This is a genomic window from Streptococcus sp. 27098_8_75, from assembly GCF_041432475.1.
Classification (GTDB): Bacteria; Bacillota; Bacilli; order Lactobacillales; family Streptococcaceae; genus Streptococcus; species Streptococcus gordonii.
The window spans coordinates 517,988-575,658 of sequence record NZ_JAPVZR010000001.1 but is presented as its reverse complement, the minus strand read 5'-3'; the positions used below and the strand labels follow the sequence as shown (position 1 = coordinate 575,658).

Annotated in this window: 52 protein-coding genes (2 of these 52 running past the window's edge); 40 read left to right on the top strand and 12 right to left on the bottom strand. The window is 42.0% G+C overall.

Annotation, left to right across the window (positions count from 1 at the left end; genetic code table 11):
- On the top strand, nucleotides 1–438 hold the 3' portion of the coding sequence (locus O3640_RS02675; protein ID WP_371586603.1) for a cation diffusion facilitator family transporter. It extends 417 nt beyond the left edge of the window; only the last 438 of its 855 coding nucleotides appear in the window; the start codon falls outside the window, past its left edge; it ends in the stop codon at nucleotides 436–438.
- 27 nt (nucleotides 439–465) lie between these two features.
- Here the strand turns inward: O3640_RS02675 and O3640_RS02670 are convergent, their stop codons facing one another.
- Entirely contained in the window at nucleotides 466–996 is a 531-nt protein-coding gene (locus O3640_RS02670; protein ID WP_045772633.1) for a TetR/AcrR family transcriptional regulator, read from the bottom strand.
- 133 nt (nucleotides 997–1,129) lie between these two features.
- Here O3640_RS02670 and O3640_RS02665 point away from each other — a divergent pair, with 133 nt between their 5' ends.
- From O3640_RS02665 to O3640_RS02650, 4 genes are all read left to right on the top strand, one after another.
- Entirely contained in the window at nucleotides 1,130–3,553 is a 2,424-nt protein-coding gene (locus O3640_RS02665; RefSeq protein WP_045772634.1) for a YhgE/Pip domain-containing protein, read from the top strand.
- Nucleotides 3,554–3,733: 180 nt separating this feature from the next.
- Nucleotides 3,734–4,471, top strand: coding sequence for a polyphosphate polymerase domain-containing protein (locus tag O3640_RS02660; RefSeq protein WP_045772635.1), 738 nt, complete (start codon nucleotides 3,734–3,736; stop codon nucleotides 4,469–4,471).
- Nucleotides 4,452–5,132: a DUF4956 domain-containing protein gene (locus O3640_RS02655; RefSeq protein ID WP_045772636.1), complete on the top strand. Its 681-nt coding sequence runs from the start codon at nucleotides 4,452–4,454 to the stop codon at nucleotides 5,130–5,132. Before O3640_RS02660 ends, O3640_RS02655 begins: the two co-directional genes overlap by 20 nt.
- A gap of 22 nt (nucleotides 5,133–5,154) precedes the next feature.
- A complete protein-coding gene (locus O3640_RS02650) occupies nucleotides 5,155–6,417 on the top strand; it encodes a carbohydrate-binding domain-containing protein (RefSeq protein ID WP_045772637.1) in 1,263 nt (420 codons plus the stop codon).
- A 57-nt stretch (nucleotides 6,418–6,474) separates the two neighbouring features.
- On the opposite strand, the gene O3640_RS02645 is transcribed toward O3640_RS02650, so the two are convergent.
- Nucleotides 6,475–7,428 carry a S66 peptidase family protein gene (locus tag O3640_RS02645; protein WP_045772638.1) on the bottom strand — a complete coding sequence of 318 codons (954 nt, stop codon included), beginning with the start codon at nucleotides 7,426–7,428 and terminating at the stop codon, nucleotides 6,475–6,477.
- Between the two features lie 63 nt (nucleotides 7,429–7,491).
- Nucleotides 7,492–8,124, bottom strand: a complete 633-nt coding sequence (locus tag O3640_RS02640) for an HAD family hydrolase (RefSeq protein WP_045772639.1) — start codon at nucleotides 8,122–8,124, stop codon at nucleotides 7,492–7,494.
- Nucleotides 8,125–8,416: 292 nt separating this feature from the next.
- On the opposite strand from O3640_RS02640, the gene O3640_RS02635 reads away from it, so the two are divergent.
- Nucleotides 8,417–8,926: a hypothetical protein gene (locus O3640_RS02635; protein ID WP_045772640.1), complete on the top strand. Its 510-nt coding sequence runs from the start codon at nucleotides 8,417–8,419 to the stop codon at nucleotides 8,924–8,926.
- A 76-nt stretch (nucleotides 8,927–9,002) separates the two neighbouring features.
- Nucleotides 9,003–9,461 (top strand): class Ib ribonucleoside-diphosphate reductase assembly flavoprotein NrdI, encoded by a 459-nt coding sequence (gene nrdI / locus O3640_RS02630; RefSeq protein WP_045772641.1) that lies wholly within the window; start codon nucleotides 9,003–9,005, stop codon nucleotides 9,459–9,461.
- A 116-nt stretch (nucleotides 9,462–9,577) separates the two neighbouring features.
- On the opposite strand, the gene pulA is transcribed toward nrdI, so the two are convergent.
- The 6 genes from pulA to O3640_RS02600 form a co-directional block, all read right to left on the bottom strand.
- Nucleotides 9,578–11,671 carry a type I pullulanase gene (gene pulA, locus O3640_RS02625; RefSeq protein WP_048776457.1) on the bottom strand — a complete coding sequence of 698 codons (2,094 nt, stop codon included), beginning with the start codon at nucleotides 11,669–11,671 and terminating at the stop codon, nucleotides 9,578–9,580.
- 237 nt (nucleotides 11,672–11,908) lie between these two features.
- A complete protein-coding gene (locus tag O3640_RS02620; RefSeq protein WP_011999649.1) occupies nucleotides 11,909–12,895 on the bottom strand; it encodes a LacI family DNA-binding transcriptional regulator in 987 nt (328 codons plus the stop codon).
- Nucleotides 12,896–12,904: 9 nt separating this feature from the next.
- Nucleotides 12,905–13,708, bottom strand: coding sequence for a DUF1189 family protein (locus O3640_RS02615; protein WP_045772643.1), 804 nt, complete (start codon nucleotides 13,706–13,708; stop codon nucleotides 12,905–12,907).
- A gap of 54 nt (nucleotides 13,709–13,762) precedes the next feature.
- A complete protein-coding gene (locus O3640_RS02610; protein ID WP_011999651.1) occupies nucleotides 13,763–14,605 on the bottom strand; it encodes a sugar ABC transporter permease in 843 nt (280 codons plus the stop codon).
- 1 nt (nucleotide 14,606) lies between these two features.
- On the bottom strand, nucleotides 14,607–15,902 hold the full coding sequence (locus O3640_RS02605; protein ID WP_011999652.1) for a sugar ABC transporter permease: 1,296 nt from the start codon (nucleotides 15,900–15,902) through the stop codon (nucleotides 14,607–14,609).
- 175 nt (nucleotides 15,903–16,077) lie between these two features.
- Nucleotides 16,078–17,343 (bottom strand): extracellular solute-binding protein, encoded by a 1,266-nt coding sequence (locus tag O3640_RS02600; protein ID WP_008808134.1) that lies wholly within the window; start codon nucleotides 17,341–17,343, stop codon nucleotides 16,078–16,080.
- 324 nt (nucleotides 17,344–17,667) lie between these two features.
- Here O3640_RS02600 and malQ point away from each other — a divergent pair, with 324 nt between their 5' ends.
- From malQ to O3640_RS02550, 10 genes are all read left to right on the top strand, one after another.
- Complete coding sequence (malQ, locus tag O3640_RS02595; protein ID WP_045772644.1) at nucleotides 17,668–19,218, top strand: 4-alpha-glucanotransferase; 1,551 nt, start codon at nucleotides 17,668–17,670, stop codon at nucleotides 19,216–19,218.
- Nucleotides 19,211–21,472, top strand: coding sequence for a glycogen/starch/alpha-glucan family phosphorylase (gene glgP, locus O3640_RS02590; protein WP_045772645.1), 2,262 nt, complete (start codon nucleotides 19,211–19,213; stop codon nucleotides 21,470–21,472). Before malQ ends, glgP begins: the two co-directional genes overlap by 8 nt.
- Before the next feature lie 303 nt (nucleotides 21,473–21,775).
- A complete protein-coding gene (locus tag O3640_RS02585; protein ID WP_227227190.1) occupies nucleotides 21,776–24,646 on the top strand; it encodes a Spy0128 family protein in 2,871 nt (956 codons plus the stop codon).
- A 112-nt stretch (nucleotides 24,647–24,758) separates the two neighbouring features.
- A complete protein-coding gene (ruvB, locus tag O3640_RS02580) occupies nucleotides 24,759–25,757 on the top strand; it encodes a Holliday junction branch migration DNA helicase RuvB (RefSeq protein WP_195321779.1) in 999 nt (332 codons plus the stop codon).
- 4 nt (nucleotides 25,758–25,761) lie between these two features.
- The gene (locus O3640_RS02575; protein WP_195321777.1) at nucleotides 25,762–26,340 is read left to right on the top strand and encodes a nucleotidyltransferase family protein; all 579 of its coding nucleotides are present in this window, start codon (nucleotides 25,762–25,764) and stop codon (nucleotides 26,338–26,340) included.
- A gap of 248 nt (nucleotides 26,341–26,588) precedes the next feature.
- Nucleotides 26,589–27,011, top strand: a complete 423-nt coding sequence (locus tag O3640_RS02570; protein WP_011999658.1) for a low molecular weight protein-tyrosine-phosphatase — start codon at nucleotides 26,589–26,591, stop codon at nucleotides 27,009–27,011.
- Nucleotides 27,012–27,013: 2 nt separating this feature from the next.
- A complete protein-coding gene (locus tag O3640_RS02565) occupies nucleotides 27,014–27,427 on the top strand; it encodes a hypothetical protein (protein ID WP_118105411.1) in 414 nt (137 codons plus the stop codon).
- The gene (locus O3640_RS02560) at nucleotides 27,417–29,231 is read left to right on the top strand and encodes an acyltransferase family protein (protein WP_195321775.1); all 1,815 of its coding nucleotides are present in this window, start codon (nucleotides 27,417–27,419) and stop codon (nucleotides 29,229–29,231) included. The genes O3640_RS02565 and O3640_RS02560 overlap by 11 nt, the downstream gene beginning before the upstream one ends.
- Nucleotides 29,232–29,546: 315 nt before the next feature.
- Nucleotides 29,547–32,198 carry a bifunctional acetaldehyde-CoA/alcohol dehydrogenase gene (gene adhE, locus O3640_RS02555; RefSeq protein WP_195321773.1) on the top strand — a complete coding sequence of 884 codons (2,652 nt, stop codon included), beginning with the start codon at nucleotides 29,547–29,549 and terminating at the stop codon, nucleotides 32,196–32,198.
- 228 nt (nucleotides 32,199–32,426) lie between these two features.
- Nucleotides 32,427–33,113 carry a DUF6796 family protein gene (locus tag O3640_RS02550; protein WP_061604016.1) on the top strand — a complete coding sequence of 229 codons (687 nt, stop codon included), beginning with the start codon at nucleotides 32,427–32,429 and terminating at the stop codon, nucleotides 33,111–33,113.
- 213 nt (nucleotides 33,114–33,326) lie between these two features.
- On the opposite strand, the gene sthB is transcribed toward O3640_RS02550, so the two are convergent.
- Both sthB and sthA read right to left on the bottom strand, forming a co-directional pair.
- Nucleotides 33,327–33,488, bottom strand: coding sequence for a class IIb bacteriocin STH2 (sthB, locus tag O3640_RS02545; protein WP_011999663.1), 162 nt, complete (start codon nucleotides 33,486–33,488; stop codon nucleotides 33,327–33,329).
- Between the two features lie 141 nt (nucleotides 33,489–33,629).
- Nucleotides 33,630–33,803 carry a class IIb bacteriocin STH1 gene (gene sthA / locus O3640_RS02540; RefSeq protein WP_011999664.1) on the bottom strand — a complete coding sequence of 58 codons (174 nt, stop codon included), beginning with the start codon at nucleotides 33,801–33,803 and terminating at the stop codon, nucleotides 33,630–33,632.
- A 571-nt stretch (nucleotides 33,804–34,374) separates the two neighbouring features.
- On the opposite strand from sthA, the gene O3640_RS02535 reads away from it, so the two are divergent.
- The 9 genes from O3640_RS02535 (at nucleotide 34,375) to O3640_RS02495 (ending at nucleotide 42,138) form a co-directional block, all read left to right on the top strand.
- A complete protein-coding gene (locus O3640_RS02535) occupies nucleotides 34,375–35,076 on the top strand; it encodes an N-acetylmannosamine-6-phosphate 2-epimerase (protein WP_195321771.1) in 702 nt (233 codons plus the stop codon).
- Nucleotides 35,077–35,114: 38 nt separating this feature from the next.
- Entirely contained in the window at nucleotides 35,115–35,567 is a 453-nt protein-coding gene (locus tag O3640_RS02530) for a YhcH/YjgK/YiaL family protein (protein WP_195321769.1), read from the top strand.
- Nucleotides 35,568–35,585: 18 nt separating this feature from the next.
- Nucleotides 35,586–36,938: an ABC transporter substrate-binding protein gene (locus O3640_RS02525; RefSeq protein ID WP_195321768.1), complete on the top strand. Its 1,353-nt coding sequence runs from the start codon at nucleotides 35,586–35,588 to the stop codon at nucleotides 36,936–36,938.
- Nucleotides 36,939–37,002: 64 nt separating this feature from the next.
- On the top strand, nucleotides 37,003–37,887 hold the full coding sequence (locus tag O3640_RS02520) for a carbohydrate ABC transporter permease (RefSeq protein WP_011999669.1): 885 nt from the start codon (nucleotides 37,003–37,005) through the stop codon (nucleotides 37,885–37,887).
- Entirely contained in the window at nucleotides 37,887–38,720 is an 834-nt protein-coding gene (locus O3640_RS02515) for a carbohydrate ABC transporter permease (RefSeq protein ID WP_011999670.1), read from the top strand. Before O3640_RS02520 ends, O3640_RS02515 begins: the two co-directional genes overlap by 1 nt.
- A gap of 41 nt (nucleotides 38,721–38,761) precedes the next feature.
- Nucleotides 38,762–39,865 carry a Gfo/Idh/MocA family protein gene (locus O3640_RS02510; protein WP_045772652.1) on the top strand — a complete coding sequence of 368 codons (1,104 nt, stop codon included), beginning with the start codon at nucleotides 38,762–38,764 and terminating at the stop codon, nucleotides 39,863–39,865.
- A 62-nt stretch (nucleotides 39,866–39,927) separates the two neighbouring features.
- On the top strand, nucleotides 39,928–40,845 hold the full coding sequence (locus O3640_RS02505; protein ID WP_195321766.1) for an N-acetylneuraminate lyase: 918 nt from the start codon (nucleotides 39,928–39,930) through the stop codon (nucleotides 40,843–40,845).
- A gap of 33 nt (nucleotides 40,846–40,878) precedes the next feature.
- Nucleotides 40,879–41,763, top strand: a complete 885-nt coding sequence (locus O3640_RS02500; RefSeq protein ID WP_048776427.1) for an ROK family protein — start codon at nucleotides 40,879–40,881, stop codon at nucleotides 41,761–41,763.
- Between the two features lie 45 nt (nucleotides 41,764–41,808).
- Nucleotides 41,809–42,138, top strand: a complete 330-nt coding sequence (locus O3640_RS02495) for a DNA helicase (RefSeq protein ID WP_195321765.1) — start codon at nucleotides 41,809–41,811, stop codon at nucleotides 42,136–42,138.
- A 60-nt stretch (nucleotides 42,139–42,198) separates the two neighbouring features.
- Here O3640_RS02495 and O3640_RS02490 read toward each other — a convergent pair whose 3' ends face one another.
- Entirely contained in the window at nucleotides 42,199–43,053 is an 855-nt protein-coding gene (locus O3640_RS02490; protein ID WP_195321762.1) for a MurR/RpiR family transcriptional regulator, read from the bottom strand.
- Nucleotides 43,054–43,294: 241 nt separating this feature from the next.
- Here O3640_RS02490 and O3640_RS02485 point away from each other — a divergent pair, with 241 nt between their 5' ends.
- The 14 genes from O3640_RS02485 to O3640_RS02420 all read left to right on the top strand — a co-directional run.
- The gene (locus tag O3640_RS02485) at nucleotides 43,295–43,618 is read left to right on the top strand and encodes a hypothetical protein (protein WP_061604001.1); all 324 of its coding nucleotides are present in this window, start codon (nucleotides 43,295–43,297) and stop codon (nucleotides 43,616–43,618) included.
- Entirely contained in the window at nucleotides 43,608–45,563 is a 1,956-nt protein-coding gene (locus O3640_RS02480; RefSeq protein WP_371586586.1) for a V-type ATP synthase subunit I, read from the top strand. The genes O3640_RS02485 and O3640_RS02480 overlap by 11 nt, the downstream gene beginning before the upstream one ends.
- Nucleotides 45,564–45,695: 132 nt before the next feature.
- Nucleotides 45,696–46,175, top strand: a complete 480-nt coding sequence (locus O3640_RS02475; RefSeq protein ID WP_002898768.1) for a V-type ATP synthase subunit K — start codon at nucleotides 45,696–45,698, stop codon at nucleotides 46,173–46,175.
- A 10-nt stretch (nucleotides 46,176–46,185) separates the two neighbouring features.
- Complete coding sequence (locus tag O3640_RS02470; protein WP_060553230.1) at nucleotides 46,186–46,776, top strand: hypothetical protein; 591 nt, start codon at nucleotides 46,186–46,188, stop codon at nucleotides 46,774–46,776.
- A 10-nt stretch (nucleotides 46,777–46,786) separates the two neighbouring features.
- The gene (locus tag O3640_RS02465) at nucleotides 46,787–47,800 is read left to right on the top strand and encodes a V-type ATPase subunit (RefSeq protein ID WP_060553229.1); all 1,014 of its coding nucleotides are present in this window, start codon (nucleotides 46,787–46,789) and stop codon (nucleotides 47,798–47,800) included.
- Nucleotides 47,787–48,107, top strand: a complete 321-nt coding sequence (locus O3640_RS02460) for a V-type ATP synthase subunit F (RefSeq protein WP_002898763.1) — start codon at nucleotides 47,787–47,789, stop codon at nucleotides 48,105–48,107. The genes O3640_RS02465 and O3640_RS02460 overlap by 14 nt, the downstream gene beginning before the upstream one ends.
- Nucleotides 48,108–48,114: 7 nt before the next feature.
- Nucleotides 48,115–48,810 carry a GNAT family N-acetyltransferase gene (locus O3640_RS02455; RefSeq protein WP_061604000.1) on the top strand — a complete coding sequence of 232 codons (696 nt, stop codon included), beginning with the start codon at nucleotides 48,115–48,117 and terminating at the stop codon, nucleotides 48,808–48,810.
- A 111-nt stretch (nucleotides 48,811–48,921) separates the two neighbouring features.
- Complete coding sequence (locus tag O3640_RS02450) at nucleotides 48,922–50,712, top strand: V-type ATP synthase subunit A (protein ID WP_125396775.1); 1,791 nt, start codon at nucleotides 48,922–48,924, stop codon at nucleotides 50,710–50,712.
- Entirely contained in the window at nucleotides 50,699–52,093 is a 1,395-nt protein-coding gene (locus O3640_RS02445; protein ID WP_002902006.1) for a V-type ATP synthase subunit B, read from the top strand. The genes O3640_RS02450 and O3640_RS02445 overlap by 14 nt, the downstream gene beginning before the upstream one ends.
- Nucleotides 52,090–52,713 carry a V-type ATP synthase subunit D gene (locus O3640_RS02440; RefSeq protein WP_004192619.1) on the top strand — a complete coding sequence of 208 codons (624 nt, stop codon included), beginning with the start codon at nucleotides 52,090–52,092 and terminating at the stop codon, nucleotides 52,711–52,713. The genes O3640_RS02445 and O3640_RS02440 overlap by 4 nt, the downstream gene beginning before the upstream one ends.
- A gap of 492 nt (nucleotides 52,714–53,205) precedes the next feature.
- Nucleotides 53,206–54,342, top strand: coding sequence for a LysM domain-containing protein (locus O3640_RS02435; RefSeq protein ID WP_125396776.1), 1,137 nt, complete (start codon nucleotides 53,206–53,208; stop codon nucleotides 54,340–54,342).
- A gap of 116 nt (nucleotides 54,343–54,458) precedes the next feature.
- Nucleotides 54,459–55,943: a threonine synthase gene (gene thrC, locus O3640_RS02430; protein WP_371586581.1), complete on the top strand. Its 1,485-nt coding sequence runs from the start codon at nucleotides 54,459–54,461 to the stop codon at nucleotides 55,941–55,943.
- A gap of 106 nt (nucleotides 55,944–56,049) precedes the next feature.
- Complete coding sequence (locus tag O3640_RS02425; RefSeq protein WP_371586580.1) at nucleotides 56,050–57,327, top strand: MATE family efflux transporter; 1,278 nt, start codon at nucleotides 56,050–56,052, stop codon at nucleotides 57,325–57,327.
- Nucleotides 57,324–57,671: the 5' portion of an HAD-IA family hydrolase gene (locus O3640_RS02420; protein ID WP_125396779.1), read on the top strand. 267 nt of this gene lie beyond the right edge of the window; only the first 348 of its 615 coding nucleotides appear in the window; it begins with the start codon at nucleotides 57,324–57,326; the stop codon falls past the right edge of the window. The genes O3640_RS02425 and O3640_RS02420 overlap by 4 nt, the downstream gene beginning before the upstream one ends.

The following is a 57,671-nucleotide window of genomic DNA, read 5'->3' as shown; positions in this document are numbered from 1 at the left end:
AGTCTGCATTTTCTAGAGGATATTCTGGGTTGGCTAGCGGTTATTTTAGTGTCTATCGTCTTACGATTTACGGATTGGTATTTCCTAGATCCCTTTCTATCTCTGTTGATTGCTGTCTTTATCCTCAGTCAAGCTCTGCCTAAGTTTTGGGATAATATCAAGATCTTTCTGGACCATGTTCCAAGCGATATCGATCTGGGTCAGCTCTATCAAGAACTGAGGAGCCTAGACAATGTTCAAGCTATTGCCCAGCTCAATGTTTGGACGACGGACGGTATTGATAAATACGCCATGATTCATATTTGCTTAAAAGAGTCGAAGAAAAGCCAAGAGACCAGACAGGCTATTCACCAGCTGGTCAAATCTTTTGGTATAGTTCGTGCTACTATCGAGTGCGATGAAAGCATGGACGAACACCAGAAGCATGGAGATCTTTAGTCTGTCTTTGGCCGAATAAGAAATTCCTTATCCTAGCATTTTAAGAAGGAAGTCCGTCATTTGCTGCGGGCTTTCTTTTTTTCCTCTAGCAATCCACATTTGCACGACGCCAAACAAGGCGTTGGTCAGATATACGGAATTGTATTCTTTTTCAATCTGACTGAATTCCTTATTGTTGAAGCGTTCTTGCAACTCTTGGTGAAGCATCATTTGAAACTTGTGTCTTAAAAAGGTTTGGATTTCCTTTGTTCCATTTTCCGACAGGAGGGCTGAGAAAAGAGGTTCGCTTTCCAGGAAGTCGAGGACCTTTAAGATGGCTTGCTGTCGGTCATTGTAGTATTCCTCAAAAATCGTTTCAAGTTTTTGAAAGAGCCCTTGCTGATAACGTTCGATCAAGTCGTACTTATCCTTATAATGAGTATAAAAACTGCTCCGGCTGATACCTGCAGTTTTGGCAAGCTCAACAGTTGAAATATATTCAAAGCTTTTTTCTTTCAGTAGTTGGACCATAGCTTGTTCAATGGTCATCTTGGTTTTCTTTCTTTTATTACTTTCCATTTTTTTCATCCTTTCGAACAAATTTGTACAGTATGTCTAATTTTCGAATTCTTTAGCTTGTAATAATTTTGGATTGGTGTATAATCTAGTATATCAAAATTTAGACAGTATGTATAATTTTTTGGAGGTAAATATGTTAAAAGAGTGGAAAGCTATTTTAAAAAAACCAAGCTTTATCATTGTAATGTTAGGTGTTTCTCTGATTCCAGCCTTGTACAATGTAATTTTCTTAAGCTCTATGTGGGATCCTTACGGACAGGTAGAGAACTTGCCGGTGGCAGTTGTTAATCAGGATAAGGCTGTGACAAGTTCAGGGAAGACCCTAGCGATTGGTGAGGATCTTGTTTCCAGCCTCAAGGAGAATAAAAATCTGGACTTCCACTTTGTCAGTAAAGAGGATGCCAAAAATGGTTTGAAGAAGGGTGACTACTATATGGTAGTCACTCTGCCGAGTGATTTGTCAGAGCGGGCGGCCAGCGTCCTAAGTGGCGAACCTAAGCAAATGAAAATCGATTATCAGATCTCTAGTGGTCGGAGTTTCATTGCTGGTAAGATGAGTGACTCCGCCATGACTTCTTTAAAGCAGACGGTAGCGCAAAACGTAACCAATACTTATACAAGTGCTTTATTTAAAAATATGGGAGAGCTAAAGACGGGAATGGATAAGGCCTCAGATGGCGCTCAGCAACTAGCTTTGGGTAGCCAGCAGTTGGGTGCGGGTAGCCAGACCATTACGGATAACTTAAAAACTCTGAATCAAGCCACTATCAGTTTAGCAGATGGAGCAGGTCAATTAAACTCAGGTTTAGAAACCTATACAGGAGCTGTTGCACAAGTATCAACAGGAGTTAATCGCTTGTCAGAAGGGTTAACAACTTATGCAAATGGGGTAGCTACTATTGCATCGGGTGCCAATCAGCTTTCGGAGCGTTCAGCTGATCTAGTAGGAGGTGTCCAACAACTCACTCAATCAAGTGCTGGTGTCCAAGCTTTGGCTAGCGGAGCGTCTAAGCTCAATACTGGTTTGACTACTCTAAAGGAATCGGTAGATATGAGTCTTACTAGCAATCAGGAAAACGTCAGCAATCTGACAGCTGCTCTGAACCAGTTAAATGCAAGCATTCAGGCGTCTCTCTCAGGAACTTCAGCTTCAACAGAAAATATTGAGGCATCCTTGACGAATATAGCAGCGTCTGCTCAAAATATCATCAATGACAATCAAGCTGTTAAAACAGCTGCCCTAGCCAATGTCCAAGGAACAAGTGCATATCAGAGTCTTTCTGAAGAGGCCAAGGCGGAGATTGATGCGGCGGTTAGTGGTAGTCAAGCGGGTAGTGATCAATCTGCTCAGGCTATTTTATCAGAAGTGATGACCATGAAGACCAGCCTGGAAGCAGGAAAGACTGCTAGCCAAACACAGTTGGCTCAACTGGGGGCTGTCTCTAATCAGGTATTGCCACAAGCAGCCAACATGATCAATGGTCTCTATAGTGGCTTGTCAACGGTTAGCGCTGGGCTTGAAACAGCTAGTGGAGGAGCCAGTCAAATTGCTTCTGGTGTAAATAGCTTAAATGAAAAATTATCAAGTGGCGCCGGTCAATTGGCTCAAGGAGTGACGGATTATACAAATGCCGTCAATAAACTTTCGGAAGGAGCTAGTGGTTTAGCTGCTAACAATTCTAACTTACTAACAAATTCAGCAACTCTATCAGCTGGAGCAAGTCAATTGGCCTCTAAATCCCCTGAACTGACAGCTAATTTCGGGAAATTAGTAGACGGAGCAAGTCAATTGGCTAATGGATCAGGAAAACTGGTCGATGGTAGCAGTCTGTTGACGGATAAACTATCATCCTTAACCAGTGGGAGCGAGAGCTTGGCTAGTGGTCTGACAGAAGCAGGTGATAAGCTATCAACAGTCACAACTAAGGAGGATAATGCCAAGATTCTAGCAGATCCACTCAGCCTTCACAAGACAGACCGAGATAAGGTTGAGAAAAACGGAATAGGGATGGCTCCTTATATGATTTCTGTAGCCCTCTTTGTAGCTGCTATTTCAACCAATATCATCTTTAGCACACTTCCTTCAGGAAAAGAACCAAAGACCAAATGGGAATGGTTCAAAGCACGTCTAGAAGTAAATGGTGTAATTTCAGTTGTAGCTGGGGTGTTGGTTTACGCTGCTGTCCATTTGATAGGATTATCTGCCAACCATGAATTGGCAACTCTTGGTTTGATTATCTTAACCAGCATGACCTTCATGGCTCTTGTGACTGCCTTGGTAACATGGGATAGCAAACTCGGAGCCTTTGCTTCGTTGATTCTCTTGCTCTTGCAGCTGGCTTCTAGTGCAGGGACCTATCCGCTTGAGCTGACCAATAAGATTTTCCAAGCCATCAATCCTTGGCTACCGATGAGTTACTCGGTATCTGGTCTTCGTCAAACCATTTCTATGGGGGGACAGATTGGGGGACAAGTCGGCTTCTTGATGTTTGTCTTAGTGCTATTTATGGCTGCTGGAGTCTTGGTCTATCGAACAGATAACAAAGAAAGAGTCTAGTCTTTTGACTGAATCCTAAGAGGAAAAGAGAGATCTGTCTTTCTTTTCCTTTTTATCTAAGCAACATCTCCTGAAAAGGGAGATGTTTTGTTTTCTTTAAGTTTTTTTTAGATTTCTTTTAAGCTTTGCTACTTAAAATAACCAAGTAAATAATCAAGCAGCTAGAAAGGGAGATGTCCTATGGCTAAAAAAACATTTAAAGATAAATTCCAGCGATTTGAAACAAAATACGTTATTTCAAAGGAGGTTTTAGCAAATTTGCTGACGGAGTTTGAGGAACATATGGTAGAAGACGACCATGCTTACTCAACTATCAGCAATCTTTACTACGATACTCCTACCTTCCAAATGATTCGTGAATCTCTAGAAAAACCTTATTTTAAAGAAAAATTGCGGGTACGGACTTACGATGAAACACCAACAGAAGACAGCCAGGTTTTCTTGGAAATCAAAAAGAAAGTGCGAAAAATCGTCTATAAGCGCCGGATTTCAACAGACTTGCTGGCGGCGGAGTCTTATCTAGCGGGTGATCGAGGTCAGACAGATGATTCTCAGATTCGTGAAGAGATTGACTGGCTCATGGCTCGCTATAAAAAGGTTCAGCCCATGATGTATATCTACTATAATCGCTATTCCATGAAAGGCATAGAAGATCCAAATGTTCGGATTACCATTGACTATGATTTGATTTATCGATCAGAGGATTTAAGTTTATTAGATGGCAAGCATGGGGACAAGCTCTTACCAGAAGGCTATGTCATTATGGAAATCAAGGTTCCAGGAGCTTATCCACTCTGGCTGAGTGAGATTTTGGACCATCATCAGGTCTTTCCAAAATCCTTCTCTAAATATGGCGTAGCCTATAAAAAAACCACAGACTACAAAGGAGTTGTAAACCATGCTAAATCAATTATTTAATGACGTTTTTACCAGTACGGCCGTAAAACCATTGATCATGCTAGAAGCAATTGGAGTTGCCTTAGTCTTAGGTTTGGTCGTGGCCAAGGTCTACCAGTATAAAACGGTCTACAGCAAGTCCTTTGTCATGAGTTTGGCCCTATTGCCGGCCTTGATTGCCGTTGTCATCTTTTTGGTAAATGGTAGTCTGGGTGCTGGGGTTGCCGTCATGGGGGCCTTCAGCTTGATTCGCTTCCGTTCGGCTCCAGGTGGTGCCAAGGAGTTGGTCTCAATTTTCCTGGCTATGACTATCGGGATTGCGATTGGTATGGGTTACCTAGTCTTTGCAGGAGCCTTCACCTTGATTATGTCTGTAGCGATTGTCCTTCTTGAAACCATCAACTTTGGACAAATGAAACATTCTATCCGCCAGTTGACCATTGTTATTCCTGAAAGTTTAGATTATGAGTCTATCTTTGATGATATTTTTGATAAAGCGACCAATCATCTGGAATTAGCCTCAGTGAAAACATCAGACATGGGTAGCCTGTTTAAACTCAAGTATATCATCCAGCTCAATGGCAAAATGACAGAAAAAGAGTTGATGGATGCTCTGCGGACCCGCAATGGGAATCTAGAGATTGCTATCAGTCGATACATCACAAAAGAAAATGAATTATAAAAGAAATAGAAAGAGGCCTACCATGAAAACAGGTAAAAAAACAATTTTTCGAAAAGTAAAGCTAATGGTCCCACTGGTTCTATTGACAGCTAGCTTGGGAGCTTGTAGCTTGATTAGTAAGTCTAGCGCTGCTAGCACCAGCACAACTACTAGTTCAACCACTAGTAAAACATCTTCAAGCAAAGCCTCAACATCTTCAACGAGTTATTTTACTGATCGGGACCAAGATGCCTCGTATGACGAATCTAGCGCTACAAAGGTGAGTCTGAGTGGCTCGACAGCTAAGGTGACTGGAGACGGTGCAGAGGTATCTGGGTCTACCGTAACAATTACAGCTGCGGGTACCTATGTCCTGTCTGGTAGCAGTGAAAATGTCCAAATCGTGGTGAAAGCAGGAGACCAAGACAAGGTCCAAATCGTCTTGAATGGTGTGACCATGAAAGGGACTGACGCAGCGATTGTGGTAGAAAGTGCGGATAAGACCTTCATCACCCTTGCTGAAGGAAGCAAAAACAGTATCGCTGACTCTGCTAACCACACAAATACAGACTACGATGCAGCCATTTACAGTAAGGATGACTTGACTTTCAATGGTTCTGGTAGTTTGACGATTGAAGGCAACTATGGCAATGCAGTCGAATCTAACGATGATCTACGTATTACAGGTGGAACCTATACGGTCAAAGGCTATAAAAATGCTCTTTCTGCCAATGACGCGTTGAATATCAAGGATGCGACCTTGAATCTGACGGCAACTGAAGATGCTCTTCACGCTGACAATGATGAAGATACGACACTTGGAAATCTTTATATCCAGTCCGGTACGATTACCATTAATGCTGGTGACGACGGAATGCACGCTTCTAATGCAGCAGTGATTGACGGCGGTACGATTACAGTTGAGTCAAGTGTTGAAGCACTCGAAGGAACCAATGTGACTATTAATGGAGGGAAATTAGATCTTTCTGCCTCTGATGATGGTATCAATGCTTCTAGTAAGGTAACTGGAGCAGAGATCTTTATCAAGATTACGGGAGGTGACATCAAGGTAGAAGTGGGACAAGGTGACACTGATGCTCTTGACTCTAATGGTGATATCATTATGACAGGAGGCAATCTAGACATTACTTCTACAGTCTCTGCCTTCGACTTTGACGGAACAGCTACCTATACTGGTGGAACCATCACAGTCAATGGTGAAACTCGATCTGAAATCACAGCTGATGGCCCTGGCGGAGGTGGCGCCCCAGGAGGTAATCAGGGTGGCGGATCTGGTGGACATTAAGCTCGTTTCAAATAGAAATAAAGAACTCCTCATTCCAGCTGGAATGAGGAGTTCTTGCTATTCATCAATTCTGATAGACATCGTCTCCGTATCTACTGTCGCCTGAGCACCGATGGTAATGGTAAAGAGTGGCTGAGTATGGGCAAAGTCCAAGTCATAGAGGACAGGAATCGTCTTTAGAATTGGATGTTTGTCCAAGATGTATAGGAGCAGCTCCTCTGTCATCTGGCATTCTTTTGGAAAGCGGCCAATGAGAAGAGCCTGCGGATTAGGATAGGCCTGAAGGAGGGCGGCTAGATTGCGGTCAAATTCCACATAATCATCTTCCTCCGCCTCTTCAACAAAGAGGACATAGTTTTCATCTGTCGGGGCATAGGGGGTACCACGTAGAAGCGAGAAGGTAGAGAGATTGCCACCGATAACAGTGGCTTGGGCTTGCCCGTGGTGATAAACTTTCCACTCCGTTTCATGGAAAGTCAGTGGGGCATCAGGCAGATACCAAGCATTGTCGCCCCATTTTTCACTAGGGGTCAACTCATAAGAAGTTTGGCTGACAGCCTTGAGCCAGCTCTCTGTCTGATAGTCCTGCAGGGCATCCATCTTAAAGCTAGAGTATGACGGTCCCATGTAGGTTTTCATGCCGGTCTTGCTATAGATAGCGTTGAGCAAGGCTGTCGTGTCTGAGTAGCCGCAGAAAATCTTAGGATTTCTAGCAATCAATTCAAAGTCTAGATAGGGCAGGAGCTCATTGCAGTTGAAACCGCCGATAGTAGCCAGAATAGCATCAACGGAGTCATCCGAAAAGGCAGCATGAATGTCTGCCACCCGGCTTTCGATGGAGGCAGAATCTAACATATCATTTTCCAAATAATGCTCCGAAAAAGACACGGTAAATCCTAGCTTTTCCAAGCGCTTCTTGGCGGCTAGATTGGCCTCAAAGCCACCGATGTGTTCGATTGACGCTGAGGGGCTGACGACCCGAATGTGCATACCAGGTGTGAGTTTTTTCATAAGAAGACCTCCTGTTTAAAATGACTATATTATACAATAGAACGTTTCAAAAGACAAGGCCAGCTAGGACAAGAGGATGGGAAGCACATCAGTCAGTTTTTCGACGGTCCAGTCCGCTCTTTCTTCAAGATTTTTGACTTGAGCTAAACTACCGAAGCCTTGTTTGATCCAGATGGTTTTCATCCCTATTCTTTTGGCAGGAACGATATCGTTATCCAAGCGGTCACCAATCATAATAGCTTGATGAGGCAAGCAGTTAGTCTTTTGTAAGGCCAGCCTGAAAATAGCGGGGTCGGGCTTGGCCAGCCCAAGGTCAGCAGAAGAGAAGATAGCGTCAAAGTAGTCTAAAATTCCAAAATCCTTCAAGCGCTGTTCTAGGCCAGGTAATTGATTAGCGATAATTCCCAATTTATACTCTTGTCCCAGCTGCTCCAATATTTCCTTGGTTTGCGGATAGAGAGTCTCTAAGTCCGTTCTCCAAGCTGGGCGTTCAAGTCCATAGAAGCTTAAGGCTTCTAAGTCGCCTTTTTTATTTTTTCTAAAATGGCTGAGCATCTTATCATAGAATTCCTGATAAGAAATATTCTTTCCAGAAATGGCAGTTTTTATTCTGACTTCATAAGCTTTGTCTTCATTGACTAGAGTTGAGCCTATATCAAAAAAGAGCCATTGAATCTCTTGGTAATCTTGTTTCATAGCCTTATTCTATCACAAAGCCTTTCTTTTCAAGCTAGGAGGCTGTGATTTTTTGAAAAAGAGGCTTTTCAAGAAGAATCAGGGGCATTTTAGAAGCTTTAGCGCATCTTTTTTTAAAAGTTATTTATAATGAATGTATAGAAATCCGAAGGCAAGAAAAACTTTTTAGCATTACACAAACTTTTTTGAGAGTATGTCTGTCTCCTGAAAATGCAATCTCTAAACTTCATTCAGTTTCCCCTTTCGATAGCCTTCGGATTCTATTATTTTAGAAAATAAATAGAGGGTTAATATGAAAAAGAAAGCAATTTATTTGTACGTGTGTTGGTTGATCTCTGTCTTTGGTGGACTGCTTAGTCTCTGGGACCTTCTTGCAGGAAAAAGACTAGAGAATCCTGCAGAAGTCATGCAGCTAAAAGGTAAGGTAGCCCAGCAGTACAATCGGTTTTATGATGCGGTTTTTGATTTGAATCATAGTATGAATCAGGTTCTGATTCTATTTGTGGGTCTTCTTTTATTGGCGACAGTACTTGTATTGCTGATCAAGAAGAAGCTACTTCTAGCCAACATCCTATACTCCGCCTACTCGGTCTTTACCATTCTTGTCATGGCTTATGATTATCTGTCTTCTCAGCCACTCTATCATTATTTTAGTGATCCAGCGATTCGTGAATCAATCATGATGATCCCTAAGGCTGTAACCATAGTCGGACTCTTACTAAATATCCTCTTTTTAGCTATTGTCCTCTTTTATACCTGGCGTCAGCAGAAGGATTTAGAAGTGGAAAAAGAGCCTATTTAAAATTTGACAAATAACATTTATCGTCTTACAATTTTAAGAAAAGGATAGATGTTATTTTTAGTTTTAGGAGGATAGAATGGCAAAGGTTTCCTTAGTTTATATTAGTTTAAGTGGGAATACAGCAAGCTTTATCAAGCGTCTGACGGCCTATTTGCAAGAAGGCCACGCGGATCTTGAAGTAGAACAGGTCAATATTAAGGATTTGGTCAAAGAGGGCCAAGATTTCTTTGCTATGGACAATCAGTTTGTAGCCTTCTTGCCTACTTATTTAGAGGGTGGAAATGGAGTTGACTCTGGTGATGTTGAGATTTTAACCAATGATTTAGCAGCCTTTATTGAATTTGAAGAAAACTATAAAAAATGTTTCGGTATCGTAGGTAGTGGCAACCGTAATTTCAACAATCAGTATTGTTTAACGGCCAAGCAATATTCTCAACGTTTTGGCTTTCCTCTGCTAGATACTTTTGAGCTTCGTGGTCTGCAAAATGATATCAGCCGTGTTGGTGATAAGATCGCAGAACTCTATCGGCTTTAAACTAGTTGACATTAGAAAAATAAAAGCACGTCTCTTATTGAACTGCACCCCAAAAGTTAGATTTTATCTGTCTAACTTTTTGGGGTCAGTACACTTACTAGAGGCGTGCTTTTTATTTATTTCAAGACCAAGACTTGCTTAGCAGGAATGACATAGTTGTCAGCCAAGGGAGCGATAGCCTTGTCGCTGCTGATAGCAGGGTAGGATAGAAAGACTTCCTGACCTAGTTCGTTTTGGTAGGTCTGATCTTTTGAACCAAAGTTAATCAAGATGGTCATTTGTTCATCTTGCTGTGAAATCTGATATCTGACAAGTGAATCATTGAGCCATTCAACTTGGCATGCCTCCAAGATTTCTTCTCGGCTTTCGAGACTGAGTAGAGGGTGTTCTTTTCGGAAGCTGATTAATTCACGAATGAAGTCAACATCTTCTTCGTAGTTGAGTAAGCTTTGCCAGTCCAGACGATTAATAGTATCTGGGATGTTGTAGCTATTATCTAGCAAGTCTTTGTGGCGGAAGAATTCTTGCCCACTATGGAGGAAAGGAACTCCCTGAGCAAGCAAGACCAAGTGTAAGGCCAAGCGAGCACTTGCCAAACGTTCTTTTGGACTGATGTTTGGATCTTCCATTTTAAAGTAGTCAAAGACAGTCGCATTGTCATGACACTCAGTGTAGTTAATGGCCTGTTGAGGACTTTGGAAATGGCTTGCTGTTTCTAAGCCGACATTAGCTGTTAGGATATTAGCCATGCTGGAAGTCCATTCGAATCCAGTCAGTCTTTGTTTGTTTAAGATGGTTCCTTTGATGGTATCACGGAAATTATCGCTGAAAAAGCCATAATCAGTCAATTCTGCCGCATTATACTGGTGGGCTAGGAGCTCTGAGTCTAACCCAGTCGCCATTTTCCAGCCTTCTCCGTAGAGATAGACATTTGGGTAGCTCTCTTTAAGCTCTTCTGCTAGCTCATTCATAGTTTGGATATCTAAGATACCCATGAGGTCAAAACGGAAACCGTCAAAGCCATAGAGATTCACCCATTGCTTGACTGAATGCTTGATGAAGCGACGGACCATGGCTCTTTCACTAGCAACATCGTTACCACAGAAAGTTCCGTCGGTTCGTTGTTTTTGTTCATTCAAGCGATAGAAATAACCAGGAACTATCTTTTCAAAAGCAAAGCTATCCGCATCATAAACGTGATTGTATACGACGTCCATAATCAAACTCATATCCGCCTCATGGTAGGCTGCGATAGTTTCCTGCAATTCTAGAATGCGTGCATAAGGGTCCTCAGGGTCACTGGCAAAGCTACCTTCTGGAACATTATACTGAACAGGATCATAGCCCCAGTTGTAGACTTGTTCAGGGTGTTTCTCATCTACACTACCAAAATCATAAACAGGCATAAGCTGGATATGGGTGATTCCCAGATCTAGCAAGTGCTGCATACCAATTTTACGTTTGCCTAGCTTGGGAGACTCTGTCAGTGCTCGGAATGTGCTTGGTTCTTTAAAACCAGCATCCTTTTGGCTAGAGAAGTCGCGAACACTCATCTCGTAAATGACGGCTTTGGTTGGGCTTAGCTGTGTTTTGGCCCGCTTGACTCCAGTTGTATTGAGTAGTTTCTTTGGATCAATAATAAAGCTAGCACCAGAATTGGCTTCAGAGGAAAGAGCATAAGGATCATGTACTTCCAGCCACTGACCATTGACCTTGTGGAGATAGGTGTAGCTAGCTCTCTCCCAATCACCAGGAATCGTTGTTTTCCAAACGCCTTTTTCCTGACGAAGGAGAGGCCAGACAGTTTCTTTGCCATCTTTTTTCAACTTGATAAGGACTTGCTCGGAGATAGGAGCCCAGAAGGCAAAAGAAGTAGCCTTCGAAGAATAAGTTGCACCAAGATCATCCTGGTCGTAGTCAAAAGTTTGATCAAAAATCGGTTCTTGGACAATATGTCGGAATGCTAGGACTGTTTTATTGCGGTCCTGGTCGTAGACGAGATAATGCTGTTCCAAATCGATATCTTCTTCCAAAGTAAGGCTGTAGAGGCAATGTTCGGTAGAAGATTTACATGTTTGAATAGTCAGAGGAATCACCTGGTCGTCAGATTCCAAAGTAAAGGACAGGTCCTTAGCATCATAAATGATGGGTAACTGAAGATTAATCAGTCGTATGTTATCTAAATAAGCTTGAAAGGTTCTAAAAGACATAAATCTCCTTTATACAAGATAAGATAGCTCTAAAAGCGCGTGCACCATCAGAGGCTACTAGTAAAAATAATTAAATAGTAAGTATAAATAATTGAAAAACATAAAAATGCAAGGCCAAAGAGAAGTACAACCGTAGTTTAACTTGAATGTAACTACGGTTGTCATTTTTTATTTGGGATTGAGGCCCTATTCTTGTGTTTTTAACATTTCGGTTTACGGTCCGATGAGAATATCAATTTACCGTTCGATAATCTTATGGGAAATCAACTGGCGATAGCAGATTTTCCGATTTTCCTTGGTATCATTGATGATCTGTAAGATGGTTTGGAAGGACACTCTACCCAGTTCTAGGGTATTGATATCAACATAGGCAGCCAGGTCTAACTTTGGATCTACCGAATCAAAAGAAAGGACTGGTATAGTTAAGTTTTGTGAAGAGAGAAAATCACAAACACCAGATGCCAGCAAGCTATCTGTAGTGATGATGGCATCAATATTTGGATTTTTTGCTAGCAAGCGCTTGGTAAACTGGTAACCTTTTTCTTCCAAAAATTCTGTGACAAAGGCAGTGCTCTGAGGATCTAATTCCAGCTGATGCTCTTTTAAGGCATTTTCGTAGCCGGTATAACGGTCTTGGGTTACAAAGAGCTTTTTAGTTCCTCCGATAAAAGCAATATGGCGGCAACCTTTTTTTATGAAATATTCAGTTGCATCGAACCCCGCTTGGATATTATCATTGTCGACCAAAGGAATAAAAGGAGAAAGAGATTTTCCTAGGATAAGGAAGGGGAATTGCTCTTCGTAGGCCATCCGAACTAGAGGATCGTTTTCTTCGGCGTAAAGGAAAATAAGTCCATCCACCCGACGGCCGTGTACCATTTGAGAAATGGCTGTCATCCGTTCTTTCTCATCTTTACCGGTAGCAATCTGAATAGCGTATTGGTGCTGAGAAGCTACTTGTGAGATCCCTCTCAGAACAGATGGAAAAAATGGATTTTGATAGAAAGCATCTGAATCATCTGGCAATACGAGGCCGATAACCTGAGTATAACTGCTAACCAGACTGCGGGCATTTAGATTTGGATGGTAATTCAGTTCTTTCATAGCCTTGCGAACCCGTTTTTTTGTCTCATCACTAATCGTAGACTTGTTCTGGATAACACGGGTTACAGTTGAGGGCGAAACCTCAGCTAGTTTGGCAACATCTTTAATAGTAACAGGCATGATGACCTCCTAATTTTCATCACGGAAATGCGTACGATAAAAGGCGATAACAAGAAATAATACAAAGAGAATATTTTGAATCATAATCATGGTAGTCAAAGGCTGACCTAAGATGCCAAAGAAGACGGCAATGAGAGTCGGAAGCCCAAGACAGTTTAGAGTGAAATGATAACATTCCTTGAACCTTTTAAATGAAAAGAGTTTAGATTTTTTAGTCAGATAAAGGAAGAGACTGGCTCCAAAGGTCACAATGAAGAAGTTAAAGGTCAAGAGCAGGCCAGATACCAAGAGTAAAAAGAGACTGATAATCAAACGGTTTTGCTGGAACCAATCTTTGGAGATGGCCTCGCTCAAGCTTTTCTTATCCTTTAAAGCTTCCTGATTGATAGCCTGGTAATGAATGGCAGCCAATTCTTTCTTGCTTTTACTGATCAGGAGATGATCCTTGTCAAAATAAAGCGTTAACTTGTCTCCTGGTCGGGTATCCTTGTGATGTCCGATAATAACCTGGCCGTCTTTATTTTTTTGTACACCAAAGTGACTATCATAAGTTAGTTGGCCGTCTTTGATCTGAACATGATTGCTAAGCTCTCTCATAGCAGACTCATCTAAAGGCTGGAAAACTTGATCGATAAAGGTATCTAATGGATAGCTCTCTTTAGCAGCAGTCTGCAATGCCACAGGAATCAAGGTCATAGAAATTAAGAAAAGACTAGTAAAAATCAGTTGGAACCAGGACAAAAGTTTACGGTTAGCAAAAGCTTTTTTAAATTGAAAAATACTTGAAAAATAATTAAAAGGGTAGGGGTACATAGTAGCTCTTTCTAATTTTTATAGTCGTCCGACAAAAAACAGGGTGGGACAAGATTATCCCTTGTCACCACCGCTTGTTAAACCAGATACAAAGTTCTTTTGTAGGAAGAAGAATAAGATACAGATTGGAAGAGCTGTTAAGATAGCTCCTGCGGCAAAGAAGGCGATTTTCATATTTTTAACATCGCTGACAAATGTTCTCAGACCGACTGCAACTGTAAAGAATTCTTTATCCCGAAGGAGGAAACTAGATAAGATATAGTCTCCGAATGGTCCCATGAAGGCCCAAAGTGCTTGTACAGCAACCATTGGACGAACCAGAGGAAGGACGATTTGCCAGAAGCGTCGGAAATGACCGGCACCATCTAGTTTAGCTGACTCATCAAGAGAGATTGGAACGGTATCAAAGTAACCTTTCATCAGCCAAGCATTCATTGGAATTCCTCCACCAACATAAAGGAAGATGAGGAACCAGTTTTGGTTCAAAGCATTCAACATCAAAGCCATGACGAAGAAGGCGGTAAGGGCAGCAATGGTTGGTACCATCTGGATAATCAAGAAGAAGACCAAACTTTGCTTGCGGGCGATGAAGTTATAGCGGCTGTATGCGTAACCAGCTAAAACTACTATACTGGTTTGCACAATCATTGTCAAGACAGCAATGATGACCGTATTGAGGTACCAGGTTCCGTAGAGTGTCTCAGAGAAGAGCCTGCTGAAGTTGTCAAAACTCCAATCGATATTAAAATCAAGTTTGAAGGCGACAATGTTACCAGTTTTAAAGGCTGATGTAATCGTAATTAATAGAGGATAAATAATGATTACTGACAGAACTACGAGATACAGGTAAGTCAGAAAATGATTAAAGTGACGTTTTAATTTTACAGAATTATTCATCTTAGACGTCCTCCATGTCAAATGCGTGTAGTTTTTTGAAAGCAATCATTGAAATACCGATAACGATAATTGAGATAATCAAGGTTACGGCTGCGGCCATTGAGTACTGAGGTGCAGTACCAGTAGTTAAACGATAAATCCAAGAAATCAAGATATCTGTTGAACCAGCGCCTCCACCGACACTACCAGGTCCACCCGCATTAAAGAGATAGATGATAGAGAAGTTATTGAAGTTGAAGGTATACTGACTGATAAGAGTTGGCGCAGCAACAGCTAAAATCATTGGTAGCGTAATGTTGCGGAATTTTTGCCAAGCATTTGCTCCATCAATATAAGCAGCTTCATACAAATCATTTGGAATGGATTGCAGAATTCCCAAAGTTAAGACGTAGATGTATGGGAATCCTAGCCAACCTTGCATCATAATCAAGGCAACCTTGGTCCAAGTAGGATCTGTTTTCCAAGGGATGAGGGTATTGTTCAAGAAAGGCAATACCTTGCTAAGCAAAGGAATAACTTGGGTGTTGATAGCACCGATACTATCATTAAACATATTTGAGAAAGTCAAGATTGTAATGAAAGCTGGTACCGCCCAAGGAAGTAGGAAGATAACACCGAAGATGCGTTTTCCTTTGATAAAAGGCTGGTTAGCAATAATAGCTGTGAAAATACCGATAACAATTTGTAAAGTTGAAGCACATAAAGCCCAGATGATGGTCCAAGATAGGACAGAACCAAAGGCTGAGCGGAAAGTGCTGAGACTCCAAATGTTGCTGAAGTTTGTCAAACCAACCCAGTCCAGCAGTTTTGTTGGAGGAAGGTGTTTGAAATCATAGTTTGTAAAAGCAATCAGAAGAGTTACCAATACAGGGAAAATGATAGCAAAAGTCATAGCTACGTAAGAAGGGATGATCAGCAAGTATGGGAAACCATTCTCATAGATGCTGTGAATCATTTCTTTCAGAGTAGTATGGACCGGAATACCGTTATTCCAGCGTTTAGCTGTTGTGTGAGCATCCTTTAAGTTGAAGGCATAAAATAGGAAATAAACCAGCACGATAATTAAGTGGAAGGCACCACGGATCAACATAAAGAGGGAGTTGTCGCGCCCGCGCATTTCACCAAGTGTGATAAGATTTCCTAGCTCACCAGAAGCGATCGCAAAGAAATAGATTAGAAAGGCCAGTGTCACACCTAAGAAGATGAACCCCTTGGCTTTCTGTTTGTTATAAATTTGTCCAAGTCCTGGAATCAGGGACAGCAACAAGGCTTTACTTGGGTTCTGTTGTCTAGTCATATTTGTCTCCTGAATAAGATTCAAAGAGGGGCTAAAAATTTTGAAAGCAGAGAATATAAAACTAAATGTTAGAAAATATTTCTCTTTTTTCAAAATTTTTAAGAAACCCGTAGTTGTTTTAATAGCTTTTTAATAAAGAAGGGGTAGGGAAAATTCCCACCCCTAGAGTTCTTTATTATTTGTTAGCGTATTTTTGAGCGATAGTATCTTTGATTAATTTCACTGCATCGTCAGCAGCAGTTTTAACGTCTTTTTTACCGCTTACAGCATCGAACAACATAGTTTTAGCTGGATCCCAAACTGTACTCATTTCAGAGATGTTTGGCATTGGTTGAGCTGATTGGAACTGTTTAACAACTGCGTCTGTCAGTTCATCTTTCTTGCTTACTGCGTACTCGCGAGCTTCTGTGTTAGCAGGTACTTCGTTAGTAGCATCGTAAAATGCTTTTTGTTGATCAGTTGAAGTCAAGAAGTCAACGAATTTTTGAGCAACTTCTGGGTTTTTAGCACCAGTTGGGATAACCCAAGCTTTACCACCACCGAAAGCAGCGTATTCTTTTCCGTTTGGAAGAGTTGGGATAGTTGAAACACCATAGTTTACTTTAGCTTCTTTCAAAGCAGATGCTTTCCATGGTCCATCGATGATAGCAGCAGTTTTACCTTCTTGGAATTGTGATTGGATCAAGTTTCCAGCGCCTTCAGTATCTTGCATTCCTTTAGGCCATTTTGCATACCAAGTTTTAGCGTATTCGATACCTTTAATTGCACCTTCATTAGCAAGACCGATATCTTTAGGATCTTTACCATTGTCACCGAATACATAACCGCCGTTACCAGCTAGAAGTCCGTAAGCATAGTAGAAGTTTGTCCAGTCAGCAAGGAAGGCAGATGTTTTACCATCTTCACCAGCAAATGCATATTTGCTGTCTTTAGCAAGCTCTTCTAATTCAGCAAAAGTAGTTGGAGCTTTTGAAATCAAGTCCTTGTTGTAGTACATTACAAGAGTTTCGATAACAGCAGGTGCTCCGTATGTTTTACCTTCTGTTGTCACAAGAGATTCAGTAGTTTTATCTGTCTTACTATCTTTGCTTAATTTTACTTCGTTTAATTGTCCATCTGTACCGAGGCTTCCTACGCGGTCGTATGGAGCCATCAAAACGTCTGGAGCTTTACCAGACTGGTTGTCGAGTGAAAGGTTGTCCAATCCACCCATTTGGTCACCAGTTTTAATAGTAACTTTAGAACCAGTTTCTTTTTCAAAAGCTGCTGCAGCTTTCTCCATGTAAGCCTTGTACTGCTCTTCAACATAAACAGTAACGTTTTTATCACCAGATTCAGATGATTTAGTTGAAGAAGCCTTGCTACCACAAGCAGCTAAAATAAAGCTAGCTACAGCAACAGTACCCAATACAGCAGCACTTTTAAGAGCTTTGTTTTTCATGTTTATTCCTCCTAAGAATAAAAAAAGTAATAATTTACATTTAAGTTTACGCAAACGTTTTCTTAAACTGAAAAAATTATATCACAAAAAGTAACCGTTTGCAAGATATTTTTCCAAAAAATCAAAAAAATATTTTTTATCCGACAAATTATTTGTCAATATTATAGAAGAAAAAAAGAAAAGTTAGATGATTCTCTTGAAGAATTGAAAAAATTTTTATAAAATGGTTGCATAGAAAACTAAAAACAGATATAATCGAACTACGCAAACGTTTTCGTTGAACAAAACGTAGATTTTAACTAAGAAAAATATTGAGGTGACAAGATGAAAGAACGTCAAAGTGGTGTTCTCATGCATATTTCTTCTTTGCCAGGGAAATACGGAATTGGATCTTTTGGGAAAAGTGCGTATGATTTTGTAGATTTCTTGGTAAGAACTAAGCAACGCTATTGGCAGATTTTGCCACTAGGCACGACTAGCTATGGAGACTCTCCTTACCAATCTTTTTCTGCTTTCGCAGGAAATACTCACTTTATTGACTTAGATCTTCTTATAAAGGAAGGTTTGCTTCAAGAAAGTGATTTAAATGGTGTGGATTTTGGAAGTGATCCAAAAGCTGTTGACTATGCTAAGATTTTCGAAGCACGTCGGCCACTATTGGAAAAAGCTGTTAAAAATTTCCTTCAAAGCTCTGATTTGAAGGCTTATAAAAAATTTGTGGCAGACAATGCCAACTGGTTAGACCTGTATGTTGACTACATGGCAATCAAAGAGCACTTTGATTTGGCGGCGTGGACAGAGTGGTCTGATGAAGACATTCGCCTGCGTAAGCCAGAGGCCTTGGCTGATTACCGTGAGCGCCTGAGCGAACAGATGGAATACCATCGTGTCACTCAATACTTCTTCTTCCAACAATGGCTAGCTTTAAAAGATTATGCGAATAAGCATCATATTGAGATTGTCGGAGATATGCCAATCTATGTAGCGGCAGACAGTGCTGATGTTTGGGCACAACCACATTTCTTTAAAACAGACGCTGTTGGTAAACCAACTTGTGTGGCAGGATGTCCGCCTGATGAATTCTCAGAAACAGGACAGCTTTGGGGGAACCCAATCTATGACTGGAAAGCTATGGATAAAGATGGCTATTCTTGGTGGGTTGAGCGTCTGCGTGAAAGCTTTAAGATTTATGACATCGTTCGTATTGACCATTTCCGCGGATTTGAATCTTATTGGGAAATCCCAGCGGATTCAGAAACAGCTGCAACTGGTAAGTGGGTAAAAGGACCTGGCTATGCTCTATTTAAAGCTGTGAAAGAAGCTTTGGGAGAACTAAATATCATTGCGGAAGACCTAGGCTTTATGACTGATGAAGTCATTGAGCTTCGTGAGAAGACTGGTTTTCCAGGAATGAAGATTTTGCAGTTTGCCTTCAATCCAGATGACGAAAGCATTGATAGTCCACACTTGGCACCTCATAACTCAGTAATGTATACAGGAACTCATGATAATAATACTGTTCTTGGCTGGTATAAGGATGAGATTGATGATCCAACTCGTGAATACTTAGCTGTTTATACCAACCGTAAAGAATACGAAACTGTTCCTCATGCAATGCTCCGTACGATCTTTGCTTCTGTTAGCTATATGGCAATCGCAACCATGCAAGATCTGCTAGAATTAGATGGTTCAGCAAGAATGAACTTGCCATCCACTATTGGTGGCAACTGGCAATGGCGTATGACAGAAGATGAATTGTCTAAAGAGGTAGAGGCAGAGTTGCTCTCTCTAACAACTATTTATCGCCGAATTAATACAAAACTTAAACCCAAAAACAATGTAAATCAGAATTCCAAAGGAGAAAAAAATGTCTAAATTACAGCAATACGTGCAAAACGCGTATCAAAAAAACATTGCTGATTGTACCAATGAAGAACTCTATACTGCTCTTTTGAACTATACAAAAGAATACAGTGCAACTAAACCTGTCAATGATTCAAAGAAGAAATTGTACTATATTTCTGCTGAGTTCCTGATTGGTAAACTCTTGTCAAACAACTTGATCAACCTTGGCCTTTATGATGATGTCAAAAAAGAATTGGCTGATGCAGGTAAAGATTTGATTGAAGTAGAAGAAGTAGAATTAGAACCATCTCTTGGTAATGGTGGTTTGGGCCGTTTGGCTGCCTGCTTCCTTGATTCAATCGCAACTCTCGGTTTAAATGGAGACGGTGTAGGTTTGAACTACCACTTTGGTCTCTTCCAACAAGTGTTGAAAAACAATGAGCAAACAACAATCCCTAACTTCTGGTTGAGTGATCAAAACTGGTTGGTAAAATCTACTCGTAGCTACCAAGTGCCTTTTGCAAACTTTACTTTAACTTCTACACTCTATGACATTGATGTACCAGGTTATAAGACAGAAAAGAAAAACCGTTTGCGTCTCTTCGATCTAGATTCTGTGGACTCTAGCTTGATTGAAAAAGGAATTGATTTCGACAAGACAGATATTGCTCGTAACTTGACTCTCTTCCTTTATCCAGACGATAGTGACAAACAAGGTGAACTTCTTCGTATCTTCCAACAATACTTTATGGTTTCAAATGGTGCGCAATTAATCATTGATGAAGCAATCGAAAAAGGAAGCAACTTACACGATCTTGCAGACTATGCAGTTGTACAAATCAATGATACTCACCCTTCAATGGTTATCCCTGAGTTGATCCGTCTCTTGACAGAACGTGGGTTGGAATTTGACGAAGCTGTAAACATTGTCAAGTCAATGACTGCTTATACAAACCACACTATTCTTGCAGAGGCTCTTGAAAAATGGCCGCTAGAATTCTTGGAAGAAGTTGTTCCTCATCTTGTTCCAATTATCAAGGAACTTGACAAACGTGTCAAGGAAGTTTACAAAGATCCTGCTGTCCAAATCATTGACGAAAATGACCGTGTTCATATGGCTCATATGGATATCCATTATGGATACAGTGTTAACGGGGTTGCGGCTCTCCACACTGAGATCTTGAAGAACTCAGAGTTGAAAGCTTTCTATGACATCTACCCTGAAAAATTCAACAACAAAACAAACGGTATTACTTTCCGTCGTTGGCTTATGCATGCTAACCCACGCCTTTCTCACTATTTAGATGAAATTCTTGGTAATGGTTGGCACCACGAAGCAGAAGAACTCGAAAATCTTTTGTCTTATGAAGATAAAGCTGCTGTCAAAGAAAAATTGGAAAGCATCAAAGCTCACAACAAACGTAAATTGGCTCGTCACTTGAAAGAGCACCAAGGTGTGGAAATCAATCCAAATTCTATCTTTGACATCCAAATCAAGCGTCTTCACGAGTACAAACGTCAACAAATGAACGCTTTGTACGTGATCCACAAGTACCTTGACATCAAAGCTGGTAACATTCCTGCTCGTCCAATCACAGTCTTCTTTGGTGGTAAAGCAGCTCCTGCTTACACAATTGCTCAAGACATTATCCACTTGATTCTTTGCTTGTCAGAAGTCATTGCAAATGATCCAGCAGTAGCACCATACTTGCAAGTGGTTATGGTTGAAAACTACAACGTGACTGCAGCAAGCTTCCTTATCCCAGCATGTGACATCTCAGAACAAATCTCACTTGCTTCTAAAGAAGCTTCAGGTACTGGTAACATGAAATTCATGTTGAACGGAGCTTTGACTCTTGGTACTATGGACGGGGCTAACGTGGAAATCGCTGAGTTGGTTGGCGACGAAAACATCTACATCTTCGGTGAAGATTCAGAAACTGTTATCGACCTGTACGCAAAAGAAGCTTACAAATCAAGCGAATTCTATGCTCGTCAAGCTATCAAACCATTGGTTGACTTCATCGTTAGTGATGCTGTTCTTGCAGTAGGTAAGAAAGAACGCTTGGAACGTCTTTACAACGAATTGATCAACAAAGACTGGTTCATGACTCTCCTTGACTTAGAAGACTATATCAAAGTCAAAGAGCAAATGCTTGCTGACTATGAAAACCGCGACGCATGGTTGGATAAAGTTATTGTAAACATTGCTAAAGCTGGTTTCTTCTCAGCTGACCGCACGATTCAACAATACAATGATGAAGTGTGGCATTTAGATAAATAAAAAATTCTCTTGGATAGCCCCATCAGTTAGGCCTTGATTCTGACTGATGGGGTTTTTGTTTTTCGAAGGATAAGGATATGAGCTTCCTGGTTAAAGGGAGTAGGCATATAGAAAAAGAGGAAGAAATGTCGCATTTTTCTGCTGTTTTATGACCTTATATTTGACTTTATGTATAAAATCTATTTGTCGTGTTTATTATGTATAGATTGCATAAAAATTAGATGAAATATCCTTGACAGTGTTATAGAAGAATATATAATATAAAGTAAGGGATTGGGCCCAAATATAAAGGAGGAAAATGTTGTGAAAAAGATGAATAAAAAGCTCTTTCATGCATTTATGACGCTGTTGTTAATAGTATCGGTATTCATACCTCTACTAAAAACAAGTTACACAGTTAAAGCGGACGAATTACCGTCAAACAACTATACGATGACAACCTCTCCAACCATTAATAATAATCGGTTGGTTGATGGTGCCAAGTATGGTGAAGGAAAGTTCTATCTGAATCCGACCTACAAGTTTGATAATTCTGCCACTTTGAAGAACGGGGACTTTATGGTTTATAAAGTGCCAAAAGAGTTTAAAGTTGAGCGCGACATCACGACAGATATCTATGCCAAGGATGGAGCTACTAAAATCGCAGAACTGCAGACAAATGCTGCAACTAATTCTGCTACAGTGACCATCACTAATGAAGAATACTTCAAAAATCTGACAGAAGATCGCGAATTGACTGCTTTGTTCACTGTGGTTTGGGCGGATGATGTCGAGTTAAATAAGGAATACAGCATTGATATTCCTGGTGCAGGGGCATATAGATTGACTCGTATCGTACCAGATGATGATCCTACTGGTTATACCAAGTGGGGTGTCCAAGATGCTGATGATCCTAATTATGTTAACTGGCGTATCCGTATCAATCGTTATGTAAAACCTGTTACAGGAGTTAAGATTGAGGATACAATCCCTGAAGGTCAAGTCTTAGCAAGTGAAATTACTGGATATTACTTTACTGAATGGAATAAGGCTGAGGCTCGTCCAAGACTGGATGCTTCACATGTAAATGTTACGGGTACAAATTCTTTCACTATTACTCCAAATGGTAATGGAGACTTGAGTACACAAGGTCTGTATGTTTTGTACCGTACTCGTTTGACTGCTCCAGTTGACAATACTACCAAGAAAGCATTCAACAATGTGAAAGTGACAACATCAGATGGTGTATATGATGTAGATGGCTTTGCTCCTCTAACAACTACTGAAGGAATTGGATCAGGTGCTCGCCCTTCTAAAGTTGAATTTGAAGTTACAAAGCAACTGAATGGTGGAACATTGAAAGGTGATGAATTCATCTTCCAATTGATTGATCCAGATGGCAAAGTAGTTGAAACGGCAAAAAACAACAAAGACGGACAAGTTAAATTTAAAGCAATTAAATTCTCAACAGCTGGTACTTTCAAATACCAAATCAAAGAAGTGGATGAGAAAGAACCAGGCTATGTTTATGATAACAAGACCATTAATGCTGAAGTTACAGTAACAGATGTCTATGGAGAAAAGTTTGCAAGTGTTAAATACGACAACAAAGTATTTGTAAATTCTTACTCTGCTAAACCAACTACAGCAACTATTGAAGCAATTAAAGTTTTGAAAGGCAGAGCCCTTGAAGCTGACAAGTATGAGTTCGAGCTCAAAGAAGGCGATACAGTCGTTGGTACAGCTAAAAATAAAGCAGATGGTTCAGTAGTTTTCCCAGCAATTGAGTATACTGCTGCAGGCCCTCATACATATACAATTACTGAAAAAGCTGGTAATGAACCAGGTGTGACTTACGACACAGCTTCACACACAGTAACCGTAGATGTTGCGGATAATGGACGTGGTCAGCTTGAAGCAACTGTTCCAGCTGAGAAGCCAGTCTTCACCAATACTTATGCTGCAAAACCAGGTAAAAAAGTAATTGAAGCTAAGAAAGTTCTAAATGGTAAAGAACTTGAGGCCGACAAATATGAGTTCGAGCTCAAAGAAAACGACAAAGTAGTTGGTACAGCTAAGAATACTGCAGATGGTTCGATTAGTTTCCCAGAAATTGAATACACTGAGGCAGGGACTTATACTTACACTATGTCAGAAAAAGCTGGTAATGAACCAGGTGTGACTTATGACAAAACTTCACACACAGTAACTGTAGATGTTGCGGACAATGGTCAAGGTCAGCTTGAAGCAACTGTTACAAGTGAAAAGCCAGTCTTCACCAATACTTATGCTGCGAAACCAGGAAAAACAGTAATTGAAGCTAAGAAAGTTCTGAATGGCAAAGCCCTTGAGGCTGATAAATATGAGTTTGAGCTCAAAGAAAACGACAAAGTAGTTGGTACAGCTAAGAATACTGCAGATGGTTCGATTAGTTTCCCAGAAATTGAATACACTAAGGCAGGAACTTATACTTACACTATGTCAGAAAAAGCTGGTAATGAAGCCGGTGTGACTTATGACAAAACTTCACACAAAGTAACTGTAGAGGTTGCGGACAATGGCCAAGGTAAGTTAGTATCTACAATTACTGGCAATAAACCAGCATTTGTGAATAAATACACTGCACCAACTCCACCGCCAACTCCAAATCCGCAACAACCAACTCCAGCCACTGCAACTATTCAAGCAAACAAAGTCTTGACTGGTAAAGAGCTGAAAGATGGTCAGTTTGAATTTGAGTTGACTTATCAAGGTAACGTAGTGGATACTGCTAAGAATAAAGCGGATGGTTCGGTAACCTTTAAATCACAAAGCTTCACTTCACCAGGTAAGTATGAATACACTATTACTGAAAAAGCTGGTAATGAAGCAGGTGTGACTTATGATAAGACAGTTCACAAAGTGACTGTAGAAGTTGCTTATGATACGAATGGTAAACTTGTAGCGACCGTTACTGGTAACGGACCAACCTTTACCAATACGTATGCTGCTAAAACACCTCCAACATCATCTGAAGAAAAACCAAAACCATCAGGTGATAAGCATGAAGATCCTAAGAAGGAAGAACCTAAAAAAGAAGTGAAGAAAGAATTGCCTAAGACAGGAACAGCTGAGTCCTCAGCCTTCTCTGTTCTTGTTGGCTTCCTGCTTCTTGCAGCTTCAGTCTTCTTATATCGTACTAAAAAGGTTAATTAATCTTTGGGTTTAAAAAGAAAGAGAGCGATGGAAAACCTTCATTAAAAAGGTTTCTCGCTCTCTTTTTTATTTAAAATAGTCCTAAACTATGATATTTTGATATAATGGTGACATGAGTAGAATTTTAGATAATGAACAAATGATGGATGAAGAAATGGTGGAGCGCACGCTTCGACCACAATATCTGCAGGAGTATATTGGCCAAGATAAGGTCAAGAATCAGTTGAAGATTTTTATTGAAGCAGCAAAACTAAGGGATGAGGCTTTGGATCATGCTCTTTTATTTGGCCCTCCTGGACTGGGGAAGACGACCATGGCTTTTGTGATTGCCAATGAGCTGGGTGTGAATATCAAGCAGACTTCGGGACCAGTTATTGAAAAAGCAGGAGATTTGGTTGCTATTTTAAATGATTTAGAGCCTGGTGACGTTCTTTTTATCGATGAAATACACCGTCTGCCAATGGCAGTAGAAGAAGTCCTCTACAGTGCTATGGAAGATTTTTACATCGATATCATGATTGGTTCAGGGGATGCTAATCGTAGTGTCCATCTTGATTTACCACCGTTTACCCTCATAGGTGCCACCACGCGTGCAGGAATGTTATCCAATCCTCTGAGAGCTCGCTTTGGTATCACAGGGCACATGGAGTACTATGAAGAAGCTGATTTGACTGAGATTGTTGAGCGAACGGCAGAAATTTTTGAGATGGATATCACTCATGAAGCAGCTAAAGAACTGGCTTTGCGTAGTCGTGGCACCCCTCGAATTGCCAACCGTCTATTGAAGCGAGTTCGAGATTATGCTCAGATTATGGGCAATGGTTTGATTGATGAGACAATCACAGATCAAGCTCTTTCCATGTTAGATGTGGATCATGAAGGTTTGGACTATGTCGATCAAAAAATTCTGAGAACTATGATTGAGCTGTATGGTGGTGGTCCAGTCGGTCTAGGTACTTTGTCAGTAAATATTGCTGAGGAGCGTGAAACGGTCGAAGATATGTATGAGCCTTATTTGATTCAAAAAGGCTTTATCATGAGAACGAGAACGGGTCGCGTTGCAACTCGAAAAGCCTATGAACATTTAGGTTATGAATATATGGAGAAATAGGCTTATGGAAATAGAAGAGAAAAATCTTCTAGACCTTTTCTATGCTGATCAACATCTAATGACTGTTGTAAAGATTATTCGAGAGTTGAATTTACAGGATAGCTGGCTGGCAGCTGGAAGTGTTAGAAATTTCATCTGGAATCATTTATCCGATCGGGAAAAATTTGATTTTGAAACAGATATAGATGTGATATTCTTTGATCCGACAGTCTCTTATGAGGAGACGTTACAAATTGAGAAGCGCTTGAGAGAAGCTTATCCACTCTATAGCTGGGAAGTAAAGAATCAAGTTTATATGCATATTCATAGTCCTAATACTAAGCCTTATACTAGTTCACAGGACGCTATGAGTAGATATCCAGAAACCTGTACAGCTCTTGGTTTACGTTTATTAAAAAATGATGATCTTGAGTTATTCACGGCTTATGGCTTGATTGATCTTGTTAACTTTCAAGTCAAGCCCACACCGCATTTTTTAGCGGATGAGGAAAGGATTAAACTTTATAGAGAACGTTTGGAAAAGAAAAAATGGCAATCTAAGTGGCCTAGGTTGGACATTTATTTGCCAGAAAAAGAAACTTAAAATTGCTTTAAGATAATTTTAAGTTGGCTCGAGTATACTGTAATCATAAGTTAAGGATACTTAGCTTGAACTCCTAAAACTTTTCTTTTTCATAATAATCTCCCTAAAAGACCACCCAATCAGGTGGTCTTTTCCTGCTTATTTGGAAAGGAGAAAAATGCTAAATTGGCAGAAAAGCGTCCAGTTTTTTTGGAGGTCAGCAACCTATTTAATGTCATTTTCTGATATAATTAAGAAGAGGTATTTCTATGAAGAAAATTGTATTTGTTTGCTTGGGCAACATCTGTCGGAGTCCGATGGCTGAATTTGTTATGAAAAGTTTGACTGATAAATTTCATATTGAAAGTCGGGCAACTTCTAATTGGGAACATGGAAATCCAATTCACCAAGGGACTCAAGCAGCTTTGAATGAGCATGCGATTATATTTGATGTTGAAAAAACTTCTCTGCAGATGTCTGAAAAGGACTTTGCCTTCTTTGATTATATCGTTGGTATGGATGCTTCCAATGTGGCAGATTTAAAAGAGATGGCCCCTCGGAAATACCAGGATAAGATATATCAATTTATGGATAAAAGTGTACCAGATCCTTGGTATACTAATGATTTTGATGAAACTTACCGGTTGGTTCAAGCGGGATGTGAGCGCTGGCTGGAACGTTTGGATGGATAAAAATGGATAAATTAAAAGAATTTTATAATCGTTACCAGCATTATTTGACAAGAACAAATTTTGAGATAGTTGCTGTTACACTAATTGCTTTGTCTGCGATTTTAGTTTTTACTTCTAATATTCCAGATAAAGGGGTGCTTACTCTTGATAAGGGGGCTATTAAGTATGATGGCAGTCTGGTTCATGGAAAGATGGATGGTCAAGGAACTTTGACTTTCAAAAATGGCGATAAGTACGAAGGAGATTTCAAAAATGGAATCTTTGATGGCAAGGGGAAATTTACCTCTAAGAGCGGTTGGAAGTACGAAGGTGAGTTTAGTAAAGGCCAAGCGGACGGCCAAGGCACTCTAATAACCGAGCAAAAGGTCGTTTACAAAGGAAAGTTTAAACAAGGAATTTATCAAAATGCGCATTAAATGGTTTTCATTAGTAAGGATAGCAGGTTTGCTTCTCGTTCTACTCTATCATTTCTTCCAGGGAGTGTTTCCTGGAGGCTTTATTGGGGTGGACGTTTTCTACGCATTTTCTGGGTTCTTGATCACCTCACTCCTGATTGATGAATTTGCTAAACGTCAAGAAATTGATGTCTTAGGATTTCTAAGACGACGTTTTTATAGGATTTTTCCGCCTCTGGTCTTTATGATTCTGATCACTCTGCCGTTTACCCTCTTCATTCGCAAAGATTTTGTGGCTGGTATTAGAACGCAGATAGCGGGTGCCCTAGGTTTTGTAACAAATTTCTATGAAATTTTATCGGGCGGTAGCTACGAGAGTCAGTTTGTACCTCATTTATTTGTACATACTTGGAGTTTAGCACTTGAGGTGCATTATTATATTTTGTGGGGATTGGCAGTCTGGTTCTTGGCTAAGAAAAGTCGGAGCCTCGGCCAATTTCGAGGGATGATTTTTCTGATTTCGACAGGGATTTTCTTATTTAGTTTTCTGTCTATGTTTGTAAGTAGCTTTTTCACTAAGAATTTTTCTTCACTTTATTTTTCAAGCTGGACACATATCTTCCCCTTCTTTGCTGGGACAGCTTTAGCTACAGTTTCTGGTGTTCAAAATGTAGGTGCAAATTTCAAGAAACTAGAACAGTCTTGGAGCATGAAGCAGACGATAGCCACTATTGGTGGTGGTTTTGCCGTCTTAATTCTTCTAACCTTCCTGCTTCGTTTTGATAATATCTTCACTTATTTAGTCGGCTTTCTCCTAGCAACGATAGCAGCCTTGGCCATGATTTTGGGAGCTCGTGTTCTCCATGAAAAGACGCTGAAGCTGGCTGAGCCAATCTGGGTCACATTTATTGCTGATACGAGTTACGGTGTTTATCTCTTCCATTGGCCTTTTTACATTATTTTCAGTCAGCTGATGGGAAATGCAGGAGCAGTAGTATTAACTACTCTTCTATCCTTTGCCTTTGCAGCAGTCTCTTTCTATATTTTGGAACCTGTTTTAGCGGGAAGAAAACCAGATTTGTTTGGTATTGAGCTTGATGTGAAATCAATTGCGAGACCGATTTTTTATAGTCTGGCCCCTCTGGGACTCATCTGCTTCTTTATTATCTTTACTTCACCTAAGGTTGGAGCTTTTGAGGAAGACTTAATGATTAATGCCTTGAATCAAGCGGATAGTAAGATGCAATTAACTCGTAGCCAAGCGGACCAAACAACAGCTACTGATTACAATGTGGCTCCTGGAACGACCTTGATAGGTGATTCTGTAGCTTTGCGGGCTAATGACTGGTTACAAGAAGCTATTCCTGGTGTGCAATTGGATGCAGCTGTCAGCCGAAATTTGGAATCAGGTTTAGAGGTTTATCAAACAGATATTAGCAACAAGGTTCTTCTGCAAAATGTAGTCCTTGCTTTAGGTGCTAATACAGTTCCTAATTACGAAGAAGTGCTTAATAAACTGGTTGAAAAACTTCCTAAGGGACATCGTTTAATCTTAGTGACCCCTTATGATGGACGAGTTGCTGGAGATGAAAACAGCGATCTGGTAAAAACTCGGCAGTACCAATTGGAATTGGCAAAGAAATATAATTATGTTCATGTAGCTGATTGGTATCAAGCAGCCATTGATAATCCTGCTATCTGGTATGGAACAGATTACGTTCACTTTGGCACTGAGTCACAAAGCATTGCTGCAGGTGGTCAATTATATGCTCAAACAATCAAGGCTACGCTTGATGAAGCTAATCAAGGCCCTGTCAAACCTTAATTTAATGATGAATATAAAGGCCCGAGCTTCGGGTTCTTTATATATAATATATGAAAGCGCTTACTTAATTTTTACAAGCTTCTGTGAAAATATGTAAACAAATCTATGTGAAATTAAATTATTACAAAATTTGATTTCACAAAAAAATAGAGGTAGTCGCAGCAATAAATGGAGATTGAAATATATTTCACAAACAATAATAAAAAAGTTTGTGAAATGTAAGCGAAAGTGTTTACAAAGGAAAGCAAATGGGTTATAATGAAATTGTGAAAAAATTAACAAAGGATAAATTCCTTGAAAGCTATGGAGGAAAATATGGCTGATAAAAAAACTGTGACACCTGAGGAAAAGAAACTCGCAGCTGAAAAGCATGTAGATGAGTTAGTACAAAAAGCCTTGGTTGCTCTTGATGAAATGCGCAAATTAGACCAAGAACAAGTCGACTACATCGTAGCTAAAGCTTCTGTTGCAGCACTTGATGCCCATGGAGAATTGGCGCTTCATGCTTATGAAGAAACAGGTCGTGGGGTCTTTGAAGATAAGGCAACAAAAAACCTATTCGCCTGTGAACACGTGGTAAACAACATGCGTCACACGAAGACTGTTGGTGTTATCGAAGAAGATGATGTAACAGGTTTAACTTTGATTGCTGAGCCGGTTGGTGTTGTCTGCGGGATTACTCCTACAACAAACCCAACTTCAACTGCAATCTTTAAGTCTTTGATTTCATTGAAGACTCGTAACCCAATTGTCTTTGCTTTCCACCCATCTGCTCAAGAATCATCTGCTCATGCAGCTCAAATCGTTCGTGATGCAGCAATCGCAGCAGGTGCTCCTGAAAACTGTGTTCAATGGATTACCCAACCATCTATGGAAGCAACTAGTGCTCTTATGAACCATGAAGGAGTAGCAACGATCCTTGCAACTGGTGGTAATGCAATGGTGAAGGCAGCTTACTCATGTGGCAAGCCAGCTCTTGGGGTTGGTGCCGGAAACGTACCAGCTTATGTGGAAAAATCCGCTAATATCCGTCAAGCAGCGCACGATATCGTTATGTCTAAGTCTTTTGACAATGGTATGGTCTGTGCCTCTGAGCAAGCCGTTATCATTGATAAGGAAGTTTATGACGAATTTGTAGAAGAGTTCAAGTCTTATCATACTTACTTTGTAAATAAGAAAGAAAAAGCTCTGTTGGAAGAATTCTGCTTCGGTGCTAAGGCAAACAGTAAGAACTGTGCTGGTGCGAAGCTCAATGCAGATATCGTAGGTAAGCCAGCAGCTTGGATTGCAGAACAAGCAGGATTTACAGTTCCAGAAGGAACCAATATCCTTGCTGCAGAATGTAAAGAAGTTGGCGAAAAAGAGCCGTTAACTCGTGAAAAATTATCTCCAGTTATCGCAGTTTTGAAATCTGAAAGTCGTGAAGACGGAATTAACAAGGCTCGCCAAATGGTTGAATTTAACGGTCTTGGTCACTCAGCAGCGATCCATACTGCAGATGAAGAATTGACTAAAGAATTTGGTAAAGCAGTTAAAGCTATTCGTGTTATCTGTAACTCACCTTCTACTTTCGGTGGTATCGGGGACGTTTATAATGCCTTCTTGCCATCATTGACACTTGGATGTGGTTCTTACGGACGCAACTCAGTTGGAGATAACGTCAGCGCCATCAACCTCTTGAACATCAAAAAAGTCGGAAGACGGAGAAATAACATGCAATGGATGAAACTTCCTTCAAAAACATACTTTGAACGTGACTCAATTCAATACCTTCAAAAATGTCGTGACGTAGAGCGTGTCATGATCGTTACAGACCATGCTATGGTAGAGCTTGGTTTCCTAGATCGTATCATCGAGCAACTCGATCTTCGTCGTAATAAGGTTGTTTATCAAATCTTTGCTGACGTAGAACCAGAGCCAGATATCACAACAGTTGAACGTGGTACAGAGATCATGCGTTCCTTCAAACCTGATACAATCATTGCACTTGGTGGTGGTTCACCAATGGACGCAGCTAAAGTAATGTGGCTCTTCTATGAACAACCAGAAGTTGACTTCCGTGACCTTGTTCAAAAATTCATGGATATCCGTAAACGTGCCTTCAAGTTCCCATTGCTTGGTAAGAAGACTAAGTTTATCGCAATCCCAACAACATCTGGTACAGGATCTGAAGTAACACCGTTTGCCGTTATCTCTGATAAGGCTAACAACCGTAAATACCCAATCGCTGACTACTCATTGACTCCTACTGTAGCCATCGTAGACCCAGCTTTGGTATTAACAGTTCCAGGATTTGTTGCTGCGGACACTGGTATGGACGTATTGACTCACGCAACAGAAGCATACGTATCTCAAATGGCCAGCGACTACACTGATGGTCTTGCTCTTCAAGCAATCAAACTTGTCTTTGAAAACCTTGAAAGCTCTGTGAAGAATGCAGATTTCCATTCGCGTGAAAAGATGCATAATGCTTCAACAATCGCTGGTATGGCCTTTGCCAATGCTTTCTTGGGTATTTCTCACTCAATGGCTCATAAGATTGGTGCGCAATTCCACACAATCCACGGTCGTACCAATGCTATCTTGCTGCCATACGTAATCCGTTACAATGGTACACGTCCAGCTAAGACAGCGACATGGCCTAAGTACAACTACTACCGTGCGGATGAAAAATACCAAGATATCGCTCGTATGCTTGGTTTACCAGCTTCTACTCCAGAAGAAGGTGTGGAATCTTACGCAAAAGCTGTCTACGAACTTGGTGAGCGAGTTGGTATCCAAATGAACTTCAAGGCTCAAGGAATTGATGAAAAAGAATGGAAGAAACATTCTCGTGAATTGGCCTTCCTTGCTTATGAAGATCAATGTTCGCCTGCTAACCCACGCCTTCCAATGGTTGACCACATGCAGGAAATCATCGAAGATTCTTACTACGGTTACAAAGAACGTCCAGGACGTCGCAAATAAGTATATGGCTGAAGGAGTGAAAAACTCCTGTAAAGATCATAAAAACAAAAATCCCTCGCTCGCATGAGTGAGGGATTTTTGTAGATGGATCAGTGAAAATGTAGTCTGAATTCTTTTGATATTTTTATGAGGAGTGCTTGTAAGATATTCTTTTATAGGCTACCGTTTGGTTGTTTTTGAGCTTTATTTTATGTTAAGATAAGAGTAAAATGCGAAATGGAGTATTGTGTGGTATTGTTATCAATATGTGCCGGTTTGGTAAGTGGTATCTGCTGGCTCGTTGGAGATGTTTTATTAGTTGGCTTTGAAGTAGATCAGAAACGTTATAGTCAGTTTACTAAAGGGAGCTTGATTGGTAACAAGGAGTTGGCGATGCTGATGTTATCTGCTTCTAAAAAACGACTGCGTTGGGGCGCTTTGCTAGCTAATTTCTCTATTCCGTTGATGTTAGCTGGACTTTATAGTCTTTTTATGCTAGCTCATCTATCTATGTGGAATTGGTTAGCGATTGTATTTTTGGGAATCGGTTTTGTTTTGTCACCAGTGGCTCATGTTGCTTTTTACTATGTGGGGATTATTAGCAAGGTAGCTTATGAGCAGAGTGAGGGTAAATCTTGTTCAGTTTCAAATGCAAAGCTTATTAATGAAGTAGTGTTGTTTTTGGATATAACCTGGCGTGTAGCTGTTGGAGTGACAGCTTTGGGCTGGCTGGTTTATTCTTTTCTCATCTTCACAAATCAGACAATTTTACCATCTTATCTGGGAATTTTAACCCCCTTATTTGGTAGTCTATGGGTGATTTTACTTGTTAAAAAGCTGAAAATAGGGGGCCCTTATCTGAATGGTGCGGCTTTCAATGTTGCTTTTACCATCTTTTTTATCCTTGTTTTATGGTATTATCTTCATCCGTTTTAATGAATTTAAAAAGTCAGATCAGGCTTGATTCTTATTTGTAAATGTAAACGGAAATTGTATTTGAATGTGACCTAGCAGTAGTTTATTATACACTTTTAGATGTAGAGGTATAAATTGCATAAGCTTTGACTAGTATGCTGAAGTAATATAAAAATGATTGGAACAATCCAATCATTTTTTATATTACATTTGTATCATGTGCTCTTTTATTTATTAACCAAATATACGTGCAAGAGCGTATCCACCAAAGAAGCCCCCGCCTAAACCTGCAACAATTCCTGCTCCAATTAGAAAAGGTGCAATTCCTCCAGCTGTATTTTCAAGTTCTTGTTCAGTTAAAGCTTGAAGTGATGTTGTGTTTTCAAATTTAGTCATAATGTTCTCCGTTCTTTTTAGTTAAAATGATTTAGGCCGACGATAATACCTGCAAAAAATCCTAAAATCAAGGCAAGTGTAAATGCAATCGCGTATCTATATTCGTAAACTTCGTTTAAAAATTGGTTTTTCATAGTATGATTATTTTCTATTTACACGATTTAAACCAACAGCAATTCCTCCTGTGAAGCCCGCAGCAGTAGCAGCGCCCCAGATTGCCCAGATGGCTACGGGGATAACCCCCCCTTCAACATTCATTAATTCGTCTTCAGTTAGGGTGAGGTAGTGGTTTTCAATTGTTGTCATATTTTCCATTGTATATTCTCCTTTATTATACAGGTTACCAATTGTTAAGTTGGTAGAAGTGAAGCTAGCTTTAGGACTAGCGGTTGAGCCTTATCTCATCTATGGTCTAGAGAATGAGAAGTGAAAATCTAGAGGACCGTCGATTTCCTGAAGGTGCTTGGCGTCTAAAAAACCATAAGGCAGGCATGGCAACTCCGCCACATGTTTTCTCTAACTCTTGTTTGCTTAGTTCTTTGAATTCTTTCATTATTATCTCCAATCTTTTAGATTTTGAAAAATAGAGGCCAGAAAAGTGGTAATAAAAACATCTTGCTACTCCTTTACAGTTTGTTAAGCGATTTTGCTTACACTTAACTATTCGCAGGAAGATGAGAAAAATGAAAAAGAAAGTAAAAAAATCTTTGTTTTTTATTTTATGGAAATGGACTAAATTCTGAAACTACTTTCAGAGTTTTGTGAAAAATACTAAAAATAGGAAACTAAAATCTAAACGCCAGAAAATGTTGAAAGCGCTTTAATAATTATATATAATGACATTATAAAACAAACGGATCATTATTAGAAAAAGAGGAGATTGCCTATGGCACAGATTTCCAAAGAGAATCTAATCAAACAGATTAGAGATGGGATCATCGTATCCTGTCAGGCCTTACCTCATGAGCCGCTATATACAGAAGCGGGCGGAGTAATTCCACTCTTGGTTAAGGCAGCTGAGCAGGGCGGTGCGGTTGGTATACGAGCCAATAGTGTTCGGGATATTAGAGAGATTAAAGAGGTGACCTCTCTTCCTATTATCGGGATTATCAAGAGAGACTATCCTCCGCAAGAACCTTTTATCACTGCTACCATGAAAGAAGTGGATGAACTGGCAGAATTAGATATTGAAGTGATTGCAATGGATTGTACTAAAAGGGATCGCTTTGATGGTTTAACGATTGAGGAATTTATTAAGGAAGTCAAGAGAAAGTACCCTAAACAGTTGCTGATGGCAGACATTAGTACTTTTGAAGAGGGAGTTGCAGCGGCAGAAGCGGGGGTTGATTTCATCGGAACTACCTTATCTGGCTACACTTCTTACAGTCCAAAAGTAGACGGACCTGACTTTGAACTCATCAAAAATCTCTGTGATGCAGGTTTGGATGTCATTGCCGAAGGGAAGATTCACTATCCTACAGATGCCAAAGAGATTCATGACTTAGGGGTTCGTGGTATTGTGGTTGGAGGGGCAATTACTCGTCCCAAAGAAATAACAGAACGCTTTGTAGCTGCTGTAAAAAAATAGGAATAATTTTACTTAACTAAAAAAGAGGAGGGTGGAGGATGATTATTACCAAAATCAGTCGTTTAGCAACCTATGTAGGTGTGAATCAGCATTTTGAAAAGTTAATTGCCTTTCTAAAATCAACTGATTTAGATGATCTTCAAGAAGGTTCGCTGGAGATTGATGGAGATAGTATATTTGGGAATTGCTTTACTTATTTAGCAGATGGTGAAGCGGGCACATTTTTTGAAACACACCAAAAATATTTAGATATCCACTTGGTTTTAGAAAATGAGGAAGCAATGGCAGTTACTTCACCAGAAAGCGTAAGCGTAACCCAAGAATACGATGAAAATAAAGATATTGCGTTATACAAAGGAAAAGTAGAACAATTAGTACATCTAAGAGCTGGAGAATGTTTAATTACTTTTCCAGAAGATCTCCATCAACCGAAGGTTCGTGTTAATGATGATCCTGTAAAAAAAGTCGTTTTTAAAGTTGCAATTTCGTAATAAAGGAAGGAAATAACAATGAAAAAATTTAAAAAAATGTTATGTCTTGCAGGTCTTGCTCTGACAGGTCTTGCCTTGGTTGCTTGTTCTGGCAAGACGGAAGAGACAGCTAACAAAGAATCATCAACAGAATTATCTGGTGAGATTACTATGTGGCACTCCTTTACACAGGGTCCTCGTCTAGAAAGCATCCAAAAATCAGCAGATGAATTTATGAAAAAACATCCAAAAACAAAAATTAAAATAGAAACGTTTTCTTGGAATGACTTTTATACAAAATGGACAACTGGTTTAGCGAATGGTAATGTTCCAGATCTTAGTACAGCACTTCCAAACCAAGTAATGGAAATGGTAAATTCGGATGCCTTAGTTCCTCTTAACGATTCTATTGATCGTATTGGCAAAGACCGTTTTAATAAAACAGCATTAAATGAAGCAAAAATAAAAGATGATTACTATTCTGTACCTCTTTATTCACATGCTCAAGTAATGTGGGTTAGAACCGATATATTAAAAGAACATAATATTGAAGTGCCAAAAACATGGGATCAACTATATGAAGCATCTAAAAAGTTAAAAGAAGCAGGTGTTTATGGCTTGTCAGTTCCGTTTGGTACAAACGATTTGATGGGTACTCGCTTCTTGAACTTCTATGTTCGTAGTGGTGGAGGCAGTCTTTTAACTAAAGATTTGAAAGCTAACTTGACAAGCAAACTGGCTCAAGATGGAATTAAATATTGGGTGAAGATGTACAAGGAATTTTCTCCGAAAGATTCATTGAACTTTAATGTCTTGCAACAAGCTACCTTATTCTATCAAGGAAAGACAGCTTTTGACTTTAATTCAGGTTTCCACATTGGAGGCATTAATGCCAATAGTCCACAGCTTTTAGATTCAATTGATGCTTATCCGATTCCGAAAATCAAAGAATCAGATAAAGATTATGGTATTGAAACTTCTAATATTCCATTGGTAGTTTGGAAGAATTCAAAACATCCAGAAGTAGCGAAGGCATTCTTAGAATCTTTGTATGAAAAGAAAGACTACATTCATTTCTTGGATTCAACTCCTGTTGGAATGTTGCCTGCCATCAAAGGAATTAGCGATGATCCATCCTATAAAGATAATGACATCCGCAAGAAATTCCAACATGCAGAAGAAGTTATTACAAAAGCAGCAGAAAAAGGTACAGCTATTGGATATGAAAATGGACCAAGTGTACAAGCGGGTATGCTGACAAACCAACATATTATTGAGCAAATGTTCCAGGATATAATTACAAATGGAACAGATCCAATGAAAGCTGCAAAAGAAGCCGAAAAACAACTTAATGATTTGTTTGAGACAGTAGCAGTAGATGTGAAAAATTAAAAAAAGACGGGCTAGTGAGCTGAAGAAGCCCTAGCCCTATCTTATAAAGGAAGGGAGAAAGAGAATGGTCAAAGAACGTAATTTAACGCGCTGGGTCTTTGTCTTGCCAGCTATGATTATAGTAGGATTACTCTTTGTTTATCCGTTTTTCTCGAGTATTTTTTATAGTTTTACCAACAAACATTTAATCATGCCAAACTATCGATTTGTTGGATTAGCGAATTACAAGGCTGTGCTATCAGATCCCAACTTCTTTAATGCGTTCTTTAACTCCATTAAGTGGACGGTTTTCTCGTTGGTTGGACAAGTTTTAGTAGGTTTTGTATTAGCTTTAGCCCTGCATCGAGTACGACGATTTAAGAAACTCTATCGCACTCTTTTGATTGTTCCTTGGGCTTTCCCGACTATCGTTATAGCTTTTTCATGGCAATGGATTTTGAACGGAGTTTATGGTTATTTACCAAACTTGATTGTTAAATTAGGTCTCATGAATCATGTTCCTGCATTTTTAACAGACAGCACATGGGCCTTCATCTGCTTGGTATTTATCAATATCTGGTTTGGTGCTCCAATGATTATGGTCAACGTTTTATCTGCTCTTCAAACAGTTCCAGAAGAGCAATTTGAAGCAGCTACAATTGATGGGGCTTCTAGTTGGCAAGTATTTAAGTTTATTGTGTTCCCTCATATTAAAGTCGTAGTAGGGCTTCTAGTTGTTTTAAGAACAGTATGGATATTTAATAACTTTGATATCATCTATCTGATTACAGGTGGAGGACCTTCAAATGCAACAATGACTCTCCCAATTTTTGCCTATAATCTTGGATGGGGAACTAAATTGTTGGGGCGTGCCTCAGCTGTAACTGTTTTACTCTTTATCTTCTTAATGGCAGTTTGCTTTATTTATTTTGGCATTATAAGCAAGTGGGAAAAGGAGGGTAGAAAATAATGAAAAAGAAATCAGGAATTTATTTAGATATTCTTTCACATATACTCTTGGTGGGTGCAACAATAGTTGCTATTTTCCCCTTGATTTGGATCATTATTTCATCAGTAAAGGGTAAGGGAGAACTGACTCAGTTTCCTACTAGATTTTGGCCTGAGCAATTTACTTTTGACTATTTTGTTCATGTTATTAATGACTTACACTTTATTGATAATATCAAAAATAGTTTACTCATTGCCCTTACGACTACAGTCATTGCAATTATTATCTCGGCAATGGCTGCTTATGGGATTGTTCGATTCTTTCCAAAGCTAGGAGCAATCATGTCTAGATTGCTTGTAATTACCTATATTTTCCCGCCAATTTTGTTGGCGATTCCTTACTCAATAGCAATTGCAAAAGTTGGCTTGACAAATAGTTTATTTGGTTTAATGATGGTTTATCTATCTTTTAGTGTTCCTTATGCGGTTTGGCTTCTGGTAGGTTTCTTCCAGACTGTCCCAATCGGTATTGAAGAAGCAGCTAGAATTGACGGTGCAAATAAATTTGTGACATTCTATAAGATTGTATTACCTATTGTAGCACCAGGGATTGTGGCAACAGCAATTTATACTTTTATCAATGCTTGGAATGAATTTTTATATGCCTTAATCTTAATTAATGATACCAGTAAGATGACAGTAGCAGTAGCACTTCGTTCATTAAACGGTTCAGAAATTCTGGATTGGGGAGATATGATGGCAGCTTCTGTTATCGTCGTCCTTCCTTCAATTATCTTCTTCTCTATTATTCAAAATAAGATAGCAAAAGGATTGTCTGAGGGATCTGTGAAATAGAAAAAATAAAAATGTTATACACCATAACAAAGGAGAAACAAATGGTTAAATATGGCGTCGTAGGAACAGGATATTTTGGAGCTGAATTGGCTCGATATATGCAAAAAAACGATGGTGCAGAGATTACGGTTGTTTATGATCCAGAAAATGCGGAAGCAGTAGCTGAAGAGCTAGGAGCAAAAGTTGCAGCATCGTTAGATGAATTAGTCGCTAGCGATGAAGTTGATTGTGTTATTGTAGCTTCTCCAAATAATCTGCACAAAGAGCCGGTTATCAAAGCAGCTCAACATGGAAAAAATGTTTTTTGTGAAAAACCAATTGCTCTTTCCTATGAGGATTGTCGCGAAATGGTAGACGCTTGTAAAGAAAATAATGTGACCTTTATGGCAGGGCATATCATGAACTTCTTTAATGGTGTTCATCATGCCAAAGAACTAATCAATCAAGGTGTGATTGGGGACGTTCTATATTGTCATACAGCTCGTAATGGATGGGAGGAACAACAACCATCAGTATCTTGGAAAAAAATTCGAGAAAAATCTGGTGGTCACTTATATCACCATATCCATGAATTGGACTGTGTTCAATTTCTCATGGGTGGGATGCCTGAAACTGTTACAATGACTGGCGGTAATGTAGCCCATGAGGGAGAAAACTTTGGTGATGAAGATGACATGATTTTTGTTAATATGGAATTTTCAAACAAGCGTTTTGCTCTGCTAGAATGGGGTTCTGCTTATCGCTGGGGTGAACACTATGTCTTGATTCAAGGGACAAAAGGTGCGATTCGTCTGGACTTGTTCAACTGTAAAGGAACTCTCAAATTAGATGGCCAAGAAAGTTATTTCCTAATCCATGAGTCACAGGAAGAAGATGATGATCGTACTCGTATTTACCATAGTACAGAAATGGATGGAGCGATTGCTTATGGGAAACCTGGTAAACGTACCCCATTATGGTTATCATCTGTTATTGATAAGGAAATGCGTTACCTTCATGAAATTATGCAAGGAGCACCTGTAACAGAAGAATTCAAAAAATTATTGACGGGAGAAGCAGCTCTGGAGGCTATTGCGACAGCAGATGCATGTACTCAGTCTATGTTTGAAGATCGTAAAGTTAAATTATCAGAAATTGTAAAATAAAAGATGTGGGGATGAAACAATGATTTTCGTCCCTCTCATTTCTAAAACATTAGGAGAAAACTATGTCAGATTTAAAAAAATACCAAGGTGTCATTCCGGCTTTCTACGCCTGCTATGACGAGGAAGGTGAAATCAGTCCGGAGCGGACTCGCGCTTTAGTGGAATATTTCATCGCCAAGGGCGTGCAAGGTCTATATGTCAACGGTTCTTCGGGCGAGTGTATCTATCTGAGTGTAGAAGACCGAAAACGGGTTCTAGAAGAAGTGATGAAAGTTGCTAAGGGGCGTCTGACCATCATTGCCCACGTGGCTTGCAACAATACTAAAGACAGCGTGGAGTTGGCTCGTCATGCGGAAAGTTTAGGAGTCGATGCTATTGCAGCTATTCCACCGATTTATTTCCGGTTGCCAGAGTATTCGGTTGCCCAGTATTGGAATGACATCAGTGCGGCGGCGCCTAATACTGATTTCGTGATTTACAATATTCCTCAACTGGCTGGTGTAGCCTTGACTCCTAGCCTTTATAAGGAAATGCTCAAGAATGAGAGCGTGATTGGTGTGAAGAACTCTTCAATGCCAGTGCAGGATATTCAGACCTTTGTAGCTCTTGGGAGAGAAGATCATGTAGTCTTTAATGGACCAGATGAACAATTCTTAGGTGGCCGACTCATGGGTGCTGCAGCTGGTATCGGTGGTACATATGGGGCTATGCCAGAGCTCTTCCTCAAACTCAATCAACTGATTGCTGACAAGGAATTGGAACGTGCTAAAGAATTGCAATATGCTATTAATGCTATTATCGGAAAATTAACGAGTGCGCATGGTAATATGTATGGTGTGATTAAAGAAGTCTTGAAAATCAATGAAGGACTCAATATTGGGTCTGTTCGTTCACCTCTGACACCAGTGACTGAAGAAGACCGGTCGATCGTGGAAGAGGCTGCTCAGTTGATTCGTCATACTAAGGAGCAGTTCTTATAAGTCAAAGAACAGATACTAGAGAGAAGGTGTGCTATGAAACAATATGTCGCCATTGATATTGGCGGTACCAATATCAAGTATGGTTTGATCAACGAGGCCGAGACCTTGGTGGAAGCACATGAAATGCCGACAGAGGCTCATAAAGGTGGTCCAGGAATTATGCAAAAGGTTGAAGCGATTGTTGCAGCCTATTTAGAAAAAGGACCTCTGGCTGGGATTTGTATTTCTTCAGCTGGTATGGTGGATCCAGACAAGGGTGAAATTTTCTATGCCGGGCCGCAGATTCCTAATTACGCTGGTACCCAGTTCAAAAAAGTCCTGGAAGAAAAATTTCTGCTACCTTGTGAGATTGAAAATGATGTCAACTGTGCTGGTTTGGCTGAGGTTATGTCGGGCAGTGGAGAGGGAGCAAAAATCGCCCTTTGTTTGACGATTGGTACAGGTATCGGAGGTTGTCTGGTCGTAGATGGTCAGGTCTTCCATGGTTTTAGTAACTCAGCCTGTGAAGTTGGCTACCTGCATCTACCGGATGGAGCTTTCCAGGATGTGGCATCAACAACTGCTCTGGTCAACTATGTGGCTGAACTACACGGAGAAGAAGCAGAGCATTGGAATGGCCGACGGATTTTCAAAGAAGCAACTGAAGGAAATAAGATTTGTATACAGGGCATTGATCGTATGGTTGGTTATCTGGGTCAGGGAATTGCCAATATCTGCTATGTTGTTAATCCAGAAGTTGTCATCCTAGGAGGTGGCATCATGGGACAAGAAGCTATTCTTAGACCGCGTATTCAGGTGGCTTTGCAGGATGCTTTGGTTCCAAGCATTGCCGATAAAACGAAACTCGCTTTTGCTCATCATCAAAATACTGCGGGTATGTTTGGAGCCTACTATCATTTCAAAAATAAACAAGTTTAACCTGAGATTTTTCTCAGGTTCCTTGTCTTTCAGGAGGAAAATCAAATGACAGAAAAAAGTTTCATTCAGGAAGCCACTCAGCTTCTAAGTTCCTTGATGGAAGTTTTTCAAAAGAAGGCAATTCGATCAAGAGATGAAATTTTCTTTTACGAGTGTTTAGTAGAAGTTTTGAAGAGTTTGGAGAAAACCCAAGCCCTTGATAACCGTCTCCTCATTGCTCTTGAAAGATTCCATAAAAGTGCTAGTTTTTTAATTGGTCTTAGTGGTCTCAAACTCGATCAGTCTACTTATCAAAAATGGCGTGCCTATGATACCTTTCATATGGAAAAAGTTCAGCCCCAATTGGAAATCTACGGTCCAATCCTTCCCTTGTGAAAAAAGACGAAAAAGCGAGAACTGAAAAAGAAAAACGAGTCAAGAAATTCTGATTCGTTTTTATCTTTTATGAGTATTTCGACGGTGATAGCCATTTAGTTTCTGGTTTTCCCAAAAGCTATTGAAGATTTTCTCTTTTTTTTCACGATTAATCTCAAGAAAAAAGGCGTAAATGAGGTCTATCATAAGCAACATGGGAAATTGGGCTGATATACGCAGGATGAATTCAGGTTTGCTTTGCAGAGCTACAGCAAGGATTTCTGTAAAATCTTGTTGGACTTTTTGGGGCTTTCCAGTCACCAAAACTGTTTTTGCCCCCATGTTTTTAGCATCAATTAGACTGTCAATAATAGATTGAGTCTGTCCTGACAGGGAGAATCCGATGACAAGACAGTTTTTGTCTAAAATACTGGTTGTCCAAGCGAAACCATCTTGGTCAGTCAGGGCCTCACAAACGACTCCTAGACGCATAAAGCGTAGCTTCATATCACGAGCTACTAAACCAGAACTGCCAATGCCGAAGAAATAAACCCGATCAGCATCTTCAATCAAAGTAGCTATTCGCTGTAGCTTATCTTCGTCTATGACTTCTTCTGTCTGCATTCGAAGTTGTGTATAATTTCGCAAGACACGACGTGATAAGTCATGCCCGAGAGAAGGCACTTCGGGCTCACTCGCTGTAGTTTGCTGTTGGTATTGAAATTTGAATTCTCTATAACCTTTAAAACCACACTTCTTGGCAAATCGAGTCAAGGCTGCCTGGGAAATATGCAGTTGCTTAGTCACTTGAAGCGAAGATAAATCGTCCTGAATATTTGTAGAGTTCAAGAAGTAGTGGGCAATCTCTCTTTCTAGTCCGGTCATACAATCTAAACTGTTTTCAATGATTTCTATAATATGCAGCTGATTTCCCATCAATATCTCCTTGAAATTTTAGTAAGGTTTTTTATATGTTTATATTATAACATAATCTGTAAAAACATAAGCGAACTTGTTTTTGAAAAGAGAATCTGAGAAAGATATTTCTATATGCCAGAATATAAGTCTGTATAGTAATTGAACATAAGCAACTACTTGTAGCTTATGACGGATAAAGCATAAATGTGTTATAATTTACACATGAAAGAACATGCAACCCAAAGGAGATAGTGGGGATATGACAAATACGACCTTAGAGAAGATGCAGGAAATTGAAACTGCTGCAGAAGAAGTTTTGATGGGCTACAGGATGCAGGCTCAGGAGCTGCGGCAGCAGGTAGATGAAAATCTCAGACGACTGGGTCTAACCTATGACGATGAAACGCAGAAGCTGGCAGAGGAATTAACAGCGAGTTCCCAGCAAAAGTTGGTGCTCCTGCAGCAAGACTTGGAGCAGACAACCCAGCAAAATGAGGACAAGGTTGCGGCTGCGCTGACGGATAAAAAAGCAGACTTGGCGCGAGCCATTGTAGAGAAGGTGGTAGAAGCCTATGGCCATTAGTCAAATGTGGCAACTGTCTCTGCTCCTGCCCAAGGAACTGCTAGACCAGCTTCTCTTTTACCTACAGGGTTTAGAGTCGGTTCAGATTCATGATTTGCGGCAGGAAGAGGATTGGCAGGCAGCCTTTGAGCAGGCTTTAGTCGGTCGGCCGGATCAAGAGCTATCTCGGCAGGATTTGCTCAGTCGTCAGGAAAAACTGGAGAGGCTAATTGCAGAGCTGGGGCCTTTTATGCCCAAAAAGAAACTGCTGGAAGCCTTAAAAGAAGAGCCTTTGGAGCTGTCCTTTGCTGCTTTGGAGCAGGCAGGGAAGTCTCGCGATGAGGGGGCGTTGCTGGAAGGAATCAGTAAGCAACTCAAGGTCTTGCAAGAGGCCAAAGATCAGATAGAAGCTGACCGCTTGGAAGTGGCTGTGCTGGAGAAATGGGAGCCACTGGAACTAACACCGCAAGCAGCAGCGACTTTCAGCCATTTGGGAGCTTTGATTGGGACGATTCCCAATACCGATGACGACGCTCTACGTCTGACTCTGGGAGCACATCCTGACCTGAAGTTTCAGGAAGTCTTTACCGATGATACGGAGCATGGGGTTCTTATTTTTTACAAGGCAGGCTCTCTGGAAGAAGTTCGCAAAGTATTGAAAGAGTATGGCTTTAAGCCTTTTGAGTACGATCACGTGGAACTGCCTGCTGAGCGAATAGCCCAGCTAAAAGCCAATATTCGACAGCAGAAGGCAGTGGCAGATGCTATGACCAAGAGTCTGGCAGCTTCCAAGAATGAGTTGGACCAGCTCAAGGTTCAGCTGGACTATCTCTGCAATCTCTCCTCTCGCCAAGAAAGTAAGAACCAGTTAGCCAGTACGCAAAACCTGGCAGCCTTGGAAGGCTGGATTGAAAGCAATCAAGTGCAAGCTCTTGAGGCTTGCTTGACAGAGCAGTTTGGCCAGAGCATTCTCATTCAGGTCAGAGAGATTCGAGAGGACGAGGAAGATAAGGTTCCGACAAAGCTTAAAAACAATGCATTGGTGGAGCCCTTCGAGCTAGTGACGGAGATGTATTCCCTGCCTAAGTATGGTGACAAGGATCCAACCCCTGTCGTTTCGCTCTTTTACTTTGTATTCTTTGGCATGATGGTCGCTGACATCGGCTACGGCCTTTTACTCTTTGTAGGCACCAGTCTGGCGCTGCACTTCTTGCATGTTAAGCCGGGACTGGCTAAGAATCTACGATTCTTCCGCCTGCTGGGTGTGGCAGTCATCATTTGGGGACTGGTTTATGGTTCTTTCTTTGGCTTTGAACTGCCCTTCGCTCTGATTAGCACCAGCTCCGACGCCATGACGATTCTGGTTATTTCGGTTGTCTTTGGTTTTGTTACGGTGCTGGCGGGCCTCTTCCTCAGCGGTCTGAAAAATATCCGCCTCAAGGATTATGCAGAAGCTTATAATGCAGGCTTTGCTTGGGTGCTGATTTTGCTGGGGCTGCTACTCTTGGCCCTGGGAAATTTCTTCCCATCCTTGGCCTTTGCAGCAACGATTGGTCAGTGGTTGGCCATCATCAATGCTCTGGGTATACTGGCAGTGTCTATTGTCAGTGCTAAAAGCTTGGCAGGATTGGGGTCAGGTCTCTTTAATCTCTACAATGTCAGTGGCTATGTAGGAGACCTGGTCAGCTTTACGCGGCTGATGGCTCTGGGACTTTCTGGGGCCAGCATTGGCTCGGCTTTTAACTTGATTGTCAGTCTCTTTCCACCTGTCGCTCGCTTTAGCATTGGTATTCTGCTCTTTATTGCCATGCATTTGGTCAATATGTTTCTATCTTTTCTGTCCGGTTATGTGCACGGGGCACGTTTGATTTTCGTGGAATTCTTCGGGAAATTCTACGACGGTGGCGGCAAGCCTTTCACTCCGCTCAAGCCTAGTGAGAAATACGTTCAGCAAAGCAAGAAATAAAGATTAGAAACTATGATAAAAGATGAGAAACTCATCTTTTGAAATACACTTTCTACAACATCAAAACAAGCATTATTCATTCAACTAGCTGTTGATTTTACGACGGTTACAGCATTTTCATAGGAGTAAATCATGGAACATTTAGCATCATATTTTGGAACTTACGGTGGCGCCTTTTTTGCAGGTCTGGGAGTAGCTTTGGCGGTCTTTCTCAGCGGAATGGGCTCAGCTCTGGGTGTTGGAAGCACAGGTCAGGCAGCGGCAGCCCTCTTGAAAGAACAACCAGAAAAATTCGCTCAAGCTCTAATTCTTCAGCTTTTGCCAGGTACCCAAGGTCTCTACGGCTTTGTTATCGGGATTACCGTCTTCTTTAATATCAAGCCAGAATTGGCTCTGCAATCAGGTGTGGCTTATTTCCTAGCTGCTTTGCCAGTTGCGATTGTTGGTTACTTTTCAGCCAAGCATCAAGGACGAGTGGCGACAGCTGGTATTCAGATTTTGGCCAAGCGACCAGAAGAGGTCATGAAAGGGGTTATCTTAGCAGCCATGGTAGAAACCTACGCCATCTTGGCCTTCGTTGTTTCCTTCATCATGGTTCTGAATGTGAAGTAAGGAGGCTTTTATGTCTGACATATCAGATCTCAAAGCTTCTGTCTTGGAGCAGGCTCACGAAAAGGGGCGTCTGCTTTTGGCCGAGGCTACTGAGAAAATAGAACAGGAAGCCAAGGAACGTGAGGCCCAGCTGGTTCGGCAAAAGCTTGGACAGCGGGAGCAGCAGCTGAAAGAAATCAGCCGGTGCAGTCAGCGTGAAATTCAGCAGTTGGAAAATCAAAAGCGCCAGTCTACTCTGGTCATCAAGCAGCGGGTTCTCAGAGAGCTTTTTGAGGAGGCCTATGCTCAGATGGCGGCTTGGTCACCAGCTGAAGAGGAGCATTTTCTGAAGAGTGTCCTGGCTAAATACCCAGAGGAAGAATTGACACTGACTTTCGGTGCTCTATCAGCTGAGAAATTTAACTCCATCAAGTTAGAAGACTTGAAAAAGGTCTTTCCGCAAGTGCATTTTTCAGACCAGTTTATAGCCGATCAAGCAGGCTTTGTGCTGAGCCAAGGACGGGTGGATGATAGTTATCTCTATCGCGACTTGCTGAACTCTGTCTGGCAGGAGGAAAGCTACCGATTGGCTCAGGATATTTTCAAAGACCAGGCAGAATAGGAGGCGGACCATGAGTGAAACAAGCTTCTCTCAAGTCAATACAGCCATTAGCGTGCAGGAGGCTTCCTTTTTGACGCCCCAGCAATATGATCAGTTGCTACAGACTGACGATGCTGCCAGCCGTTCGGCTCTTCTGCAGGGAACGGTCTATGCCATGGATGCTGAAGCTATCAAGGATCTCAATTCCATTGAGCAAGTACTGATGAAGCATTTGTATTCCGTTTATAATTGGGCGCTTGAGATCAGTCCAAGTAAGGAGCTAGTGGAGATTTTCACGCTCCGCTATACCTACCACAATCTCAAGGTTTTTCTCAAGGGTCGGGCGACAGGTCAGTCCCTGGAGCATTTGCTGATGCCGGTGGGGACCTATTCGCTGGAGGTTTTAGAGCACCTAGTTATGGCCTTTTCGGCTGAGTATTGTCCAGATTTCATGCTAGACGAGGTGCTTGCGACCTGGCAGGAATACCAGGATTATCAGGATGTGCGCGTGCTGGAGATTGGCATGGACATGGCTTATTTCCAGCATCTCAAGCGCCTGACACAGGAATTGGAAGATGACCGTCTGTTGCAGCTGGTGAATCTGACTATTGATTTTTACAATGCCATCACTGTCAAGCGGGCTGTTGGCTTGGAGAAACCGCGCAGCTTTATGAGGCAACTCCTGTCTGATGAAGGAAGCCTTTCTGCTGCCAACTGGATTGCCATGGCAGAGCAGGGGGATTTCTTGACCTGGTTTAGTCAGGTCAATCCCTGTGCTTACGATCTTGATCTGCGCTCCTATGAGGAAAAAATGCGGAACCAGACCTTGACGACAGTAGAGTTAGAATATCTAGCGGACCTCTTGCAGGCTAAGTTGCTGGCGGCTGGTCAGTTTGAGACAGATGGACCGCTTCCTCTCGCTCGCTATTTGCTAGGCAAGGAGCTGGAAGTCAAGAATCTGCGGCTGATTTTGACCGGTATGGACAATCAGCTGCCGGTAGAGCTTATCAGAGAAAGGATGCGACCGATTTATGGACAAGACTAGCTACAAGATTGCTGTCGTGGGGAATCGCGACACCATTCTCCCATTTAAGCTGATTGGTTTTCAGACCTTTCCAGTGAAGGAAGCTCAGGAGACGATTAATACTTTGCGTCGGCTAGCCCGTGAAGATTTCGGCATTATCTATCTGACGGAGGATATGGCAGCGGATATTCCAGAAACCCTGGCCTACTATGACCAGTTGGAGATTCCAGCTCTTGTGCTCATTCCTACTCATAAGGGGAGCACGGGACTGGCCCTTTCGCGGATTCATGAAAATGTCGAAAAGGCTGTCGGACAGGATATATTGTGAGGTTTTTATGCGAATGAATGAACTAGGCCAACCCATTGGGGATGCTCTGCCGGATTTTCAGCCGGGAGAATTACCCAATCTGGAGCGAATTGAAGGCCAGTATGTTATTATCGAGCGTTTGTCCAAGGACAAGCATGGAGCGGATTTGTATGAAGTGTATGGTCCGGATTCTCCTGCGGATATGTGGACCTATCTCTTTCAAAATCCTGCCCAAAGTCAGGTAGAATGGTCACAGAAGCTAGATCAGATGCTGGTAGCACAGGATCGTTTCCACTATGCGATTGTGGACAGGGAGAGCGGTAGGGTTCTTGGAACTTTTGCCTTGATGAGGATTGACCGAAATAACCGCGTTATCGAAGTGGGAGCTGTGACCTATTCGCCCAAGCTGAAACGCACTAGGCTGGCTACAGAAGCCCAGTACTTACTAGCACGCTATGTCTTTGAAGGGCTGGAGTATCGCCGCTACGAATGGAAATGCGATGCCCTCAATCAGCCTTCAAGACGGGCAGCTGAGCGGCTTGGTTTCATCTATGAAGGCAGGTTTCGTCAGGCGGTAGTCTATAAGGGGCGTAACCGAGACACGGACTGGCTGTCTATGATTGACAGGGATTGGCCGGCCGTTAAGAGTCGTCTAGAAAAATGGCTAAGCCCAGACAATTTCGACGAAAAGGGCCAACAAATAAAAGCTTTATCTGATTTTTAAAATAAAAAGAAACAATAATACTCTTTGAAAATGAAATTCAAACGGTTGCTTAGTTTGAGCTTAGATTTTCATTGAGAAACAAGAAAAATCTCCCAAGAATGGAGGAAGATTGTGAGTCAAGGAAAGATTATCAAAGTTTCTGGTCCTCTGGTGCTGGCATCAGGGATGCAGGAAGCGAATATTCAGGATATCTGCCGGGTTGGCGATTTGGGGCTGATCGGTGAAATTATCGAAATGCGGCGGGACCAAGCCTCTATTCAGGTTTATGAGGAAACTTCTGGCTTGGGTCCGGGAGAGCCGGTCATCACGACTGGAAGTCCTCTGTCTGTTGAGTTGGGACCAGGTCTGATTTCTCAGATGTTTGACGGGATTCAGCGGCCTTTGGAGCGTTTCCAAACCATCACGGAGAGCGACTTCCTCGTCCGCGGTGTTCAACTGCCAAATCTAGACCGGGAGGCTAAGTGGGATTTTGTTCCAAGTCTATCTGTCGGTGATAGTGTTGAAGCTGGAGATATCCTGGGAACGGTGCAGGAGACCAATCTGGTGGAGCACCGTATCATGGTGCCAGTCGGTGTCAGTGGACGTTTGGCCAATATCTCAGCTGGCAGTTTCACTGTTGAAGAGACTATTTACGAGATTGAGCAGGCGGATGGGTCTACTTTTAAAGGGAATCTCATGCAAAAATGGCCAGTCCGTCGCGGGCGTCCTTTTGCTCAGAAGCTGATTCCAGTTGAGCCTTTGGTGACAGGTCAGCGGGTCATTGATACCTTCTTCCCAGTAACCAAGGGGGGAGCAGCAGCCGTACCAGGACCTTTCGGGGCTGGTAAGACTGTCGTTCAGCATCAGGTGGCCAAGTTTGCCAATGTTGACATCGTTATCTATGTCGGCTGCGGTGAGCGTGGCAATGAGATGACCGATGTACTCAATGAATTTCCAGAACTGATTGACCCATCAACTGGCCAGTCCATCATGCAGCGGACGGTGCTGATTGCCAACACCTCCAATATGCCGGTAGCGGCTCGGGAAGCATCGATTTACACAGGGATTACGATCGCAGAATACTTCCGTGATATGGGCTACTCCGTGGCCATCATGGCGGACTCCACTTCTCGCTGGGCAGAAGCCCTGCGGGAAATGTCCGGCCGTCTGGAAGAAATGCCAGGTGACGAAGGCTATCCAGCCTATCTTGGTAGCCGGATTGCTGAGTATTACGAGCGGGCTGGTCGGGTCAAGACACTCGGTTCGACTGCGCGTGAAGGCTCTATTACTGCTATCGGGGCCGTATCACCTCCGGGTGGAGATATTTCTGAGCCGGTGACGCAAAATACCCTGCGGATTGTCAAGGTCTTCTGGGGCTTGGATGCCCAGCTGGCTCAACGCCGGCATTTCCCAGCTATCAACTGGCTGAGCTCTTACTCGCTCTACCTAGACGAAGTGGGAGCATATATCGACCAGCATGAGAAGATAACTTGGGCAGAAAAGGTGACCAAGGCCATGAATATCCTGCAAAAGGAAAGCGAACTGCAGGAAATCGTGCGTTTGGTTGGCTTGGATTCCTTGTCTGAAAAGGACCGGCTGACCATGAATGCAGCCAAGATGATTCGTGAGGACTACCTGCAGCAGAATGCCTTTGATGATGTTGACACCTATACTTCTTTCAAAAAACAGGTGGCTTTATTGAGCAATATCCTGACCTTCGATGCGGAGGCCAATCGTGCCTTGGAGCTGGGAGCTTATTTCCGGGAAATCATGGAAGGAACAGTGGAGCTGCGTGATCGAATTGCCCGCAGCAAGTTTATCCATGAAGACCAGCTGGAAAAAATTCAGGCTCTCAGTCAGACTATCGAGGAAACCCTGCACCAGATTCTTGCCCAAGGAGGACTAGACAATGAGCGTCATTAAAGAATACCGCACCGTCAGTGAAGTTGTCGGCCCTCTGATGATTGTCGACCAAGTTGCTGGCGTGCATTTCAATGAATTGGTAGAAATCCAGCTGCATGACGGCAGCAAGCGTCAGGGCCAGGTCCTGGAAGTCCAGGAAGACAAGGCTATGGTCCAGCTTTTTGAGGGATCTAGCGGTATCAATCTGGAAAAAGCCAAGGTCCGCTTTACCGGCCGTCCGCTAGAGCTGCCGGTGTCAGAAGACATGGTGGGTCGGATTTTCAATGGAATGGGTAAGCCAATTGATGGCGGCCCAGCTATCTTGCCAGAGAAATATCTTGATATTGACGGTCAAGCCATCAATCCAGTAGCTCGCGATTATCCGGATGAGTTTATACAGACCGGTATTTCAGCCATCGACCACCTTAATACCTTGGTTCGGGGGCAAAAACTGCCAGTATTCTCTGGCTCTGGTCTGCCCCACAAGGAATTGGCCGCTCAAATCGCCCGTCAGGCGACCGTGCTTAACTCTGATGAAAACTTCGCCGTGGTCTTTGCGGCCATGGGGATTACCTTTGAAGAAGCCGAATTCTTCATGAATGACCTCCGGGAGACAGGAGCCATTGACCGCTCGGTGCTCTTTATCAATCTGGCTAATGACCCAGCTATCGAGCGGATTGCGACGCCACGGATTGCCCTGACAGCAGCCGAGTACCTGGCTTATGAAAAGGACATGCACGTTCTGGTTATCATGACTGACATGACCAACTACTGTGAAGCCCTGCGGGAAGTTTCCGCAGCTCGTCGTGAAGTGCCGGGCCGTCGTGGGTATCCGGGTTACCTCTATACTAACCTGTCCACCCTCTATGAGCGGGCTGGACGTCTGGTCGGCAAGAAAGGCTCTGTGACGCAGATTCCGATCCTGTCCATGCCAGAGGATGACATTACCCATCCGATTCCAGACTTGACGGGTTATATTACGGAAGGTCAGATTATCCTTTCACGCGACCTTTACAACAGCGGCTATCGTCCGCCCATCAATGTCCTGCCATCTCTGTCTCGTCTCAAGGACAAGGGTTCAGGTGAGGGTAAGACCAGGGGAGACCATGCTGCAACTATGAACCAGCTATTTGCTGCCTATGCGCAAGGCAAGCAGGCTAAGGAGTTGGCTGTCGTTCTGGGGGAATCCGCCCTGTCCGAAACGGACAAGCTCTATGTGCGCTTTACCGATCGCTTCGAGCAGGAATACATCAATCAAGGTTTCCAGACCAACCGAACCATCGAGGAAAGCTTGGATCTGGGCTGGGAACTCCTATCCATCTTGCCTAGAACGGAGCTTAAGCGGATCAAGGACGATATGATTGACCAATACCTGCCGCAGACCAAGGAGGAAGAAAGATGACACGACTCAATGTCAAGCCGACTCGGATGGAGCTGAATAACTTAAAAGCCCGTCTCAAAACGGCTGTCCGTGGGCATAAACTGCTCAAGGATAAGCGGGATGAGCTGATGCGGCGCTTCATTGAGTCTGTCCGTGAGAACAATCAGCTTCGCCAAAAGGTCGAATCCGCTCTGGTCGGTCATCTGCAGGACTTTGTCATGGCAAAGGCGCTGGAGAGCGATCTCATGGTCGAGGAGATTTTCGCTGTGCCCATGCGGGAAGTCAATCTACATGTGGAGACTGAGAATATCATGAGTGTGCGCGTGCCCAAGATGCACGCCCATATTGACAATCCCTATGGTGATGACGAAGGAGACGTGGTTTATAGCTATGTGGCGTCTAACAGCCAGATGGATGAAACCATTGAAAGTATGAGCGATCTGCTTCCTGACCTGCTGCGATTGGCTGAGATTGAGAAAAGCTGCCAGCTCATGGCGGATGAAATCGAGAAAACCCGCCGTCGAGTTAACGGACTAGAGTATGCTACCATCCCTGACCTCAAAGAAACCATCTACTACATCGAGATGAAGCTAGAAGAAGCCGAACGGGCTAGCCTCGTCCGAATGATGAAGGTGAAGTAAGATACCAAGACCGTTAAGAGCTCACAGCAAAAATAGGAAAATAGACGGAGAAGCGATAGCTTCTAGGAGATTTTATCTTTTTTGCCAAGAGCTTAGGTCGGGGTCAGTTTCGCAGGATACAAAAAAATAAAGAAAACTGAATAAAAAAATAGGAACTGGACGATGGATTCGATGAATTCAAGCCCAGTTCTCTTTTTTCCGAGTTTTTAGGCTTATTTTAGCCTTTCTTTGACTATGTGAAAATCTGAAATAAAAAGCTATTAATCATTTTTAATGCTTTGATATACCAATGTATAATCGCCTTTTATTAAGAAGTAAAGCTGTCCTATTTTTTGTATATTTATTACTAACTATTGAGGATATGTTACAAGTGCGTCTCTATATTACAAAGGTCAGACAGTTCGATTAAATCGGATGAAAAAGGGTTTATTCTTGGGGAAATTATGTTAAGATGAGATTTGTAGTATGAATGAAGAAAGGTGTACTTTACATATGAAAATCAATAAAAAAATGCTATTCGCTTCAACAGTAGCTTTGTCGGTGTTCCCATTGATAACAGCCAATGCTGAAGAGGAATCACAAAATTGGACAGCTAGGACAGTTGATCAAATCAAAGCTGACATTACTAGTAGTGAAAATCAACAGACTTATACAGTCCAATATGGCGATACTCTTGGAACAATTGCGGAAGCATTTGACTTGGATGTAAATGTTTTGGCTCATATTAACGCGATTGCTAATATCGATCTAATCTATCCAAATACAGTTTTAAATATTACGACAAATGATAAAAACGAAATAACTGGTGTAGAAATTACAAGTCCACAAGCAACAAGAGCTGTAACAGGACCGGTTTCTGAGCCAGCTCCAGCAACTCCAGTTCAGCCTGAGGTAGCTACGTCAGAAACTACGGCTCCTTCAACTGAAGCAAATGCTGAAGCTCCAGCAGCCCCAGTGACTGAATCTCCAGTGGCTCCAGCCCCTGTGGAAGAACAAGTGTCATCTGAGGCTCCAGCAGTTCCTGCAGAAGCTCAATCAGCTCCAGAAGCGGCTTCAAGTCAAGTGGCACCTGCTGCGGAAGTGAGTGAACCACAGTCTGCTGAGCCTATCACTGAACCAGCTACACCGGCAACCCCAGCTCAGCCTGAGGCAACTCAAGCAGAAGCTGTAACGCAAGTGGCCCCTCAATTGGACCAAGAGCAGGTTAACCAAGATGTTACTAATATTGAATCTCCAACCTACACTGCTCCAGCTGTAGCAACTCAAACAAGCAATAACGCTGCTAATGAAGGTTTGAGACCGCAAACTGCTGCTTTGAAAGAAGAAATCGCAGCTAAATATGGAATTACAGAATTCAGCCTCTATCGCCCAGGTGATAGCGGAGATCATGGTAAGGGCTTGGCCGCTGACTTTATCGTTGGCAACAATACTGAGTTAGGAAATCAGGTTGCAGCTGATGTTACTTCTAACATGACCGGAAGAGGCATCTCTTATGTTATCTGGCAACAGAAATTCTATGCACCATTTGATAGCATTTACGGTCCAGCCAATACTTGGAACCAAATGCCAGACCGTGGTAGTGTGACTGAAAACCATTACGACCACGTGCACGTATCTATGAATGAATAAATAAGACAATTAAAAGCCCAGAAATGGGCTTTTTCTTATATTCTTTGTGAAAAAGCGAGAATTTTCTGATAAATTTTGGTATAATAAAACGAATTACAGATAAAGGAAAAGAAAGAATGACTTTAGTTTATCAATCAACACGTGACGAAAAGAATAGAGTAACAGCTAGCCAGGCGATTCTGCAAGGTTTGGCAACAGACGGAGGCCTTTTTACACCTATTACTTATCCGCAGGTCGATTTGGACTTTGCCAAGCTCAAAGACGCTTCTTATCAGGAAGTAGCCAAGTTGATTTTATCTGCTTTTTTAGATGATTTTTCTGAAGCGGAGCTGGACCACTGTATCAACCATGCCTACGACAGCAAGTTTGATGACGCGGCGATTGCTCCCTTGGTCAAGCTGGATGGTCAGTATAATCTAGAGCTTTTCCATGGAGCGACCATTGCCTTCAAGGACATGGCTTTGTCTATCCTGCCTCACCTGATGACAACCGCAGCTAAAAAGCACGGCTTGGAAAACAAAATTGTCATTTTGACGGCGACTTCTGGCGACACAGGCAAGGCGGCTATGGCAGGCTTTGCGGACGTTCCTGGGACTGAGATCATTGTCTTTTATCCGAAAGATGGTGTCAGCAAGGTCCAAGAGTTGCAAATGACGACCCAGACAGGTGCCAATACGCATGTGGTGGCCATTGACGGTAACTTTGACGATGCCCAGACCAATGTCAAGCATATGTTCAATGACACAGACCTACGAGCTCGTCTCTTGGAGCACAAACTCCAGTTTTCATCAGCTAACTCTATGAATATCGGCCGTTTGGTGCCACAGATTGTCTACTATGTCTATGCTTATGCTCAGCTAGTGAAGACGGGAGAAATTACAGTAGGAGACAAGGTCAACTTTACAGTTCCGACAGGGAACTTTGGTAATATCTTGGCGGCCTACTATGCCAAGCAAATCGGTCTGCCAGTTGGCAAGCTGATCTGCGCATCGAATGAAAACAATGTCCTGACAGACTTCTTCAAGACTCAGGTTTATGACAAGAAGCGGAGCTTTAAGGTGACGTCTAGTCCGTCCATGGATATTCTGGTTTCCTCTAACTTGGAGCGCTTGATTTTCCATCTGTCTGGTAATAGCGCTGAGAAAACAGCTGCCCTAATGGAGGCTCTGAATGAGCATGGACAGTATGAACTGACAGACTTTGACGCTGAGATTTTAGAGCTCTTTGCGGCTGATTATGCGACAGAGCAAGAAACAGCTGCTGAAATCAAGCGGGTCTATCAAGCATCTGACTACATCGAAGACCCTCATACTGCCGTTGCGTCTGCTGTCTATCAAAAATACTTGGCAGAGACAGGTGATCAGCGCAAGACTGTTATCGCGTCTACCGCTAGTCCTTACAAGTTCCCAGTTGTGGCTGTTGAGGCTGTGACTGGCCAAACAGGACTTAGTGACTTCGAGGCTTTGGACCAACTGCACGAACTTTCTGGCGTAGCACTTCCACCAGCTGTGGATGGCTTAGAAACAGCACCGGTTCGCCACAAAACGACGGTTGCTGCAGACCAAATGCAGGCAGCGGTTGAGGATTACTTAGGATTATAAAGTTTGCTTAGAAAGCCTAAAATCAGCTAGATATCTGGCTGATTTTTTCTTGAGATGCCCTATGGAAAGGTGAAGTAGCTTATGCTTAAAAGGAAGAATTTTCTTTATGACGACTTATAAAAAAATCATGAATATCGCCCTGCCAGCAATGGCGGAGAACTTTTTGCAAATGCTCATGGGGATGGTAGACAACTATCTGGTAGCTAGCCTTGGACTGATTGCGATATCTGGTGTCTCGGTGGCTGGCAACATCATTACTATTTATCAGGCGATTTTTATCGCGCTGGGGGCTGCCATTTCTAGTCTCATTTCCAAGACTCTGGCTCAGGGAGACAAGGAAAATCTAGCTTATCATACAACCGAGGCTATCAAGCTGACCTTGCTTTTGAGCCTTCTGTTGGGGCTGATTTCTCTACTCTTTGGCAGGCAGATGCTGGATCTTCTGGGGACAGAAAAGGCAGTGGCTGAAGCTGGGGGTCTTTATCTGGCTCTGGTTGGTGGGACTATTGTCCTACTGGGCTTGATGACTAGCTTTGGAGCTCTGGTACGGGTCACGCGCAATCCTAGATTTCCCATGTATGTCAGTCTTCTGACAAATGTACTCAATGCTCTCTTGTCCGGTCTAGGGATCTACGTCTTTCAGCTTGGTATTGTCGGTGTAGCACTGGGAACCGTGCTGGCTCGATTGGTCGGTGTAGTCATTCTTTGGCGAGAGTTGGATTTTTTCAAGATTCGCTGGAGCTGGGGCTTAGATGGAGAGCTCTTGCGCCTGTCTCTGCCAGCTGCTGGAGAGCGGCTTATGATGCGGGCGGGTGATGTAGTGATTATCGCCATTGTGGTTGCCTTTGGTACGGAAGCTGTAGCTGGGAATGCTATCGGTGAAGTTCTGACTCAGTTTAACTATATGCCAATCTTTGGGGTCTCAACAGCAACAGTCATGTTGGTAGCCCATGCGGTTGGTGAGGGAGATATGCGAGCGGTCGGTCTGATTCGCAAGCGGACCTTCTGGCTATCTTTTGCTTGTATGCTACCCGTGGCTCTAGGGATTTTTGCTTTTGGTCGGCCACTGACCTTGCTTTATACGGACAATAGCGGAGCGATCACAGCTAGTCTTTTAGTTATCCTCTTCTCTCTATTGGGAACTCCCATGGCAGTGGGAACCGTGATTTACACAGCTGTCTGGCAGGGGCTAGGCAATGCTAGACTGCCCTTTTATGCCACGACTATTGGTATGTGGCTGATTCGCATCATTACAGGTTACTTGCTGGGTGTGACATTTGGCTTGAGCCTTCCGGGGGTCTGGGCTGGGACACTCTTGGACAATGGCTTCCGCTGGCTATTTTTAAAGGTTTTATTTGACAGAAAAATGAGGGAAATCACATGACAAAAGCGTTTATTTGGGATTTGGACGGCACCTTGCTGGACTCCTATGATGCTATTTTGGCAGGGATTGAGGAAACCTATGCTCACTATGGTCTGGACTTTGACAGAGAAGGTATCCACAGCTATATCCTAAAGCACTCTGTCCAGAAGCTCTTGGAAAAAGTAGCGTCTGAGAAAGGTCTGGACGCTGCCGATATGAATGCCTTCCGAGGAGCAAGCCTAAAGGAGAAAAATGCTCAAGTCCATCTGATGGAAGGAGCAGCGGAGATACTGGCTTGGGCTGAAGAGCAGGGCGTTGCCCAGTTTGTCTATACCCACAAGGGACTCAATGCCCATCAAATCTTG

What these genes read in the sequence shown, in the direction of transcription:
- O3640_RS02535 (WP_195321771.1), top strand. Translation starts at nt 34,375, where the DNA reads ATGGCACAGATTTCCAAAGAGAATCTAATCAAACAGATTAGAGATGGG.
- ruvB (WP_195321779.1), top strand. Translation starts at nt 24,759, where the DNA reads ATGAGTAGAATTTTAGATAATGAACAAATGATGGATGAAGAAATGGTG.
- O3640_RS02560 (WP_195321775.1), top strand. Translation starts at nt 27,417, where the DNA reads ATGCGCATTAAATGGTTTTCATTAGTAAGGATAGCAGGTTTGCTTCTC.
- O3640_RS02655 (WP_045772636.1), top strand. Translation starts at nt 4,452, where the DNA reads ATGCTAAATCAATTATTTAATGACGTTTTTACCAGTACGGCCGTAAAA.
- malQ (WP_045772644.1), top strand. Translation starts at nt 17,668, where the DNA reads ATGAAAGAACGTCAAAGTGGTGTTCTCATGCATATTTCTTCTTTGCCA.
- O3640_RS02480 (WP_371586586.1), top strand. Translation starts at nt 43,608, where the DNA reads ATGGCCATTAGTCAAATGTGGCAACTGTCTCTGCTCCTGCCCAAGGAA.
- O3640_RS02670 (WP_045772633.1), bottom strand. Translation starts at nt 996, where the DNA reads ATGGAAAGTAATAAAAGAAAGAAAACCAAGATGACCATTGAACAAGCT.
- O3640_RS02460 (WP_002898763.1), top strand. Translation starts at nt 47,787, where the DNA reads ATGGACAAGACTAGCTACAAGATTGCTGTCGTGGGGAATCGCGACACC.
- O3640_RS02635 (WP_045772640.1), top strand. Translation starts at nt 8,417, where the DNA reads ATGAAAAAGAAAGCAATTTATTTGTACGTGTGTTGGTTGATCTCTGTC.
- O3640_RS02570 (WP_011999658.1), top strand. Translation starts at nt 26,589, where the DNA reads ATGAAGAAAATTGTATTTGTTTGCTTGGGCAACATCTGTCGGAGTCCG.
- O3640_RS02525 (WP_195321768.1), top strand. Translation starts at nt 35,586, where the DNA reads ATGAAAAAATTTAAAAAAATGTTATGTCTTGCAGGTCTTGCTCTGACA.
- O3640_RS02495 (WP_195321765.1), top strand. Translation starts at nt 41,809, where the DNA reads ATGACAGAAAAAAGTTTCATTCAGGAAGCCACTCAGCTTCTAAGTTCC.
- O3640_RS02505 (WP_195321766.1), top strand. Translation starts at nt 39,928, where the DNA reads ATGTCAGATTTAAAAAAATACCAAGGTGTCATTCCGGCTTTCTACGCC.
- adhE (WP_195321773.1), top strand. Translation starts at nt 29,547, where the DNA reads ATGGCTGATAAAAAAACTGTGACACCTGAGGAAAAGAAACTCGCAGCT.
- O3640_RS02650 (WP_045772637.1), top strand. Translation starts at nt 5,155, where the DNA reads ATGAAAACAGGTAAAAAAACAATTTTTCGAAAAGTAAAGCTAATGGTC.
- nrdI (WP_045772641.1), top strand. Translation starts at nt 9,003, where the DNA reads ATGGCAAAGGTTTCCTTAGTTTATATTAGTTTAAGTGGGAATACAGCA.
- O3640_RS02470 (WP_060553230.1), top strand. Translation starts at nt 46,186, where the DNA reads ATGTCTGACATATCAGATCTCAAAGCTTCTGTCTTGGAGCAGGCTCAC.
- O3640_RS02615 (WP_045772643.1), bottom strand. Translation starts at nt 13,708, where the DNA reads ATGTACCCCTACCCTTTTAATTATTTTTCAAGTATTTTTCAATTTAAA.
- O3640_RS02600 (WP_008808134.1), bottom strand. Translation starts at nt 17,343, where the DNA reads ATGAAAAACAAAGCTCTTAAAAGTGCTGCTGTATTGGGTACTGTTGCT.
- glgP (WP_045772645.1), top strand. Translation starts at nt 19,211, where the DNA reads ATGTCTAAATTACAGCAATACGTGCAAAACGCGTATCAAAAAAACATT.
- sthB (WP_011999663.1), bottom strand. Translation starts at nt 33,488, where the DNA reads ATGACTAAATTTGAAAACACAACATCACTTCAAGCTTTAACTGAACAA.
- O3640_RS02465 (WP_060553229.1), top strand. Translation starts at nt 46,787, where the DNA reads ATGAGTGAAACAAGCTTCTCTCAAGTCAATACAGCCATTAGCGTGCAG.
- O3640_RS02475 (WP_002898768.1), top strand. Translation starts at nt 45,696, where the DNA reads ATGGAACATTTAGCATCATATTTTGGAACTTACGGTGGCGCCTTTTTT.
- thrC (WP_371586581.1), top strand. Translation starts at nt 54,459, where the DNA reads ATGACTTTAGTTTATCAATCAACACGTGACGAAAAGAATAGAGTAACA.
- O3640_RS02445 (WP_002902006.1), top strand. Translation starts at nt 50,699, where the DNA reads ATGAGCGTCATTAAAGAATACCGCACCGTCAGTGAAGTTGTCGGCCCT.
- O3640_RS02500 (WP_048776427.1), top strand. Translation starts at nt 40,879, where the DNA reads ATGAAACAATATGTCGCCATTGATATTGGCGGTACCAATATCAAGTAT.
- O3640_RS02660 (WP_045772635.1), top strand. Translation starts at nt 3,734, where the DNA reads ATGGCTAAAAAAACATTTAAAGATAAATTCCAGCGATTTGAAACAAAA.
- O3640_RS02575 (WP_195321777.1), top strand. Translation starts at nt 25,762, where the DNA reads ATGGAAATAGAAGAGAAAAATCTTCTAGACCTTTTCTATGCTGATCAA.
- O3640_RS02515 (WP_011999670.1), top strand. Translation starts at nt 37,887, where the DNA reads ATGAAAAAGAAATCAGGAATTTATTTAGATATTCTTTCACATATACTC.
- O3640_RS02425 (WP_371586580.1), top strand. Translation starts at nt 56,050, where the DNA reads ATGACGACTTATAAAAAAATCATGAATATCGCCCTGCCAGCAATGGCG.
- O3640_RS02485 (WP_061604001.1), top strand. Translation starts at nt 43,295, where the DNA reads ATGACAAATACGACCTTAGAGAAGATGCAGGAAATTGAAACTGCTGCA.
- sthA (WP_011999664.1), bottom strand. Translation starts at nt 33,803, where the DNA reads ATGGAAAATATGACAACAATTGAAAACCACTACCTCACCCTAACTGAA.
- O3640_RS02440 (WP_004192619.1), top strand. Translation starts at nt 52,090, where the DNA reads ATGACACGACTCAATGTCAAGCCGACTCGGATGGAGCTGAATAACTTA.
- pulA (WP_048776457.1), bottom strand. Translation starts at nt 11,671, where the DNA reads ATGTCTTTTAGAACCTTTCAAGCTTATTTAGATAACATACGACTGATT.
- O3640_RS02520 (WP_011999669.1), top strand. Translation starts at nt 37,003, where the DNA reads ATGGTCAAAGAACGTAATTTAACGCGCTGGGTCTTTGTCTTGCCAGCT.
- O3640_RS02645 (WP_045772638.1), bottom strand. Translation starts at nt 7,428, where the DNA reads ATGAAAAAACTCACACCTGGTATGCACATTCGGGTCGTCAGCCCCTCA.
- O3640_RS02665 (WP_045772634.1), top strand. Translation starts at nt 1,130, where the DNA reads ATGTTAAAAGAGTGGAAAGCTATTTTAAAAAAACCAAGCTTTATCATT.
- O3640_RS02605 (WP_011999652.1), bottom strand. Translation starts at nt 15,902, where the DNA reads ATGACTAGACAACAGAACCCAAGTAAAGCCTTGTTGCTGTCCCTGATT.
- O3640_RS02435 (WP_125396776.1), top strand. Translation starts at nt 53,206, where the DNA reads ATGAAAATCAATAAAAAAATGCTATTCGCTTCAACAGTAGCTTTGTCG.
- O3640_RS02610 (WP_011999651.1), bottom strand. Translation starts at nt 14,605, where the DNA reads ATGAATAATTCTGTAAAATTAAAACGTCACTTTAATCATTTTCTGACT.
- O3640_RS02565 (WP_118105411.1), top strand. Translation starts at nt 27,014, where the DNA reads ATGGATAAATTAAAAGAATTTTATAATCGTTACCAGCATTATTTGACA.
- O3640_RS02620 (WP_011999649.1), bottom strand. Translation starts at nt 12,895, where the DNA reads ATGCCTGTTACTATTAAAGATGTTGCCAAACTAGCTGAGGTTTCGCCC.
- O3640_RS02455 (WP_061604000.1), top strand. Translation starts at nt 48,115, where the DNA reads ATGCGAATGAATGAACTAGGCCAACCCATTGGGGATGCTCTGCCGGAT.
- O3640_RS02510 (WP_045772652.1), top strand. Translation starts at nt 38,762, where the DNA reads ATGGTTAAATATGGCGTCGTAGGAACAGGATATTTTGGAGCTGAATTG.
- O3640_RS02490 (WP_195321762.1), bottom strand. Translation starts at nt 43,053, where the DNA reads ATGGGAAATCAGCTGCATATTATAGAAATCATTGAAAACAGTTTAGAT.
- O3640_RS02640 (WP_045772639.1), bottom strand. Translation starts at nt 8,124, where the DNA reads ATGAAACAAGATTACCAAGAGATTCAATGGCTCTTTTTTGATATAGGC.
- O3640_RS02530 (WP_195321769.1), top strand. Translation starts at nt 35,115, where the DNA reads ATGATTATTACCAAAATCAGTCGTTTAGCAACCTATGTAGGTGTGAAT.